The organism is Pseudomonadota bacterium (genome assembly GCA_027620075.1).
Classification (GTDB): domain Bacteria; phylum Pseudomonadota; class Alphaproteobacteria; order Rickettsiales; family UBA6187; genus 1-14-0-20-39-49.
The window spans coordinates 229,675-287,345 of sequence record JAQCEY010000001.1; the positions used below are offsets into that span (position 1 = coordinate 229,675).

56 protein-coding genes, 1 tRNA gene and 1 other RNA gene (1 of these 58 running past the window's edge) are annotated in these 57,671 nt (G+C 39.0%); 31 read left to right on the forward strand and 27 right to left on the reverse strand.

Going from position 1 to position 57,671, the window contains the following annotated elements:
• From O2942_01285 to O2942_01345, 13 genes are all read right to left on the reverse strand, one after another.
• Nucleotides 1–697: the 5' portion of an SDR family NAD(P)-dependent oxidoreductase gene (locus O2942_01285; protein MDA0780881.1), read on the reverse strand. It extends 11 nt beyond the left edge of the window; only the first 697 of its 708 coding nucleotides appear in the window; its start codon is at nt 695–697; its stop codon lies beyond the left edge, outside the window.
• Nucleotide 698: 1 nt separating this feature from the next.
• Nucleotides 699–2,168: an amidophosphoribosyltransferase gene (purF, locus tag O2942_01290; GenBank protein MDA0780882.1), complete on the reverse strand. Its 1,470-nt coding sequence runs from the start codon at nt 2,166–2,168 to the stop codon at nt 699–701.
• The gene (locus tag O2942_01295; GenBank protein ID MDA0780883.1) at nt 2,155–3,120 is read right to left on the reverse strand and encodes a CvpA family protein; all 966 of its coding nucleotides are present in this window, start codon (nt 3,118–3,120) and stop codon (nt 2,155–2,157) included. Before O2942_01295 ends, purF begins: the two co-directional genes overlap by 14 nt.
• Before the next feature lie 9 nt (nt 3,121–3,129).
• A complete protein-coding gene (gene radA, locus O2942_01300; GenBank protein MDA0780884.1) occupies nt 3,130–4,497 on the reverse strand; it encodes a DNA repair protein RadA in 1,368 nt (455 codons plus the stop codon).
• Between the two features lie 216 nt (nt 4,498–4,713).
• Nucleotides 4,714–5,517, reverse strand: a complete 804-nt coding sequence (locus O2942_01305) for an ATP-binding cassette domain-containing protein (protein ID MDA0780885.1) — start codon at nt 5,515–5,517, stop codon at nt 4,714–4,716.
• Between the two features lie 41 nt (nt 5,518–5,558).
• The gene (locus tag O2942_01310; protein ID MDA0780886.1) at nt 5,559–6,332 is read right to left on the reverse strand and encodes an ABC transporter permease; all 774 of its coding nucleotides are present in this window, start codon (nt 6,330–6,332) and stop codon (nt 5,559–5,561) included.
• A gap of 8 nt (nt 6,333–6,340) precedes the next feature.
• The gene (gene alr, locus O2942_01315) at nt 6,341–7,417 is read right to left on the reverse strand and encodes an alanine racemase (protein ID MDA0780887.1); all 1,077 of its coding nucleotides are present in this window, start codon (nt 7,415–7,417) and stop codon (nt 6,341–6,343) included.
• A 2-nt stretch (nt 7,418–7,419) separates the two neighbouring features.
• Nucleotides 7,420–8,910, reverse strand: coding sequence for a replicative DNA helicase (locus O2942_01320; GenBank protein ID MDA0780888.1), 1,491 nt, complete (start codon nt 8,908–8,910; stop codon nt 7,420–7,422).
• Between the two features lie 90 nt (nt 8,911–9,000).
• A complete protein-coding gene (gene rplI, locus O2942_01325; GenBank protein ID MDA0780889.1) occupies nt 9,001–9,606 on the reverse strand; it encodes a 50S ribosomal protein L9 in 606 nt (201 codons plus the stop codon).
• A gap of 19 nt (nt 9,607–9,625) precedes the next feature.
• Nucleotides 9,626–9,880 carry a 30S ribosomal protein S18 gene (gene rpsR, locus O2942_01330; protein ID MDA0780890.1) on the reverse strand — a complete coding sequence of 85 codons (255 nt, stop codon included), beginning with the start codon at nt 9,878–9,880 and terminating at the stop codon, nt 9,626–9,628.
• On the reverse strand, nt 9,880–10,239 hold the full coding sequence (gene rpsF, locus O2942_01335; GenBank protein MDA0780891.1) for a 30S ribosomal protein S6: 360 nt from the start codon (nt 10,237–10,239) through the stop codon (nt 9,880–9,882). Before rpsF ends, rpsR begins: the two co-directional genes overlap by 1 nt.
• Before the next feature lie 429 nt (nt 10,240–10,668).
• Complete coding sequence (polA, locus tag O2942_01340) at nt 10,669–13,419, reverse strand: DNA polymerase I (GenBank protein ID MDA0780892.1); 2,751 nt, start codon at nt 13,417–13,419, stop codon at nt 10,669–10,671.
• A gap of 65 nt (nt 13,420–13,484) precedes the next feature.
• A complete protein-coding gene (locus O2942_01345) occupies nt 13,485–13,697 on the reverse strand; it encodes a hypothetical protein (GenBank protein ID MDA0780893.1) in 213 nt (70 codons plus the stop codon).
• Between the two features lie 508 nt (nt 13,698–14,205).
• Here O2942_01345 and ffs point away from each other — a divergent pair.
• The 5 genes from ffs (at nt 14,206) to O2942_01370 (ending at nt 17,674) form a co-directional block, all read left to right on the forward strand.
• Nucleotides 14,206–14,304, forward strand: an RNA gene (ffs, locus tag O2942_01350) — signal recognition particle sRNA small type.
• Nucleotides 14,305–14,375: 71 nt separating this feature from the next.
• Nucleotides 14,376–15,683 (forward strand): adenylosuccinate lyase, encoded by a 1,308-nt coding sequence (gene purB, locus O2942_01355; protein MDA0780894.1) that lies wholly within the window; start codon nt 14,376–14,378, stop codon nt 15,681–15,683.
• A 67-nt stretch (nt 15,684–15,750) separates the two neighbouring features.
• Nucleotides 15,751–15,827 (forward strand) — tRNA-Met (locus O2942_01360).
• Nucleotides 15,828–15,860: 33 nt separating this feature from the next.
• Nucleotides 15,861–16,901: a hypothetical protein gene (locus O2942_01365; GenBank protein MDA0780895.1), complete on the forward strand. Its 1,041-nt coding sequence runs from the start codon at nt 15,861–15,863 to the stop codon at nt 16,899–16,901.
• Nucleotides 16,902–17,050: 149 nt separating this feature from the next.
• A complete protein-coding gene (locus O2942_01370) occupies nt 17,051–17,674 on the forward strand; it encodes a transglutaminase-like cysteine peptidase (protein MDA0780896.1) in 624 nt (207 codons plus the stop codon).
• Here the strand turns inward: O2942_01370 and O2942_01375 are convergent.
• From O2942_01375 to ssb, 3 genes are all read right to left on the reverse strand, one after another.
• Nucleotides 17,671–19,353: a hypothetical protein gene (locus O2942_01375; GenBank protein ID MDA0780897.1), complete on the reverse strand. Its 1,683-nt coding sequence runs from the start codon at nt 19,351–19,353 to the stop codon at nt 17,671–17,673. The genes O2942_01370 and O2942_01375 overlap by 4 nt on opposite strands.
• A gap of 241 nt (nt 19,354–19,594) precedes the next feature.
• On the reverse strand, nt 19,595–23,401 hold the full coding sequence (locus O2942_01380; GenBank protein MDA0780898.1) for a filamentous hemagglutinin N-terminal domain-containing protein: 3,807 nt from the start codon (nt 23,399–23,401) through the stop codon (nt 19,595–19,597).
• A 325-nt stretch (nt 23,402–23,726) separates the two neighbouring features.
• Nucleotides 23,727–24,209, reverse strand: a complete 483-nt coding sequence (gene ssb, locus O2942_01385; GenBank protein ID MDA0780899.1) for a single-stranded DNA-binding protein — start codon at nt 24,207–24,209, stop codon at nt 23,727–23,729.
• A gap of 131 nt (nt 24,210–24,340) precedes the next feature.
• Here ssb and O2942_01390 point away from each other — a divergent pair, with 131 nt between their 5' ends.
• From O2942_01390 to O2942_01415, 6 genes are all read left to right on the forward strand, one after another.
• On the forward strand, nt 24,341–25,612 hold the full coding sequence (locus tag O2942_01390) for a pitrilysin family protein (GenBank protein MDA0780900.1): 1,272 nt from the start codon (nt 24,341–24,343) through the stop codon (nt 25,610–25,612).
• The gene (gene rfbB, locus O2942_01395) at nt 25,609–26,634 is read left to right on the forward strand and encodes a dTDP-glucose 4,6-dehydratase (GenBank protein ID MDA0780901.1); all 1,026 of its coding nucleotides are present in this window, start codon (nt 25,609–25,611) and stop codon (nt 26,632–26,634) included. Before O2942_01390 ends, rfbB begins: the two co-directional genes overlap by 4 nt.
• Before the next feature lie 105 nt (nt 26,635–26,739).
• The gene (locus O2942_01400) at nt 26,740–27,156 is read left to right on the forward strand and encodes a hypothetical protein (GenBank protein MDA0780902.1); all 417 of its coding nucleotides are present in this window, start codon (nt 26,740–26,742) and stop codon (nt 27,154–27,156) included.
• 12 nt (nt 27,157–27,168) lie between these two features.
• The gene (locus O2942_01405; GenBank protein MDA0780903.1) at nt 27,169–27,297 is read left to right on the forward strand and encodes a hypothetical protein; all 129 of its coding nucleotides are present in this window, start codon (nt 27,169–27,171) and stop codon (nt 27,295–27,297) included.
• Between the two features lie 146 nt (nt 27,298–27,443).
• Nucleotides 27,444–28,496, forward strand: coding sequence for a hypothetical protein (locus tag O2942_01410; GenBank protein ID MDA0780904.1), 1,053 nt, complete (start codon nt 27,444–27,446; stop codon nt 28,494–28,496).
• Nucleotides 28,497–28,718: 222 nt separating this feature from the next.
• Nucleotides 28,719–29,720, forward strand: coding sequence for a hypothetical protein (locus O2942_01415; GenBank protein MDA0780905.1), 1,002 nt, complete (start codon nt 28,719–28,721; stop codon nt 29,718–29,720).
• A gap of 4 nt (nt 29,721–29,724) precedes the next feature.
• Here the strand turns inward: O2942_01415 and O2942_01420 are convergent, their stop codons facing one another.
• From O2942_01420 to glmU, 3 genes are read right to left on the reverse strand one after another with little or no spacing between them, the layout of a single operon-like run.
• Nucleotides 29,725–30,069: a hypothetical protein gene (locus O2942_01420; protein MDA0780906.1), complete on the reverse strand. Its 345-nt coding sequence runs from the start codon at nt 30,067–30,069 to the stop codon at nt 29,725–29,727.
• A 6-nt stretch (nt 30,070–30,075) separates the two neighbouring features.
• Complete coding sequence (locus O2942_01425) at nt 30,076–30,951, reverse strand: 50S ribosomal protein L11 methyltransferase (protein ID MDA0780907.1); 876 nt, start codon at nt 30,949–30,951, stop codon at nt 30,076–30,078.
• Nucleotide 30,952: 1 nt separating this feature from the next.
• A complete protein-coding gene (glmU, locus tag O2942_01430; GenBank protein ID MDA0780908.1) occupies nt 30,953–32,284 on the reverse strand; it encodes a bifunctional UDP-N-acetylglucosamine diphosphorylase/glucosamine-1-phosphate N-acetyltransferase GlmU in 1,332 nt (443 codons plus the stop codon).
• An 82-nt stretch (nt 32,285–32,366) separates the two neighbouring features.
• On the opposite strand from glmU, the gene rmuC reads away from it, so the two are divergent.
• Both rmuC and O2942_01440 read left to right on the forward strand, forming a co-directional pair.
• Nucleotides 32,367–33,842 carry a DNA recombination protein RmuC gene (rmuC, locus tag O2942_01435; protein MDA0780909.1) on the forward strand — a complete coding sequence of 492 codons (1,476 nt, stop codon included), beginning with the start codon at nt 32,367–32,369 and terminating at the stop codon, nt 33,840–33,842.
• An 11-nt stretch (nt 33,843–33,853) separates the two neighbouring features.
• Nucleotides 33,854–34,489 carry a TlpA disulfide reductase family protein gene (locus O2942_01440; GenBank protein ID MDA0780910.1) on the forward strand — a complete coding sequence of 212 codons (636 nt, stop codon included), beginning with the start codon at nt 33,854–33,856 and terminating at the stop codon, nt 34,487–34,489.
• Here the strand turns inward: O2942_01440 and O2942_01445 are convergent.
• Entirely contained in the window at nt 34,440–35,096 is a 657-nt protein-coding gene (locus O2942_01445; GenBank protein MDA0780911.1) for a zinc-ribbon domain-containing protein, read from the reverse strand. The genes O2942_01440 and O2942_01445 overlap by 50 nt on opposite strands.
• 171 nt (nt 35,097–35,267) lie before the next feature.
• Here O2942_01445 and dapD point away from each other — a divergent pair, with 171 nt between their 5' ends.
• Genes dapD through O2942_01460 form a run of 3 tightly spaced genes read left to right on the forward strand, consistent with a single transcriptional unit; the run spans nt 35,268 to nt 38,075 of the window.
• A complete protein-coding gene (gene dapD, locus O2942_01450) occupies nt 35,268–36,125 on the forward strand; it encodes a 2,3,4,5-tetrahydropyridine-2,6-dicarboxylate N-succinyltransferase (protein MDA0780912.1) in 858 nt (285 codons plus the stop codon).
• 3 nt (nt 36,126–36,128) lie between these two features.
• Nucleotides 36,129–37,274 carry a succinyl-diaminopimelate desuccinylase gene (dapE, locus tag O2942_01455; protein ID MDA0780913.1) on the forward strand — a complete coding sequence of 382 codons (1,146 nt, stop codon included), beginning with the start codon at nt 36,129–36,131 and terminating at the stop codon, nt 37,272–37,274.
• Nucleotides 37,275–37,292: 18 nt separating this feature from the next.
• A complete protein-coding gene (locus O2942_01460; GenBank protein ID MDA0780914.1) occupies nt 37,293–38,075 on the forward strand; it encodes a hypothetical protein in 783 nt (260 codons plus the stop codon).
• A 203-nt stretch (nt 38,076–38,278) separates the two neighbouring features.
• Here the strand turns inward: O2942_01460 and coaD are convergent, their stop codons facing one another.
• Together coaD and gyrA are read right to left on the reverse strand one after the other, a co-directional pair.
• The gene (gene coaD, locus O2942_01465) at nt 38,279–38,767 is read right to left on the reverse strand and encodes a pantetheine-phosphate adenylyltransferase (protein ID MDA0780915.1); all 489 of its coding nucleotides are present in this window, start codon (nt 38,765–38,767) and stop codon (nt 38,279–38,281) included.
• 9 nt (nt 38,768–38,776) lie between these two features.
• Nucleotides 38,777–41,590: a DNA gyrase subunit A gene (gyrA, locus tag O2942_01470; GenBank protein ID MDA0780916.1), complete on the reverse strand. Its 2,814-nt coding sequence runs from the start codon at nt 41,588–41,590 to the stop codon at nt 38,777–38,779.
• Between the two features lie 230 nt (nt 41,591–41,820).
• Between gyrA and O2942_01475 the strand changes: the two genes are divergently transcribed.
• A complete protein-coding gene (locus O2942_01475; GenBank protein ID MDA0780917.1) occupies nt 41,821–41,982 on the forward strand; it encodes a zinc-finger domain-containing protein in 162 nt (53 codons plus the stop codon).
• Nucleotides 41,983–42,084: 102 nt separating this feature from the next.
• Complete coding sequence (locus O2942_01480) at nt 42,085–42,495, forward strand: hypothetical protein (protein MDA0780918.1); 411 nt, start codon at nt 42,085–42,087, stop codon at nt 42,493–42,495.
• Between the two features lie 6 nt (nt 42,496–42,501).
• Here the strand turns inward: O2942_01480 and O2942_01485 are convergent, their stop codons facing one another.
• Nucleotides 42,502–42,855 (reverse strand): YraN family protein, encoded by a 354-nt coding sequence (locus O2942_01485; GenBank protein ID MDA0780919.1) that lies wholly within the window; start codon nt 42,853–42,855, stop codon nt 42,502–42,504.
• Nucleotides 42,856–42,968: 113 nt separating this feature from the next.
• Here O2942_01485 and O2942_01490 point away from each other — a divergent pair, with 113 nt between their 5' ends.
• The 4 genes from O2942_01490 (at nt 42,969) to folD (ending at nt 47,603) form a co-directional block, all read left to right on the forward strand.
• A complete protein-coding gene (locus O2942_01490) occupies nt 42,969–45,209 on the forward strand; it encodes a DNA translocase FtsK 4TM domain-containing protein (protein MDA0780920.1) in 2,241 nt (746 codons plus the stop codon).
• Between the two features lie 4 nt (nt 45,210–45,213).
• Nucleotides 45,214–45,648, forward strand: a complete 435-nt coding sequence (locus O2942_01495; protein ID MDA0780921.1) for a hotdog fold thioesterase — start codon at nt 45,214–45,216, stop codon at nt 45,646–45,648.
• Nucleotides 45,638–46,642, forward strand: a complete 1,005-nt coding sequence (locus O2942_01500; GenBank protein ID MDA0780922.1) for an NAD(P)/FAD-dependent oxidoreductase — start codon at nt 45,638–45,640, stop codon at nt 46,640–46,642. Before O2942_01495 ends, O2942_01500 begins: the two co-directional genes overlap by 11 nt.
• A 79-nt stretch (nt 46,643–46,721) precedes the next feature.
• Nucleotides 46,722–47,603, forward strand: a complete 882-nt coding sequence (gene folD, locus O2942_01505; GenBank protein MDA0780923.1) for a bifunctional methylenetetrahydrofolate dehydrogenase/methenyltetrahydrofolate cyclohydrolase FolD — start codon at nt 46,722–46,724, stop codon at nt 47,601–47,603.
• A 56-nt stretch (nt 47,604–47,659) separates the two neighbouring features.
• Here folD and O2942_01510 read toward each other — a convergent pair whose 3' ends face one another.
• Entirely contained in the window at nt 47,660–47,842 is a 183-nt protein-coding gene (locus O2942_01510) for a Trm112 family protein (protein MDA0780924.1), read from the reverse strand.
• Between the two features lie 87 nt (nt 47,843–47,929).
• Between O2942_01510 and O2942_01515 the strand changes: the two genes are divergently transcribed.
• The 8 genes from O2942_01515 (at nt 47,930) to O2942_01550 (ending at nt 53,476) form a co-directional block, all read left to right on the forward strand.
• On the forward strand, nt 47,930–48,922 hold the full coding sequence (locus tag O2942_01515) for a glycosyltransferase family 2 protein (GenBank protein MDA0780925.1): 993 nt from the start codon (nt 47,930–47,932) through the stop codon (nt 48,920–48,922).
• Between the two features lie 3 nt (nt 48,923–48,925).
• A complete protein-coding gene (locus O2942_01520; protein ID MDA0780926.1) occupies nt 48,926–49,849 on the forward strand; it encodes a lysylphosphatidylglycerol synthase transmembrane domain-containing protein in 924 nt (307 codons plus the stop codon).
• Nucleotides 49,821–50,372, forward strand: coding sequence for a thioredoxin family protein (locus O2942_01525; protein MDA0780927.1), 552 nt, complete (start codon nt 49,821–49,823; stop codon nt 50,370–50,372). The genes O2942_01520 and O2942_01525 overlap by 29 nt, the downstream gene beginning before the upstream one ends.
• A gap of 202 nt (nt 50,373–50,574) precedes the next feature.
• Entirely contained in the window at nt 50,575–51,249 is a 675-nt protein-coding gene (gene queC / locus O2942_01530; GenBank protein ID MDA0780928.1) for a 7-cyano-7-deazaguanine synthase QueC, read from the forward strand.
• A 67-nt stretch (nt 51,250–51,316) separates the two neighbouring features.
• Complete coding sequence (locus O2942_01535; protein ID MDA0780929.1) at nt 51,317–51,889, forward strand: GNAT family protein; 573 nt, start codon at nt 51,317–51,319, stop codon at nt 51,887–51,889.
• A 12-nt stretch (nt 51,890–51,901) separates the two neighbouring features.
• Nucleotides 51,902–52,366 carry a preQ(1) synthase gene (gene queF / locus O2942_01540; GenBank protein MDA0780930.1) on the forward strand — a complete coding sequence of 155 codons (465 nt, stop codon included), beginning with the start codon at nt 51,902–51,904 and terminating at the stop codon, nt 52,364–52,366.
• A 114-nt stretch (nt 52,367–52,480) separates the two neighbouring features.
• Nucleotides 52,481–52,873 (forward strand): Co2+/Mg2+ efflux protein ApaG, encoded by a 393-nt coding sequence (gene apaG / locus O2942_01545; protein ID MDA0780931.1) that lies wholly within the window; start codon nt 52,481–52,483, stop codon nt 52,871–52,873.
• Nucleotides 52,874–52,876: 3 nt separating this feature from the next.
• On the forward strand, nt 52,877–53,476 hold the full coding sequence (locus tag O2942_01550) for a hypothetical protein (GenBank protein ID MDA0780932.1): 600 nt from the start codon (nt 52,877–52,879) through the stop codon (nt 53,474–53,476).
• Between the two features lie 40 nt (nt 53,477–53,516).
• Here O2942_01550 and ubiH read toward each other — a convergent pair whose 3' ends face one another.
• Nucleotides 53,517–54,701 carry a 2-octaprenyl-6-methoxyphenyl hydroxylase gene (gene ubiH, locus O2942_01555; protein ID MDA0780933.1) on the reverse strand — a complete coding sequence of 395 codons (1,185 nt, stop codon included), beginning with the start codon at nt 54,699–54,701 and terminating at the stop codon, nt 53,517–53,519.
• A gap of 45 nt (nt 54,702–54,746) precedes the next feature.
• Nucleotides 54,747–56,462 (reverse strand): cation:proton antiporter, encoded by a 1,716-nt coding sequence (locus tag O2942_01560; protein ID MDA0780934.1) that lies wholly within the window; start codon nt 56,460–56,462, stop codon nt 54,747–54,749.
• Between the two features lie 123 nt (nt 56,463–56,585).
• On the opposite strand from O2942_01560, the gene O2942_01565 reads away from it, so the two are divergent.
• Entirely contained in the window at nt 56,586–57,323 is a 738-nt protein-coding gene (locus tag O2942_01565; protein MDA0780935.1) for an SDR family oxidoreductase, read from the forward strand.
• Here O2942_01565 and O2942_01570 read toward each other — a convergent pair whose 3' ends face one another.
• Entirely contained in the window at nt 57,324–57,554 is a 231-nt protein-coding gene (locus O2942_01570) for a hypothetical protein (GenBank protein ID MDA0780936.1), read from the reverse strand.
• Between the last annotated feature and the right edge of the window lie 117 nt (nt 57,555–57,671).

The following is a 57,671-nucleotide window of genomic DNA, read 5'->3' on the forward strand; positions in this document are numbered from 1 at the left end:
TAAATATTTCACCGTTCTTGTCAAAAGAACTCTCCGCAAGCTGAACAAAAATTTCCGTAATCTCGTTCGGCTTTTTTATATTCGACATATCAAGTCCGGGCATAGCTTCGGCAAGCATCTTTGTATCCACCTGCCCCGGATCAACTAAGTTTACCCTTATATTTGACTGCCTTACTTCCGCAGCATATGTTTTTACCAGCTTTTCCAATCCTGCCTTACTTACCGCATAAGCACCCCAGTAAGGAGAGTCATTTTGTACAACTGCCGAAGTTACAAATATTCCCCTGCCGGAATCCGACATTCTTAATAACGGATCCATACTTCGCAATATCCGATAGTTTGCCGTCATATTCAACGCTATGATTTTTTCCCAAACCTTGCTATCTATTTGATGCAAAGGGCTTAAATGTCCCAACTGTGCAGCATTACTTACAATAATATCCAGCTTCCCGAAACGCTCATATATTAACGCTCCTAGCTGATCAATCTTTTGATATTCGGTTAAATCGACAGGCACAATAATGCAGTTACCGTTAATTTTTTTTATTTCATCGTCAACCGATTCTAAGGCTGTAGCAGTTCTTGCGGCAATTATTACATGTGCCCCTTCTTCTGCGTATTTTATAGCAACTGCCGCTCCTATTCCTCGGGAAGCACCCGTAACTAATGCAATTTTACCATCTAACCGTTTAGTCATTTTACGCCTTTCTTGTATCTTGAAACAGCGGCAACTGTGAAGTTTCGCCTAAATCGGCAACCTGAATAGGATAATCATCTGTAAAACATGCATCACAAAATTGAGGGCATTCGTTATTTCTGGCATCATAACCGCTTGCTCTGTACAAACCGTCAACAGACAAGAACTTTAGAGAATCAACGCCTATGATTTTGGCAATCTCCTCCACCGAATTGTTAGCTGCTATAAGCTTTTCTTTTTCCGGAGTATCAACCCCGTAATAGCAAGGGCCTATTGTCGGAGGGCTAGCAATTCTCATATGTATTTTCGTAGCTCCCGCCTCACGAACCATCGCTACAATTTTTTTGGAAGTAGTTCCCCTTACGATACTATCATCAATAAGAATGACTTCTTTGCCTTTTAAAACTTCGGAATTAGCATTATGCTTCAGCTTAACGCCAAGATTCCTAACCTGATCGGTAGGCTCGATAAATGTACGCCCGATATAGTGATTCCTTATAATTCCCAGTTCAAACGGAAGCCCGGCTTCCTCAGCATATCCGATTGCCGCAGGAACTCCCGAATCTGGTACCGGTACTACCAAATCTGCCTTAACGGAACTTTCTTTAGCCAGTTCTCTTCCTATGTTTTTTCTGACGTTATAAACGTTTCTTCCTTCAACTACACTATCCGGCCTGGAAAAATAGACATATTCAAAAATGCAAAAACGAGGTTTTTTATCACCGAAAGGTTTTGTGGAGTGTAAGCCGTCTTTGTCAATAACGACTATTTCACCCGGTTCAATATCCCGTTCGAACTTAGCTCCGATTATATCGAAAGCACATGTTTCGGAGGCTATTATATATGAATCGCCTAAACGCCCTAAAGATAACGGTCTTACCCCAAGAGGGTCACGTGCGCCTATTAATTTTTTCTGCGTCATAGCAACCAACGAATAAGCACCTTCAACCCTGCTTAATACCTCCGTCAAACGGTCTAAGGCTTTAGACATTGTGCTATTAGCGATTAAATGGATAAATATTTCCGTATCCATAGTTGATTGGAATATTGCACCGCTTTGTATCAGTTCTTTACGTAAGGTAAGTGCATTAGTAAGATTGCCGTTATGGGCTATTGCCATTCCACCGAAACTGAACTCGGCAAAAACCGGCTGTATATTTCTTGCCTGCTTTCCCCCTGATGTAGAGTATCTGACGTGACCGATAGCAATGTCGCCTTTTAATTCGTCAATAACCTCTTTTGAGCTGAAATTATCGCCTACCCTGCCTATGGCTTTATGGCTAAAAAACTGCCCCTGATTAAAAGATATTATGCCTGCCGCCTCTTGCCCTCTATGCTGCAAGGCGTGTAGCCCCAGTGCCGTATGAGCCGCTGCGTCAGGATTAGAATATATACCGAAAACCCCACATTCTTCATTTAATGAGTCCCCATTTATATAGTCATCTATCATAAAAACCTTATTCACCTTCATTCACAGTATCAACAAGACGGTCTAACTGCTTAATATTTAGCTGCTTATACCCCGTCCCGTCCTCTTGTGGCAACTCTTTATTTTCAATTTGAGTGCCGTTTACAATATTTTTCAACATGTCAAAGTCTTCCGCCAACACAGCGTCCTCTTCCGATATCTCCCCATTTGCCAAAGACTCGCTATAAGTATTCAAAATATCCCTGAAAATAGACATTTTATCTAATTCGGAAAGGTCGTCACCTTTAGCTTCGTACTTGGTCTTTATTTTCTCGTAAGCTTTTTCAGGTATGGCTGACTTTATTTTTGCCATTACTTTCATTTCATCTTTGTTTAATGCCCTTGGAACTGCGTCTTTCGTACCGCCGTCCGCCATAGATTTTACAACCCTATCCTTTACTTCGGAAACACGCTCAACCATATATTCCTGCAAACCGTCAGGCAATGTTGCCAAAATGATTTCAGTTGAATAGTTGAGAACATTATATGTTTTTGCATCAACGAGGAATCCCGGACCATATCTTTTTGTGCCTCCTTTTTCCACCCCTCCGAACTCTATCATTTCCGACACGGTTTTCATGCAGAAAAATGCAAGACAGACGATTAAAACACCTCTGGCAAAACCGAAAGCCAGTCCCAATGTTTTATCAAAGAAACTTTTTCGATAAGAACGTATTAAAAAAAGTATTTTAGAGTTAATGATAGCAAGTATGGTAAATACCACTAAGAATATAATTAAAATCGATGCTACTTTCGTTACCGTTTCATTTGCAATGAAATTTTTAAGATATTCTTCAAAAAAAGGTGCAAAATAAATTGCTATAGCAGCAGACCCAAGCCACGTTATCAATGAAAACAACGCCTTGATAAATCCGCGAAAAAACGCAAGTAGCGACGACACAAACACTATTGTGATTATTGTGATGTCAAACCAGTTTAAATCTGAAAGTTCCATATAAATATCTTATGCAATTTGCTTTTCTTGTTCAAAAAAACTCGCAAGTTCTCTTATATGCCTGATTTGCTTTAAAATAAAGGAGTTATTTTGATTTTTAACTCCATCAGGAACAATAGCACTTGCAAAACCTAACTTTTTCGACTCTTTGAGCCTTATATCCGACTGCCCTACCATTCTGACTTCACCTGATAAACCCAGTTCACCAAAAATAACACATTCATATGGTAAAGGTTTATTAACAAATGACGATATAAGGGCAATCGCAACGGCCAAATCGGCAGCAGGCTCGTTTATTTTTAAACCGCCTGCAACATTCAGATATATTTCTTTATCCGCCAGAAAAATGCCGTATCTCGTCTGTAAAACGGCAATTATCATAGCAAGACGGTTCGAGTCCCACCCAACAACCGCCCTTCTTGGAGTAGGCACGGGGGTGGAAGCCACTAACGCCTGTATTTCCAGCAACACCGGTCTTGTTCCCTCCATTCCGGCAAACACGGTAGAACCGCTCATCTTGCCGCCTGTCGAAGACAAAAACAGTGCCGAAGGGTTAGGCACTTCAACAAGTCCTTTCTCGCACATTTCAAAAACACCGATTTCATTTGCTGCACCGAAACGGTTTTTTATCGCCCTCAATATACGGAATTGATGCCCTCTTTCCCCTTCAAAATAAAGAACGGTATCAACCATATGTTCTAATACTTTAGGGCCGGCTATCTGCCCTTCTTTAGTAACATGACCTACTATCAGCATGGTAATGTTCTTTTTCTTGGCAAAGCTGATAAGCTCATGTGCGGAAGAACGAACCTGCGAAACCGTTCCCGGAGCCGAACTCATTTCCTCTATAAACATTGTCTGGATAGAATCAATAACAACCACATCAGGTTTTTCAGACGAATTAATACTTGCGATTATATCTTTAACATTAGTTGCCGACATAAGGTTTACTGGCGATTCATTAAGCCCCAGTCTTCTGGCTCTTAATCTCACCTGATCGACAGATTCCTCACCGGTAATATAGGCTGTTTTTACACCCGATAATGAAATAGCCGAAACGGTTTGCAATACTAATGTAGACTTACCGATTCCGGGATCGCCGCCTATTAAAATAGCCGCACCGCTAACAAGACCGCCGCCTAAGACTCTGTCTAACTCGGAAATACCCGTACTGCCTCGCTCAACATCTGTAGCTTTTCCCGATAAAGGTACAAACTCTATCTTCTGCCCGGCTTTCTTCATCGACAGGGAAGAATAACCTTCATTCACCTCCTCAACTATAGAATCCCAAGCATTGCAGCCGGAACACATACCCGACCATTTTTTATGGACGGTACCGCACTCCTGACAGATAAATGATGTATTACTTTTTGCCATTTAACTAACTTAAATATTTAAAATTCTTTCTATACAAATAGATTTCGTCATTCTACGAATTTGCTTAGTAAACAAATCAGAATTATAAAAGCCTATGCAAAAGGTTGTAAAGCCCAAATCTTAGTCCCCTCTCCCAAAGGGAAAGGGAGCTTTTGCCCCCTTTTGAAGAGGCTCCTATAGTATAATACGTAAACTAAATTCAAATTTACAGCATTTCTAATGATCCTGAAGCTTCATTTTTATAGGTCCTTTTGCACGACCGTTAATAAATTGCTGCACATATTCATTATCACATGAGTTAAGGTTCTTAACACTATCATGCCAGATAATCTTTCCTTCATATATCATCGCTACTTTATCGGCTATTTTTTTAGCCGAATGCATATCATGCGTAATAGTGAATGTTGTCGCACCAAGTTCCGAGGAACACTTTATTATAAGGTCGTTAATCACATCTGCCATAATAGGGTCAAGACCCGTAGTAGGCTCATCAAAGAAAATAACTTCAGGATTATGGACTATAGCCCTTGCAAGTGCTACACGTTTTTGCATACCGCCCGATAACTCCGAAGGAAACAATTTTGCAACTTCTCCTCCAAGACCGACGCTATTTAGCTTTTCAACAGCCAAATCGTAAGCCTCGGCATTATTCACTTTTTTAGATTGCATCATGGCAAATGATATATTTTTCCACACAGGAATACTGTCAAACAACGCACCGCCTTGAAATAGCATACCGAAACGCTCCATCATAATAGCTCGCTCCCTTGAGCTGAAATGAGCCACTTCCTGACCGTCTATTTTTATACTTCCCCTTGTCGGCTCCATCAGCCCCATAATATTCTTTATAAGCACAGACTTGCCGCTGCCTGAACCGCCTATAACCACCAATGATTCACCTTTATGGATATCAAGGTCAACTCCACGCAAAACCTTCTTTTCACCGAAGTTTTTATGGACGTTACGAAGCCTTATTTTCACATCGGAAGGCGTACGTGATTGCGTCTTCTTGGGACGCATATAGCTTTTTATAGTTCTAAGTACAGGGTTCATTTTGTTTATCATTTTGTAAAGAAAAACTCCGTAGCAAAGTAATTAGAAAACAATATGAGCATTGAAGCTGCAACAACCGCATTAGTTGTAGCTATACCTACTCCGTTTGCACCGCCTCTGGAGTTATAACCGTGGTAACAACCCATCAAAGTTATTATAAAACCGAAAATAGACGCTTTGATTAGACCTGTTATAACATCTTTTTGCTCTAATATCGAGAATGTACTTCTCAAATAATTACCTGATGAAAAATCAAGTTTATTTACTCCTATCAGATACCCTCCGAATACCCCGATTATGTCGGCAATTAACACCAGACACGGCAAAGTTATCACGCCTGCAAGCACCCTTGGGGCGATAAGATATTTAAATGGATTTGTGGACAAAGTAACCAATGCGTCTATCTGCTCGGTCACCTTCATAGTTCCGATTTCCGCTGCGGTAGCCGCACCCACACGCCCCGCCACCATCAAACCGGCAAGCACAGGACCAAGCTCCCTTGTAATAGCTATCACCACTACCGTAGCTATAGAATCCTCCGCGTTCATACGAGAAAAGCCGGTATAGCTTTGCAATGCAAGAACCGCTCCGGTGAATATAGCCGTAAGACCTACTACGGGCAGGGAATAATAGCCTATAATAACTACATATTTCAAAAGAACCTTAGGATAGTATGGAGGCGTAATTATATGAAATATCGTGCGTATAGCAAACACTACTACATCACCGATAGCCTCAAGGAAATCAAGAAAGATTCGTCCTATTATTTGTAAAATATTCACAAAAAACCTCAATTTGTGTAAATCCTCTTGTAGCGGCTTCCAAGTGATGTCAGCACTTCATAATCAATAGTTTCCGCAAGTTCCGCTAATTCGTCCAACTTTACATTAGCTCCCAGAATTTCTACTTCGTCACCAACATTAATCTCGTCTTTAATAGAGGTAATATCAACAGTAATCAAGTCCATTGATACACGACCTACCACAGGAATTTTTTTTCCGTTTATTGCACAATAGGATCTATTACCGAATATCCTAAAATAACCGTCCGCATAGCCGATAGGCAATGTGGCTATTTTTGAACCTTTATCTAATATGTAGGTTGCACCATAGCCGACTGTTTCCTCACTGTCAATATTGCGTATTTGCAATATATTACTAGTAATTTCCACAACGTTTTTCATGGGGTTCAGGCTATTGGGAACGGGATTTCCTCCATAAAGTGCTATACCGGGTCTGACAATATCAAAATGATAGTCTTTGCCTAAAAATATCCCCGATGAATTAGCGAAGCTTATTTTAAAATTAGGAGTCAACTCCCTTATTTTCCTTGCAATATTCAACTGCTCGACATTTTTAGTGTTTTTCTTTTCATCAGCACAGGCTAAGTGACTTAATATCAACTTGACATTTAATTTCTCGAGCTTACCGCTCTTTATAACTTGTTCATATTCATTAATCGGTATCCCCAGCCTGTTCATTCCCGAATCAACATGTATCATTGAAGGTTTTTGATTAAAGGTTTTAGACCATAAATCAATTTGTTCCATGGAATTAAGAACCGGACTTATATTATTTTCGGCAAAGAATTTGCCCTGCCCTTTTATAACCCCGTTTAATACGGCTATATCACTAGAGGGAAGTATTTTCCTAAGTTCCAGTGCCTCATCAAGATTTGCCACAAAAAACAGCTTACAACCTGCATCTTTTAGAACCGGTGCAACCTTTTCAACGCCCAGTCCGTAAGCATTCGCTTTTACAACGGCTGCTATTTCCTTACCGCCGGCTTTCTCTTTTAAAATAGAATAGTTCTCGGCGATAGCATTAAGATTAATCTTTAGAGTAGAACCAGAATATAAAAGCGACACAACTACCCCGTATACGAATCAGATGCGGAATAATGTTCAGCCAAGTCTTCAAATTTAGTAGTATTAGCATTGAAGAAAAGCCTAGCCGTTCCGATAGGTCCATGACGCTGTTTGGCAATTATTATTTCCGTAACATTTTGACACGATTCCATTCTTGCCTGCCATTGTGACATTTTTTCAGTTTCGCTATCTGACGGTTTTTTTCTTTCTTCATAATACGCTTCACGGTAAATAAACATCACAATATCTGCGTCCTGCTCAATACTTCCCGATTCACGCAAGTCCGACAACTGAGGACGCTTATCCTCCCTCTGCTCAACGGCACGTGACAACTGCGAAAGAGCAATTACAGGTATATTCAACTCCTTAGCGACCGCTTTTAAACCTTGCGTTATTTCCGAAACCTCCTGAACCCTGTTACCCTCCGATGATTTGGCACTGCCTTTTAGAAGTTGCAAATAGTCTACTATCAACAAGCCTAGATTATGCTTACGCTTCAACCTTCTAGCTCTCGTTCTTAAAGCGGATATCGACAATGCCGGCGTATCGTCCATAAAGAACGGTAGCTTATGTAGTTTTTTATTTCCCTGAACCAGTCTTGCAAACTCATCATCAGTTAAATTGCCGGTACGCATTTTTGATGAATCTACACCCGACTCCATGGCTATCATTCTGGCTGCCAATTGCTCCGATGACATCTCAAGTGAGAAGAAGCCGATAGACGGTGCATTTGTTTCTTCGTCCGTATGATTTTCCAATAAATACTTAGCTGCATTTACTGCCATATTTATAGCGAACGCAGTTTTACCCATTGAAGGTCGTCCGGCAAGTATTAACAAATCCGAATTAGCCAGCCCGCCAAGCAGTGAATCCAAATCAATAAAACCTGTGCTTGTTCCGCTTAAACTTTCCGTCCTTTTATATGCGGCATCAGCTTTATTAATAGCCTCAATTAGCGAGACTTTTAAAGCCTGAAAGCCTGATTCTCCCGTGCCTTCGCTCGCAAGATTAAACAGTTTATGCTCAGCCGCCTCAATCTGGTCTTTAGCTTGCCTTTCTATATTTTCATCATATGCGTCATTTACAATATCCGCACCGATTTCTATCAGATTACGCCTGACTGCAAGGTCATAAACAATCTTTCCGTAAGCTTCAAGATTGATTATAGCTACGGACATTCCGGCAAGACGCACCAGATACTCCGCACCTCCAACATCTATTAACGCTTCATCTTTATCAAAAAAATTCTTTAATGTAACAGGTGTGGCGATTGTTCCCCTGTCTATGAATTTTAAAATGGCATCATATATTCTCTGATGTACAGGCTCATAAAAATGTTCGGGACGCAAATATTCCCCTACCCTATTTATGGCATCGTTATTTGTTATGATAGCACCGAGCAACGCCTGCTCCGCTTGGGTATTATGCGGTGGTTGTCGATATTGTATCGACTCTGTTTCATCTTTTGTTTTGATTTCTTCACGCACTTTCATAATATATACTTATAGATATTATTTCTACAAATATCCATAAAAAAAGGTCGAGCCTACGCCCGACCTTTTAATATTTATTTTATAAGCACTTTATTCTTCTGATTTAGCCTCATCAGTTTCAGCTAAAGCCTCATCACTATCGGAAGATTTTGCCTTTTTGCCTTTTTTCTCAGCTTTTTCAGCACTTGTTTTATGCTCGTCATTTTTAGAAGGGTTCAAAAATTCTTTTTCAGCATCTTTTGCCTCTTCTTCACTTCTGGCAACGTTAATGTTAACTTTTGCTATAACATTACCGTGAATAACTACATCTTCAGTAAATATACCGAGAGATTTTATAGGCTTGTTAAGATTTATCTGATTTCTTTTTACTTCCACACCGTAAGCGGCTTGCAACACATCGGCAATATCTTTTGCACTTACAGAACCGAAAAGACGACCGTCTTCACCCGCCTGCCTTACAACCACAACAAACTTATTGTTAATCTTAGCTTGTTCTTTTTCAGCAGCATCTTGTTTAACTTTATTTTGCTTTTCTATCTCGGCTCTTCTGGCTTCGAATTCAGCTTTATTTTCATTGTTCGCACGCAATACTTTTCCTTGCGGTATAAGGAAATTTCTAGCATAACCGTTCTTTACTTCAACAATATCACCTGCATTACCGAGCTTATTGACAGGCTCTAAAAGGATTACTTCCATGTTAATTCCTCTAAATTAATTATTGTGCAACGTACGGCAACAATGCCAATTGTCTTGCACGTTTAATTGCTTTTGCCAATTCTCTTTGTTTTTTTAGAGAAATTGATGATATACGGCTTGGGGTAATCCTACCACGCTCAGAAATATATCTTTGCAGAAGCTCAACATCTTTATAATCTATTTTCGGTGCTTCATCACCTGAAAGAGGACACCCTCTCACACGACGGAAAAACACATTTCTTACCAAAGGAACGTTACCTGCAGCTTCAGACATTATTCACTCTCTCTTTTTATTGGTTTCTTAGCAAAAGATTTCTTGCCCATCAACGGAGAAGGCTCTTTAGAAATCTCATCAACTTTAACCGTAAGGTTACGGATAACATCTTCACTTAGCTTAAGCTGCCTTTGCAACTCGTCCACAGCCGGAGACTCGGCATCGACCGACAATAGCACATAGTGACCTTTTTTGTTTTTATTCACTTTATAAGCTAGGTTACGCAAACCCCAATACTCTTTTTTAACTATCTTACCTTTATTGTCGCTGACGACTTTAGAAAACGTTTCCGTTAATTTATCTACTTCCTGTGTAGACATGTCTTGTCTTACAATAAAAGTATTCTCATATAGAGGCATTCTTATTCTCTCCAAAAAATACGTTGGCTTAAAATTAAGCGAAGTAGCAAAATACATACTTTTACTCAATATGCAAGCATAGATTTACTAAAAATCGACATTTTATATAAAAAAATGACAGTTATTAATATAACAATACAATAAAAATATTTGCTATTTAAAATATTGTTTTTATTTTATCAGTTATCTATAGGTTCAATTTGTTAATATAAATCCCGCTATGAATATAATAAAAAAAACATTCATACTACTCATACTCGGCACGACATTTGTTTTTTTCGTGCATAGCCTATACATACTTTTCTCAAGCGGCTTTGAGTGGGGTGACTTGAAAATGACAAGCAGGGAGTTCGTCAGTCAGATTATATTTTTCCTGATAAAGTTTTTTATCATTTTGCTTATAATAAATATCTGCCGCAAAAAATGGCATTAATGGATTTCATTCCAGTTATTACCGATATTTACATCTACTAAAGCCGGAACGGATATACTAACCGCATTTTCCATTATATCTTTCGTAAGCTTGGCTATTTTTTCAGCTTCATTTTCTGCCACTTCTATAAGCAGCTCGTCATGCACCTGTAGCAAAATGCTTGCTTTATAACTCTTTTCCGCAATTTCGTCATTAAGGCAAACCATTGCTTTTTTTATAATATCGGCAGCGGAGCCTTGCAACGGGGCATTAATAGCAGCACGCTCGGAAAACTGCCTTAGTGCAGGGTTCTTATCGTTTATGCCGTTTACAAAGCATTTTCGTCCCCATATTGTCTCTACGTAGCTGTGTTCTCTTGCAAATTCAACGGTTTTTTTCATATACGCTTCAATGCCCGGATATTGTTCGAAATACTGTTTAATATATTTCGCCGCCTCACCCCTTGGGATTCCGAGCCTCTGCGACAAACCGAACGCACTAATACCATATATAATGCCGAAATTAATCGTTTTTGCCTTACGCCTTAAATCACTATCTACATCTTTTAAATCAACTTTGAACATCTGACTTGCCGTAGCGGCGTGTATATCAAGATTATTATTAAAAGCGTCCTGTAAAACAGGCATATCCGCCATATGTGCCAATAACCGCAACTCTATTTGTGAATAGTCGGCAGAAATAAGCTTGCACCCCTCTTTTGCTACAAATGCACGTCTTATTTTGCTGCCGTCCTCAGTCCTTATGGGGATATTCTGCAAATTAGGGTCACGGGAACTAAGCCTTCCGGTGCTGGTAGCTGCCATCTCAAAGGTTGTATGCACCCTTCCGTCTTCTTTCACCTGCTTGGGCAGTGAATCGGTATATGTGCTTTTCATCTTACTAATATGCCGCCATTGCAATACTTTATCGGCTATATCATGCCCGTCTGCCGCAAGGGCTTGCAAAACCTGAACATCGGTAGAGTAAGCACCGCTTTTTTTGGACTTCTTACCTGTACTTAGCCCCATTTGTTCAAACAGAACCTCGCCTAACTGCTTTGGCGAGCCTATGTTGAACTCACAGCCTGCCATTTTGTGTATTTCCAATTCCAATTCTGCCGCCTGTTTAGCAAACTCACCGGAAAGTTTATTTAAAACGGCAACATCTACCTTGATGCCATTACTTTCCATTTGCCCCAAAACATTTACCAAAGGCTTCTCAATCCTATAATATGCCGCTGTCTGCCTTTCTTTAATCAGCTTCGCTTTTAGTGTTTTATGGATATACAACAACGCACCCGATATAAGGCATGAATGATGCATTATTTTACCATCTTCCATATCCGATGATATTTTAATATCAACAAAATCACCTTCAATTTCAGGGTAATGCCTTACAATCATATTTTTTATGTCATGCTTGTGCAAACCGCCTTCCAAAGTCGATGACATTATCATAACATCATCAAACGGCTGCACTTCAACTCCGCATTCCTTAGCCTCCTGGATAAATCTCTTTAAGCTATGCCCCACTTTTAATATGGATTTATCTTCTAAATAAGCCTTAACTTCTTTAATGACCTCGTTAATTCCTATTTTGTCGGCTTTATTGTCATTATCATCACCGAATAAACTTGTTTGTGAAGGCTGCTTTTCCACTTCAAACCGGAAAAAACAGGATTTTCCTTCCACGCAGAAGCTTACGCCTAATAAATCCGATGTTTTTTCATCATTTATAACATCAATAGATAAAGCCCTTATTTCACCCTGTTTATTTAGCCATTTGCTTATATCTTTTACATTCTTTAGCAGTTCGGAAGATGTTTTCTTGCCTAAATTATCATTATTGGCAGCATTATTGTCGCCAACCCCATCTTTATCAAATTTAGCGATTAGGGACTTAAATCCCTGTTCACGTAAGAAAATCAACAAATTTTCATTATTTATATCTTTAACGACAAAATCCTCAATTTCAGATTCCACCGGCACATCATAGCATAGTTTTATAAGCTCTTTGGACAATAGAGCCTGCTGTTTACTCGCTTCAAGGGTTTCCCTGCGTTTGTTCTGCGTTATTTCCGAAGTGGATTCTAATACATTTTCTAAAGTGCCGAACCTGTTTATAAGCTCGGAGGCTGTTTTAGGGCCTATTCCGGGAACACCCGGTACATTGTCCGACGAATCCCCCATTAATGATAAAACATCAAGCACCTTATCGGGCTTAACGCCGAATTTTTCTTCAACCTGCCGAACATCAATTATACGGGACTTTAAGGAGTCATACATCTGCACACCGTCACCTATCAACTGCATAAGGTCTTTGTCGGAGGAGATGATTATAACTTCATAACCGTGTTCTTTGGCAATTTTAGTATATGTGGCTATCAAATCGTCGGCTTCATAGCCTATCTTTTCAACAATTGCCAGATTAAGTGCCTTCGCAGCCTCCCTGACAAGTGGAAATTGCGGTATCAGGTCTTCAGGAGCGGGAGGTCTGTTCGCCTTATATTCCTTATATATATCATTCCTGAAGGTTTTTTCACCCGAATCAAACACTACTGCAATATAATCCGTTTCATGGTCTTTTATGGTTTTTATCAGCATATTAGTAAAAGCAAATACTGCACCAACAGGAGTTCCGTCAGCTCTTTTCATATTAGCCCGTGCCAAAGCATGATACGCCCTGAAAACAAAGCCGTAACCATCTATTAATATAAGTTTTTTTGAACTTTTTTTAGAAATTTCGGACATATTATCTAATGCTCTCATAATTAATACGCTATTTTGTTTTTGATTATTAAGAGTATAAGAGCTGTATTTTTTTAGTCCAGATATTAACTGATAACACCTTCAGATTCGGTTTCTCTTGCGGAGGAATTTTCTATTTCTTTTAGTGCGTCTTCAATCTCATACCATATTTTAGTAGCATTATAATCGCCTGCGTCGGTGTAAGCTTTTATTTTTTCTTTTATTTCATCAGCGGCAAAAACACCGTGTTCTTCCAGCAAAAGACGTGCTATTCTAAATACATCTACCGTATCGCTCATTTAACCCTCCAAGAATACCGCCAACAAACAACGACACCACAACTTGAAATTGCATAGTCATGCAAATTAGCATCGATTAATAATTAACTTAATTAGTATCACTTGAATTTAAAAAGTCAAAATTATTTTAAAAAAATAGCACGTTAACAATTTGTTAATACATTAATGATAAATTAAACATATTGATTCAAACTTCCTAGAGTCCGGTTAGGGTCCTTCAGGTAGATGTTAACAGCCCTAACAAACTAAAAAGCCCCTCTCTCATGTAGATTTCGGGGCTTTTTTTATAAAAGCGTTAACTAAACATAGATTTAGTCATACAAGACCTCTGCATAATACGTCATTACCCGAATTGCCAAAGGCAATTATAGGGTAATCTCATGAGATCGCCCTATAATTTGTTTCACAAATTCAGGCGATGACGTATTATACAGAGGTTTTATACTCAATATTAGAAAATGTTTTTATAAAAGCCTTGTAAATATATTTATAATAAATTAAAAACTATGTGGAGATTGGCGTGGGCGGATTGCTTACCCAAATTGGTCAGGTCAGAAATGAAGCAGCCACAAGTTTGTTTATCCGGGTCATTGCCAATCTCTTCTTTAGCTTCTTGCATTTCCTTGCTATTTGTATATTTTAACCAAAAGTTTTAATAAAAAAAATTATAGGCACAACATGATTCCACGTTATTCACGTCCCCAAATGGTTAACATCTGGAAACCTGAAAACAAATTTAAAATATGGTTTGAAATCGAGGCTCATTCTTGTGATGCACTGGCAAATGAGGGAGTAATACCTAAAGAAGACGCTCAAAATATATGGAATAACGCCCCTAAAGAATGGACGGAAAAAGACGTAAAAGCCATTGATGATATCGAAGCGGTTACAAAACATGACGTAATAGCATTTCTAACCCATTTGGCAAGCTATATAGGGGAAAGCAGCCGTTTTGTGCATCAGGGAATGACCAGTTCGGACGTATTGGACACCTGTCTTTCGGTGCAGTTAAAGCAAGCCGCCGACATATTACTTGACGACATGGACAAACTGCTTGCGGCACTTAAAAAACGAGCTTATGAAACAAAAGACATGATTTGCATGGGGCGTAGCCACGGAATCCATGCAGAACCCGTTACAATGGGTTTAAAATTCGCACGTTTTTATAAAGAAATGGAACGCAGCCGCACAAGGCTTGCCAACGCACGGGAAGAAATTGCCACATGTGCCATATCCGGTGCCGTAGGTACATTCGCCCACATACAGCCGACTATTCAGGATTATGTAGCGGAAAAACTAGGGCTATCATCGGAGCCGATATCCACTCAGGTAATACCGAGGGACAGGCACGCAATGTTTTTTGCCACATTGGGTGTGATAGCCGGTTCAATTGAAAATATAGCCGTTGAAGTACGCCATTTGCAGCGTACGGAGGTTTTAGAAGCTGAAGAATTCTTTTCAAAAGGGCAAAAAGGCAGCTCCGCAATGCCTCACAAACGCAACCCTGTTTTAACCGAGAACTTAACCGGACTAGCCCGTATTATCAGGGGATATGTGAATCCTGCACTTGAAAATGTAGCCCTTTGGCATGAACGTGATATATCGCACTCATCTGTAGAGCGTGCCATAGCTCCCGATGCCACTATAACTTTAGACTTTGCACTTGCCCGCCTTACTAATGTGGTTGAAAATCTGGTTGTATATCCTGAAAATATGCTAAAAAACCTTAATCAACTTGGCGGTCTGGTATTTTCGCAACGTGTACTTTTGGCTCTCACACAAGAAGGTGTAAGCCGTGAGGACTCATACAAGCTTGTTCAACGCAATGCCATGAAAGTCTGGGAAGAAGGGAAAGACTTCCTAACCGAACTGAAATCGGACAATGAAGTAACGGCAAAGCTATCTAACAGTAAGTTAGAAGAACTGTTTGACCTAAAATTTCACACCAAAAACGTCGATACTATATTTGAACGGGTTTTCGGTTAATTTTACAAATAAACTTCTAGACATTTTGTAAATTTCAGGCTAAATAAGTGCCTCAAAAATTTTTTGTGGCGGGATAGCTCAGGTGGTTAGAGCGGAGGAATCATAATCCTTAGGTCCGGGGTTCAAGTCCCTGTCCCGCTACCAATTTTGGTCAAGATACCAGATAAAAAGATTTCCATGTTTAGATCAAAAACTGTTTTTATTTTAGGAGCCGGAGCTAGCGAAGAAGTAGGTCTTCCTATTGGAGAAACACTTAAAAATAAAATATCTCAAAAAATTGATATTCGTTTTGGAGGAACAGGCTATCAACAAGACTCTGGTGACTACCAAATAACTCAAGCATTAAGACAGTACGTAAAACTACCGGATGGACGAAATGGGGATATTAATCCGTACTTACATGCCGCTTGGAAATTACGTGATGCATTAACCCAAGGCATTTCAATAGACAACGTTCTTGATGCTTATCGTGATGATAAGTTATCTGAGATGTGCGGAAAACTAGGAATAGTTAGAAGTATCTTAGAAGCCGAACGTTCTAGTAAAATATTTTATAATACCAGCGAGCGACAAAAAATAGACTTTGATCAATTAAAAAATACTTGGTTTGCTGGTTTTGTAAAAATCCTTACCGAAAATATCTCACAAAATGAAATAGATGGAATATTTGACAACGTATCTATTTTGAGCTTTAACTATGACCGATGTATAGAACATTACTTGTACGAATCGCTCCAAAATTACTACAGCCTAGAGCCGAACGTCGCATCACAATTAATGCAGAACTTAAAAATATTCCACCCTTACGGAAGTGTAGGAAAATTACCTTGGCAAGAATCTAATACTAAACAACAAGTTCCATTTGGGGCAGAAAGAAGTGATATATTAAACCTCTCTGAGCAAATAAAAACGTTCAATGAACGAACTCATGAAATTGAGAATATTAGTGAAATACAGTCAGTCGTACAAGAAGCTGAAATCATTGTTTTTCTTGGGTTTGCCTTTCATAGACAAAACTTAGAGCTTATAAAACCAGATAACAAGTGCAATGCCAAAAAAATATTTGCTACCGCATACGGAATCTCAAAAAGCGATTGTGAAGTTATTCACAATGAACTCTATGAAGCACTGCAACTAAAAGAAACCAGAATTGAATTTAGAAATGATTTAAAATGCGGTGCGTTGTTTAATGAATATTGGCGTAGCTTAACAGCTTAAAGCTTCTAGCAAACCCGAAAAATACCATTCATAACCTCGCACCTCTTTTTGAGAAACTAATGCACTGCCAAAAAACCATAACAAATTAAGCATTCATTAATAAATAAATAGTAAAATACATATTGACTCTGGGGCAAGCAGAGGATTTTATGTTTAAAGCTAAAATCAATGCGGCTCTTTTTGGATTAGGATTAGGATTAGGATTATTATTTACTAACGTTGCGTATGCCGAACTGTTTGGTTCGTCAGAAAGGAAGAGCCGCAATATAAATGAGTTCCCCAAGTGGATAGAGATGCTTGAGCGTTTTCAAGATGAAGAGTCCGCTTGTGTCAAAAACAAAAAGTGTCTAATAAATCAAATCACCGAATATTTAGCAAAAGATACCGTCAACGATGATAAATTTACCGTGATAAGAAAAGTCAACAGATTGGTAAATAGCGTCAGATATATAACGGATTTAGAAAGGTGGGGTCAGGGAGATTACTGGGCAACCCCGACACAATTCTTTGAAGAAGGTGGCGATTGCGAAGATTATGCAATCGCCAAATTTACTTTATTAAAAAAGCTCGGTATCAACAGTGAAGACATGAGAATTGTAGTTCTTAATGACACCTTCAAAAACATCATACACTCTGTTTTAGTAGTATATATCGAAGGCAAACAATACCTTCTTGATAATGAAATACCAAAAGTACTACAAGCCCATGAAGTCAGGCACTATACGCCGATTTTTTCAATTAATGAAAAAAACTGGTGGAAACACAGAATCTAAAATTCCTGTTTTAACTTTAAATATATCGTGTCACTAGAAACCTGAGTTGAACGGTAATTTCCTATAGGGTGAGCCCAGTCAAAGCGAACCACAGTATCACCTACAGGAACAATTTTAGCCCTAGCCTCAATACCTATACCGGCACTGTAAAAATGGCTATCCTGCAAAGTTCCACGAACACGGTTATAAACAGCACCACCATCAATGAAAGGTCCAGCCTTAAACTCAACTTTATCCAAAGGAGTAGGAATAACATGGTTATACTCGATATTAAAGCTATAACCGGCTTCTGCGGCTTCCTTCGCTACGTTGAATCCTCTGATATTACCGTATCCTCCGACTGTAAACAGGTCGGAAGATAGCAGGGTATTAGACGCAACCTGCCCTCTAAATACGGCTTTTATAGTTCCGTTATCGCTGAACGGACGTGAATTTATTAATATTGCAGGCTCAAATATCCAAGCCTCAGGGTCACCTGCCAAACGGCTTGCAGTCGCATCACCTTGTTCACTTGCTCCGAATATATCCAACCCTTTCGATAATTTTGCAGTAGCGTAGAAAACGCTTGAAAATCCTCTGAATAAATAAGAAGCCTCGGCAAATAATTTTCTTAATTTATCTTTAGTATCCCTTATATCGGAAAGAAATGATTCGTGAGTTCTGTCTTCATAACCGAATCTTACAACAGTCTGATGTTTTCTTGTATTCAACAACTTGCTTGAAAAAGCGACTTTATAAGCATCGGTTTCACCACTTGCATTCAAGCCTTCCAGCCTGCCGCCGATTTGGTTTTCACTATGTATATAAGAGGTTTCAAGCTTTATGTTGCTTATGCCGATTGGCGTAACAGCCCCTGCCCCAACGCTCCATAAATCATCTTCAGAAACTTGAACATCAAGGTTAAGCTTCTCACCGAAATTGAATAAATTACTTTTTTCAAGGTGAGCAGAGGTTACAATTTCGCCTGTCAATTCACTGCCGTAATTATCGACACTAATACTGTTAGTATCTTCATCGGCTTCATTTACAATAAGATTAAGGTCGGTTGTGCTGAAAGCCTTGCCCGGGGTTAAGTTCACACTTGCATCGATTCCCGGTAAGTCATTAATATCGCTTATCATCGACTCTAACGCACTTTCAACAACAACATCACCGGCTTTAACACGTCCTGCAATACGCTTTGCCAACCATGATTTAATAACGCCGGTTGAAGGAATTACCACATCGCCTACTTTAGCCTCATAGATTGACACGGTTAAATTACCTGAAGCAAAATTCTGAGGTTTTGTAACAACTCTAACAAGTATATATCCTCTGTCATAAAATGCTTTTTTAATATCGAACTTTAACTCCGCCAAGTCACCGTTTGTAAACTTGTTGCCGATATATTTTTGTACAACCTCCTGTAACTCGGCATCACCGATAACCGTATTACCCTCAAAAGAAATCGAATTTAAAATTGCCAATACTTTATTAGCATCTTTAATTCTTTCAAGAACCGGAGAATCTTCTAAAGGCTTAGATGGCTCTTTATCCAGTGAATATGAATCGGGAACGCTAACATCAGGCACTTGTTTATCGATAAGCCCGGGGAAACGTTCTACTTGTGCTAACGCTGACGTAGTAACCAGCGACAAACTCGCACATAAAACCGTAATATTTAATTTATTATTAGACACAACGCATTCCTCTTATCAAATTTCAAATTATAATTAACTGTTAGGTTCGTCACAGTTCATGAACTCACACTCGTCCGAACCGCCACCGGCAGGCTCTAAGTTACTCAAAGCAGAATTACCGCCTGTTGTGTTGCTCTGACCGTCATCACTACCGTCTAATTGAGCAACCAGAGTGTCAATCTGTCCCGGAGCAGGATTACCGTTTACATCAAAACCGTTAGGATCAAAAATAGTCCCCGTATCACGATGTTATGCCCGCAATATCAAAGCCATTTGCATCAAAACCGTTTATATCGAATCCGTTTCGGTCAAATCCGGCTATATCAAAGCCGTTTTGGTCATATCCGTCAGGGCCGAAAGGTGTTCCGGTGTCACGATGTATGCCGTTAATATCAAAACCGAATTGATTGAAGCCGTTTATATCGAACCCGTTTATATCAAACCCATGTATATCGAACCCATTCGGATCGTAAGGAGTTCCGGTTTCTTTATGCACTCCGTACTGGTCAAAGTTATTTGCATCAAAGAACCTTACTCGAACACCTGCATCTAATGTCAAAGAGGCGTTGCCTGTAGCGGTGCTATCCGTTCCTGTAAAGCGTTGCTGTACTAAAGCTCCGTTAGCTTCAGCCAAAGGGTCGGGAACTAAAGCAGATAACAAGATATCTCTACCGGCTGTAATAGTTACATCGGCATAAGCGTTCTGATTAGTTGAAAACGCCCTTGCAGCAATAGCACCTATTATATCAACGTCCGCACTACTATCACTGGCTTCAACATTAATTGATGATGCAGCATCACCGTTAATAGTATTTGAAGTTGAGAAAATATCGCCTCCGATGAAAACCCCGTTTTCACCTTTAACATTTAAAGCTGCCGTAGCATCACCGTTAGTTGTCTTAGCATTCGCAACTAAATCACCTGCTATACCGACCTCTCCGTTTTTGGACGCTATAATACCGAATGCGGAAGAATCACCTATAACCGTTGCGGCAGAAGAAGTTAAATTATTACCTATCGCAACATCGTTATTTGCAGCAACTAGTATAGTTGAACCTGCATCACCTCCGAAGCTGTTAGAAATATTTGATACGTTTCCGCCGATATTAACAGAATCATTCAAACCGATTACGGAAATAATAGCCTCAGAACCACCAAAGGCAGAATTGGCAGTAGCCGTAACATTGCCGCTTACAGCAACTTTATTTGCAATAATGCTGATTAACGTATCGGCATTACCGAATCCGGTTGTAGCGGAACCTGCAAAAACATTGCCGTTAACGTTTACATCTCCTGATGAATATATTTCAACTTCTGAAGTTGCATCGACTCCCTTACCCGAAGATGGATTTAAAGCAAAAATGTTATCTGTAGTAACATTGCCTGACGCACCTATAAATATGTCATCACCGCTTATAATGTTCTTAGTTAAAACATTACCCAAAGCATCAATGTAAACATCATCATCACTAACTATATTGGCTGTAGTAACATCATTGCTAGCAATTATATCCAAATCATCGCCTGTAATAATATTATTTGTAACAACATTATTATCCGCTTCAATGTATGTGTCGTTAGTGCTGTTAATATTACCTGTGGTAACATCATTACCTGCATCTATAAACACATCGGTTGCACCCACAATGTTTTTTGTAGTAATGTTATTTCCGGCGGTGATATCAACATCACCTTTAATATTACCGGTTTCAACATTACCGTTTGCGTTTATAAAAAGATTGCCTAAAACTGCTTTAGTAGTAACGTCATTACTAGATATAATAGAAACATTCTGACTAGATGAGTCAGTAATTATATGTCCGGTTTCAACATTATTTCCTTCTATTGATACACCTGAACCGCTGATTATATTAGATGTCGTTACATCACCGCTAGCTATAATAGCAGCATTTCCATTAATAATATCAGTATCAACATTACCGTCGGCATTTATAGCTATGGCTTTGTTTGAATCTTTAGTGCTGATATCGCTTAAGTCAACATTGCCGTTTCCCCCTAACAAACTGGTATCAGTCGCAATAACATGCACTCCCGCATCAGAACTTATATTTCCTCCGGTAATATTTCCTTCCGCCGCAGAGAATTGAACTTCTTTATTAGCATCATTAACGTTAGAAGCTAATATATCAACATTGCCAAAAGATAAATCACCATTAACCGAAGAAAGGTTCATGGATACTATTTCAGTATCTACATTGATATTATTTACGGTTACATTACCGTCATCGGCAGAAATATTTAAAACCGAACTCGCTTCAGAATTCTTACCTGACGCAGAAGATGCAATGTTTACATCATCTAGAACTTCAATGTCACCGTTTTGGGAAGTTATATCAACAACCGCATTGGAATTAGAATCGTCACCGGTAGTAGATACCGCAACGTTTATCTGACCGTCAATAGTAACATTACCGTGAGCATTAATATTTACTTCACCTGTCGAATCCGTACTATCTGTAGAAGTCACACCTCCTACGGTAATCGACTTAGTATTAATGTGACCGCCTTTTGTAGTTCCTGTCACGGAAGTACTAAGGTTTATGCTACCGGGAGAAACATCTAAATCTCTACCTGTTTCAAGGTGACCTATATCAATACCTAACAACCCTGCTTCAATAGTTATATCACCGGAAGTTGTTGATATTTTATCATTTTTATCAAGGAAGAATACACCGCCGGCATTTTTCAACGTTCTCAGCGTAATATCACCGGCTCCACCCGATATAACGCCGTCCGTTATATCTTCAAAAGTTATAAGGTAGTCTGCATCCAAAGTAACGGCAAAGCCCAGACCCGACCAAAACTCTACTCTTTCTTCATATACCGTATTGATAAGAGGGTTAATAAAATTAGATGGACCATTACCGTCTTTAATAGTTAGTGCAAACGGGTCGATTATAAATTCACCACCCTCACCGTTGGCAGCGGAAGCATCAACATCACCGTCTAATGATATATTAGTTCCGCTTATCTCTATCGTGCCACCGTTTCCTGATTCAGTTCCACCTTTGGCACTAATGAACGCATCTGAGCTAAAGTTATTAATACCGTCAGCCCATGTATCTACAGAACCTCCGTTACCGTTTACACCGCCATCGGCAGAAATAGTAACATCATTAAGGTTAATATCTCCCGTAGATGATATTAATACTGTTCCACCGTCTTTTCCTTCACCGAACGAATCGGCATCTATAACGCCGTCAAGATTTACAACACTTTCGATTACATCGGAGGCTGCACTTGCTTCAATGTGAATCAAACCGGAACGAGAACGCAAAGTTCCTTCGTTTGTTACGCTAGCCTTATCTAAAAATGCCTCGTCAGACAAAGCATACGTAATAAGCCCATCGCCTCTAAAGTCGATAGTTGTGGCAGCTACCGCACCAATTAAAGCAACCTTACCTAAATCAGCTTGTATATAACCTCTATTAACCACTTCTGGTGCAGCCAACACTGCAAAGCCTCCATCAGAAGCTATAATTCTACCTTCGTTAATAACAGCGGCGTCACCATATTGAGATAACTTTACTGAATCTATAGTCTTAAAATCATCACTGCTATTTATTAAAACATCTGAAGCAGTAGTCGCAAGTAATGAACCCACATTAACCTGTGATGAGCCATGGAAAGTAATTCCCGAACTATTCTGTAGGAATACATTTATACCGGCTGCGTTAAGCTGTCCGTATATATGGCTTAATCCACCGCCCTCAAGGACTTTGGCAACATATGTATTACCGCCTGAAATATTAACCTGTGCGTCCCTACCGATATTGAACGAACTATATGTGTCTTTTACGAAAGAAGTGTTCATTCCCACATTAAGGCTATTGTCCGTATATGTATGATTCGCACTTCCCTCCACCGTGACAGGATCGGTCGGCAATGCATTAGATGCAACCACATCTGCAAATGAATTATTTACACCTGCAAAACAAAGAACAAAACCAAAAGCCGCACATAGATTAACCACCTGCTTTTTACGTTTTACCATTCTCCATCTAAATTCGTTCCTTAAAGCTTCCATACCGACAACCACTCCCTACGAGAAATATTATTAAATTCTATGATTTGAAGAATACCTATCCAAAATACTGAACCTTACTTGGTGCAACCGTCCTTTAAAAGGTTTAAACGCTCCAATTATACGTGGCATTATTACCACTATAAACAGGTACATGAAAATACCGCATTTAAACGAAGTGCATTAATATCCTTAAATTATTTAATTTTCAACTTATTTTTTGTAACCACAAGTTTATGAAAATTTATACAAACTACCGTTGCAAAAAAGCAACACAGGCATTCCTGCCTGTGTTGCTTTAAAGATTGTATTTCTATACACTACAAAGTTAAAACGGTATCTCGTCGTCAAGCTCCTCAACGGCAAAATCTTCTTTTTGAGCCGGAGAGTTATTGCTTGCGTAATTATTATTGCTGTAACCTGATGAATCATTAGAATATCCGCCACCGCCACCGCTATTTTTGCCATCAAGCATAACAAGAGACGAACCGAAACCTTGTAGAACCACTTCGGTGCTATATTTATCATTACCGCCCTGATCTTGCCACTTGCGTGTCTGCAAAGCACCCTCAAGATAAACCTTAGAACCTTTTTTCAAATAACTTTTAGCTACATTTACCAGACCCGGAGAAAAGATAACTACCCTATGCCACTCAGTCTTATCCTTGCGTTCTCCTGTATTTTTATCTTTCCATGACTCGGTTGTAGCAATACTAAGATTTGCCAACTCCCTTCCGTCCTGCGTACTCCTGATTTCAGGATCATTGCCTAAATTTCCTATCAAAATAACTTTATTTATTGAACCTACCATAAGCCTTCTCACCGATACTAATTAATAATCAGCGAAAGCCTACAAGACGTTAAATATAAAATCAACTTGAATTAACGTTAATTCGGGTTTAATTATTTATCTTCTGTAAATTAAAGTTACCAAGGAGCCAAATGAAAAAAGAGCAAGTAGATATAACTACATTAGATAACGGTCTAAGGATAATCAGCCAGAAGATGAATGAAACCGAGGCAGTTACTATAGAAATATGGACCGGAGTAGGTAGCCGTTATGAACGACCGGAACAAAACGGCATATCTCACTTTCTTGAGCATATGGCGTTCAAAGGAACAAACACCAGAACCGCAAAGCAGATAGCCGAAGACTTCGACAATATCGGAGGTCAGCTTAACGCTTTCACCAGCCGTGAACATACCGTATATTACGCTAAAGTGCTTAAGGAGAATTTTAACGAGGCGGCGGATCTTCTTGCCGATATAATTCAAAACTCAATATTTGAGCAAAAGGAAATAGAAAGGGAAAGGAATGTCGTATTGCAAGAAATAGCAATGACTAACGACTCTCCCGATGATATTATCTTCGACCTGTATCAGGCTACCGCATTTTCCAATCAGCCTCTCGGCAGGTCTATCTTAGGACCTTCAAAACTGGTTGCCAACTTCTCAAGAGATGATTTAACGGGCTATGTATCAGAACACTATCACGGTGCAAACCTTGTTCTGTCGGTTGCCGGAAATGTAGAGCATAAAACGGTAGTAGAATTCGCAAAGAAACATTTATCCAATATACCGAAAGGAAAGCGTTCCCAAAAAGAAACGGCGAACTATTCCGGAGGTGAGCATCGTGAAGAACGTGATTTGGAACAGGTGCATCTTACCTTCGGTTTTAAAGGAATATCATACCTTGATGAAGATGTTTATAAAGTACAATTATTATCATGTATATTGGGTGGCGGAATGTCATCAAGGCTATTTCAGGAAATAAGGGAAAATAGAGGGCTTGCGTATAGCGTAAGTTCTTTTAATTCAAGCTATCTTGACTCAGGAACATTCACGGTTTATTCGGCAACAAGTCCTGAAAAAATAAACGAACTGATAAATGCTGTTTGCGATGAGATGAAAAAAGCAACGTCGGATATAACCGAAGCAGAACTAAAAAAAGCAAAAGCTCAGGCAAAAGCAGGACTGCTTATGGCTCAGGAGAGCAGCAACAACCGTGCGGATGCACTAGGTCGCAGGCTGATTTGCTATAACAGATATATAAGTAATCAGGAAATTTTAGATAGAATGAATAGTACGACCGTAACGGACGTTAAGGAAGTGTTGGAAAAAATCATCACATCTTCAAAGCCCACTATTGCGGCTATCGGCAAACTTGATAAACTTGAAAGTTACAACGATATAAACGGAAGGTTGGCGGCGTGAATATCCTTATAACCGGCGGTGCGGGATTTATAGGTAGTACATTTGTTGAACAATGCCTCGAAAGAGGCTACGATGTAACCATATTAGATGCCCTCACCTATGCCGGTCATATAGAAAACCTTGAGCATATCCAAAAAAATTATGAATTTGTTGAGGGTAATATTTGCGATAGAAGGATAGTTGATAAAATCCTGAACGAAAAAAAAATTGATTCGGTGGTCAATTTTGCCGCCGAATCACATGTTGATAATTCCATAGCCTCCGCCGATATATTTATTCAGACAAACATTAACGGAACCTACACCTTGCTTGAAGAAAGCAGAAGATACCGGAGTAAATTAAAGGGCGAGAAAAAAGAAAATTTCCGTTATATACAAATTTCTACAGATGAAGTTTACGGCGAGCTGGAATTAAAAGAAGATCGTAAATTCAATGAAAATAGTAATTACAACCCAAGCTCGCCATATTCATCAAGTAAGGCTGCCGGAGATCATATGACCCTTGCGTGGCATAAAACTTACGGTTTACCTACTATTGTTACCAATTGTAGCAATAATTACGGTCCTAGGCAATTTCCTGAAAAGCTTATACCACATATGATATCATGTGCATTAAGCGGTGAGAATATGCCGATATACGGCGATGGCGAGAATATCAGGGACTGGATACATGTAAGCGACCATTGTAACGGAGTCCACCTTGCATTAACAAAAGGAATTCCGGGACAAACATATTGCTTTGGCGGCAATGCTGAAAAATCCAACATTTATCTGGTCACAAAGCTATGTCATATCCTTGATGACCTAGCCCCAAAACCAAGAGGCAGTTACGAAGAGCAAATAAAATTCGTAACAGACAGAGCAGGTCACGACCGAAGATATGCTATCGACGATTCTAAAGCGGCAAATGAACTCGGATTTACCAGAAGTTACGAATTTGAGGACGGCTTAAAAGAAACTGTTCAGTGGTATCTAAGAAACACCAAGTGGCAAGCTCAGGTTATAAGAAAAAAACTTGCTTAAATTTGCGGAACTAAACGCTAACTAAATGTAGTTTTTATACTTCATATTGATATTTTGGGTTATAGTATTTTTGAAAATAAGATGGGTTGCGAGAATTGGTCTAGAGTGAGTAGAATCATAAGTAGTACTCTTTTGTGTGCGTTAGTTTTCTTACAAACTGGTTGTATTGGTTGCTTCTTTCCTCCTACTGCTAAGGTAAAGATAGAAGTTCCTGAATCAATAAGAACAGAAGATCTATTCAAAATTGTTCAAGAATCTTCTATTGGCACTATTTATCGTGACTTAACTCGTACAAGAGTATGGATCGAAAATAGAACTGTGTATAATCTTGAAGATGGAATAATGGAAATAGGAAAAATAGAAAATGGTGGTCTTAATATAAAAGCAGAGCGAAAAAATAATGGAAAGACTCTAATCGTTTATCTTGGAGGAGTAGGTCCATATTGCAAAGATATGCTTGAGCCAGAAAAAAAGATTCTAAAATTATCTGACAAAATAAAAGAAAATATTTTAAAAAATTAGAGGATATAAAAAATGACAAATCAACATTCAATAGAGGTAAGACAATTATCAATTTTGGGTGTTGCAGAACGTGACGTTTTTATTGCTAGAAATTTAACAACCGTAGCTATTGCAACGGAAATAAGTGGTTACTATTATTAGTTATATATTTACATCATTGGCAATGCCAATAAAAAATCATTTGACAAGTTGCAAATAAAAAGCAACTATATCATATAGTTAATTACAACTCTTACTGCAAAGCCTATATTTTTCCAGATAAATAACCATTATTTTGGGGGTAAAATATGAAATATGCGTCACAAGCAATAAATGCTGCTTTTATTCTAAGTTCTAGTATTAGTAAGAACCACAATTCAGGACATAGGGTAAGAACTGGCATTTTACCTTCCGAGCAGAAGGACAATGTTATTTTAGACGGAGTCGGTCTTGCCACCACTACCGGCATTACCGATTTTAATAAAAAAACCTTTGAAGAATTAAAAGAAAAAGGATTGGACATTTCTTCCGTAAAAAGAGGTGATAAGACGGATTATAGGATAAAAACCACCGGCAACAGTTACGAATTAAAGACATTAGAACAAGTAGATAAGATAGGTTTTCATGCCAAGTCTTATGTAGTCAATCAGAAACCGATAAGCTCAAAAGAAAAAACAGGCACGGATTCATTGCGTATCGCTTTTGGCGGCACAAGGGAGCAGGATTGGGGAAGAACATTTGCTATGCACGTTACTAAGCTTCCGTTACACTATGAAAAAAATTTACGGGAATTTATAGATAAGACATTAGAAACCTATCGGCAATCCAACCCTGATAGCGGCTTGCCTGAAAATATCGTAATTTCAGGACATTCAGCAGGAGCAACTCAAGCCAATAAGGCCTTTGAGATATTAAAAGAAAAAGGGATAGAATCGGACGTACACCTTCATTTATATGAACCGTTTGGAGCTAAATTTTCAAAAATGAAACAGGAGGATCAAAAAAAAGCAGTTAGCTACACCGGTCACAATAGTTTTTTAAAGTACTTTTTATATGATGGCGATACTATCGGTAAAGTTAAAGCTTTACCCGAATCAGATTCGCAAAAACAAGTAGCGGCAGGTAAGTCTATAACTATGTCGCAATGGGGAATTTTGGGTAGGGCTATGGCAGCCTCTGTAAAAGGACACGGCATAGATTCTATAATAGAATCAGGTTTAAAATCGGACGAGAAAGAAGTAGTCGAACTAGAGCCTGTGAGAAAATCTCAGTCAACAAACGGAATAGCAAAATTTGCGGAAGGTGTAATAAGTTCACAACTTGCTAAAAATTATTCAACCGGCATGTTTTCAAGGCTTTAATTATAGAGTCCTCTGCAAAAAAGTAAGGTGTTATAAAATTTAGTCCCTTCTCCCTTTGGGAGAAGGTTAGGAAGAGGGAGGGGTGTTTCAACAAACACAGTATCTTGCAATTAAACATATGTTGAAAAAATTCCCTCACCCCACCCCTCTCCCAAAGGGAGAGGGAGCTTTTGCTACCCTTTGCAGATGTTACTATAACTTGTAAGAGAAGGTCATAACAAAATGAGAAATTTTAATATTTTGCGACAACACGGACTATACAGAATAAATAGTCTTAATAAGATTTCAAATAACCAAGTTTTATTAGGTAGCCATAGGAGTTTTAGCGGTCTATCTTCCAAAGAAAGAGATGATGGAATAATTATTGATGCGGTCGGTTTATCGTCATTTCCCGATAGTCGTGCCGGTAAGCTGAATCAATTGCGTCCCAAGGGTCTGTATATTGATGCAGCAGATAGAGGAAGCAAGGAAGATTTTAGTTTAATGACTACCGAAGGTTCAAATTATGAGTTACGCACCTTAGAAAATGTTAATATGCGTGGTTTTCATGCTCGTTCATACCTTGTTTTCCCCAAGGAAGGGGATTCTCCGGCTTTGCTACCGTCTTCTCTTAGAATTGCGTTCGGAGGAACTAAGCAATATAGCGATATTCCACGCACTACCGCCATGTTTTTAACGGGAAGACCCATGGCTTATGAAAAAGAAACCAAAGAATTTCTTGATAAAACAATGAATAAATACCAAGAAGCCTACGGAACTGACAAAGTGCCAAGGGTTATTGTGGTTTCAGCTCATTCGGCAGGCACTCCGCATGCGATAAAAGCTTACAACATTTTAAAAGAAAAAGGCATACGGTCTGATATTCAGCTGCGTTTATATGAGCCGTTCGGAGCTAAGTTCACAGGCTTCGAACCCAAAGAAGATGAAAATATAGCTACTTATGTTTGCAAAAGTTCATTTTTGCCAAAGATGTACAATGCAGGTAAGACTTTAGGACACACGGAAACATTACCGCCGCCGACAGATGAGAAAGTGGCAAACGGCACATTTATCAGTGCTGCAAAAAACGCTATTTCAACCCCGATTATGGCTCATATGTTATTATGGATAGTTGACTCTCATATTGATAGGAACGCTACAAAAAATATTACTTTAAGTGACAGCCTTGAAAGCTTGCCGAGCATTTTAAGCCGTAACGGCAGTCAGGCTAGTTTGTGTAGGTAATGTCCTAATATGGCGTGCGTGAGAAGACTTTTAGGGCTTGGACAGCCATACAACCTAAATAATTCCCTTGTCGGTCAGAACACTTTGAATGACCGGTATATAAACCCCAAGCTATACATAGAATATTAATTATAATTCCGACAACTTTTATCTGAAGGAACTTGTGAACATAATATTCTACATTTCCATATGACGGTATGAGCAGCATTGCTGCAAATACAAGAAAGAATATTCCTACTCCGTAATGTATAAAAATTGCTGATAATATTGCCAGTAGCAGTAAAGAATACCCGAATATTTTGGCAAAAAGTAATGTTCCTTTTGACGATGTTCTTACTTCACTTGTCACTATCAACTATCCTCGCATAACCAGAATCGTCCAGTTTCCGTATTCTTTTTTAGAAATGAATTGGAATCCGGATTTTTCATGGGCTTCAATAACGTCGTCTGCCTGATTATTATTAAGCCCTGCTAATATTATATAACCGCCTGACGCTATATACTGCTTTGCTTTTGGAGCAAATTCTATTAAAGGGATTGCAAGAATGTTTGATATGATAACCTCATATGCCCCGTTCTCATGTACCAGATTTGAGTCGTAGCCGTCACTATATGCAACGCTTACATTGTCGGAAACATCATTTATATTTGCATTTTCTATAGAGGTTTCAACGCAGATAGGGTCGTTATCAACAGCTATAACTTTAGCTTCACTCCAAAGTTTCGCCGCTCCGATAGCCAATATCCCCGAACCGCAGCCCATATCAAGTACTTTACTGAAACTTCCCTGCAACTCCTGTAGTGCCAGCAGACAACCTTTTGTGGTTTCGTGACCGCCGGTTCCAAAGGCTCGTTTTGGATCTATTTCAATTGCTATTTTATCTTCGGGTACTTCATCTTTTCTCCATGAAGGATATACAAAAAATTTACCCGCATCGACAGCTTCAAAGTTTTTTTGAGATTCACTTACCCAGTCAGTTTGTTTAATCTCACTTATAACGAATGTGGGCTTGTTAATATTCAATTGCTTAGAAAGATTTTTTAATGTTTCACTTAAAGTATCGGTGTTAGGTTTATCTTGATTATAGATTTGCAGTTTCCATATATTTTCATCTGCTTCATTTTCAAAGCATGACATAGAATCAGCCGATTCTTCCAAGCCGTCCATGAAAAAATCAATATTATCTTTGGGTAATTCTATCTCGGTTACCCATAATTTTTCTTGAGTCATATTATGATGCTTTTTTCTTATTATTTTTATATGTAGTCCAGTTTTCTTTATTGACCTGACGATTTCTGGCAACTGCAAGCGAACCGCTAGCTACATCTTTTGTTATGGTGCTTCCGGCTCCGATGAACGCTTCATCTCCGACTGTTACAGGGGCGACAATTGCAGTATTTGAGCCGATGAATGCTTTTGCACCTATTTTTGTTTTATGTTTATTTTCGCCGTCATAATTGCATGTAACCGTTCCGGCTCCGATATTAGCTTCTTCGCCTATTTCGCTATCACCGATATATGTTAGGTGGCTGATTTTAGCTCCCTTCCCTATTTTGGATTTTTTTATTTCGACAAAATTACCGATACTTGCATTGCTCTCAATTTCAGTACCGGGTCTTATCCTCGCAAAAGGACCTATTATTGAACCTGATGCTATTTTAGCATCTTCAATGTGGCTAAACCCTCTTATCTGTACGTTGTCATCAATAACAACTCCTTTGCCGAACCATACATTCGGCTGTATCAGTACGTCTTTGCCGATTTGAGTATCGTAGCTGAAATAAACCGATTCAGGGTCAATCAGTGTTGCACCGTTCATCATTGCATAATTACGCAGCATATTCTGCATTAAAAATTCTGCTTCGCTTAATTGTATCCTATTGTTTATACCCAAAACTTCCGACTCAGGGCATTCAACATGCATACATTTTTTGTTACTTTTATTTGCCAGTTCAATAATATCGGTAAGATAATATTCACCTTTGGCGTTGTTATTACTAATTTTACCGATAAGGCTTTTTATAACATCACTTTTTACGGCAATAACACCCGAATTGCAAAGTTCAATATCAAGCTCATCTTCCGTAGCGTCTTTTGCTTCAACGATTTTTTCCAACTCTCCGGCTTCATTTAAAACAAGCCTTCCGTAGTCACTAGGGTATGAAGGCACAAAGCCAAGCACCACAACATCGGATTCGTCAAGCCGGTATAGCATTTCCTCCAGAGTATCGTCTTCTATAAGTGGGGTGTCTGCATACAAAATCAGTATGTTTCCGTTGAAGTCCTTTAATTTTTCTAAAGCAGGTTTTACGGCATCTGCCGTACCTAACTGCTGAGTTTGATATACTACTTCGCTAACGTTTTTAATAGATTGCTCAACTTGCTTCATATTTTCACTTAACACGGTAACGATTCTTGCAGGCTCAAGGACTTTTGCCACATCTAAAACATGCTCTATCATCGGCTTACCGCATATGGTATGAAGCACTTTAGGCAAAGCCGACTTCATACGGGTTCCCTTGCCTGCTGCTAATATAATTATTGCGATTTGTTTTTCCGACACTTTGACATTCCCTGTTTCAATTTATATTTTTTTAAGGTAACTTATACCATAATACCGAACATTGCCAGAGGGATTTTAACATATGACAGTAATTATTCTAAGCTCATTTGCAGCTATATTTTTTATCACTTCTTTAGCACTTCTTTATTTTTATCTAATATCCTCCAGCCGTAATAAAATTATTACAAGCAAGTTTGAAGAGTTAAAAATAAACCATGCCATAGCTTCGCAGGACATTAACGAACTTAAGGAAAAAAACGGCAAGCTGGAAGCAGAGCATAATAAGTTGTTGATAGCCAAAACAGAAGCCGAAACAAGAATGAAGTCATTAAGCGAAGAATTGTCAAACACTAAAGCAAATCTGGAAAAAGCCGCCCGTGAAAAAGAAGCGGCAATTGAAACTAAAAACGAGTATATGCGTAATCAGGAGCTGGCATTACAAAGGGTTAAGGGCATTGAAGACGAAATGAAAAACTGGGAGAAAATGAAAGAAGAACATACCAGAAATCTTCAATCCTCAACTTTGGAAGTGGCTAATAAGATATCAAGCAAACTCCTTGACGACCATAAAAGGGAAGCTGAAAACGCTAAAAAAGAAAATGAAAAACTGATAAAGCAAACCACTGAAAATTTACAGGAGCAACATAAATATCTTGTTGAATCGGTTAATAGTTTACAAGAAGGCGTTAAAAAATCAGAAGTAGTCCATAGGGCTTTACTATCTCCGTCGGGTGCGGGAAGTCTGGGCGAGATTACTCTTGAAAATATATTTAGGAATTCAAGCCTTATAAAAGGGCAGGATTATCACATGCAGTATAGTGTAAGCTCTTCAGAAGGTAGAGGGCTGCGTCCTGATGCGGTGGTATTTTTGCCGGATAATAATGTTATGGTAATTGATAGCAAGGCATCAAAATTCTTTGCGGAATTAGGTGAGGAAAATATAGACGCATCTAAAGAAAAAGAAATATATGCAGGGCTGAAGCGTTCAATGAACGAGAACCTAAAAGGATTGGCAAGTAAGGAATATTCAAAAGCGATTGAAGATGAGGCGGGCAAGTCCCTTGCCAGAGTTTACATGTTCCTACCGACCGAAACTGCCTTGGACAAATTACGCAAAGCAGACCCTCAATTTATTGAAAAAGCGTGGAGTCAGGGAATATGTCCCGTAGGCCCTACAGGACTGTTAAACGAGTTGTTGCGTGCCTCTATGATAATTTCAGGTGCAAGGCAGGAAGAAAATGCAAAGATAATCATAAATCAAGTTAAAGACCTGCTTAGCAATGTTGCCACATTAAACGAACATGCAAATAAACTCGGCAAAGGGCTGAAAAGTGCTATCGACAATTATGACAGGTTTTCAGGTTCTTTTAACAGGTCTTTTATGTCTAAAGCCAATAAGATATGCAAACTTGGTGTAGATGTGCCTAAATTAAAGGGTATCCCTCCTCTATCCCAGTATAAAATAACCGCTATTGATTATAAATCTATTGACGGAGATTATAGCGAGGAAAATAATGAGTATGAGGGAGAAGTTAAAAGTTTAGAAGTTGTTAAATAATTAGAGGGAAAATGTCTGATAAAGTTGTAAAATTAGAAAAAAAGAAAAATAGTGAATCACCTCCTCCGAGTATGCTCAAGAGGGTGATGATATTCGTATTTACCTTTTTGATATTTATCCAGATATTCAAATTTTATACCGGACCAAGCCTGTTGATGCGTAAACACCAGATAGTTTTTTATAAAAATCCGGTCGATATTTCACAAAACGTTTTTGAATCACCGGACGGTAAGCGATATAGCTTTGGAGATTTAAAAGGAAACAATATAATATTGGCTTTCTGGGCTCCTTGGTGCGGATATTGCAAAGACGAAATTCCCGTAATGTCAGGATTAGCAAAATCCCTTGAGCAGCTAGGCTACGTAACAATACCTCTTACTAAAAACATCGAATCACCCGAAAGTATCAATAAATTTTACCAAGGTATCAAGGGGACTGAGCCTTTTATTACAGGTGACAGAGAATTATACGCTAAATTAGGTGTTCACGGAGTTCCGACTTATATATTGGTTAATGAATCGGGAAATGCGGTCGGATATATGAAACCCAACTGGAGAGCAGGAGATGTGTTGAATTTATTTGCAGAACTAAAAACCTCTACCTTGATGCTAAATCAAGACCGTTTCCCAGATCCATCACAACCTTAGAGGCACTATTAGGCATTCTTGGAATTGTATCTGCAAAATCTATTTTTTCACCGGGAGCCATTAAGTTGCCTTCAGGTTCTAAAGTTACGGTCTTTAATTTTTCACCGGCATCGCTAAATATGGTCATACGCAAAGCCGGAAGCTTTTTTTGCTGCTCGGATTCATTAACAATCTTTCCGCTTATAACCACATCATTATAATTACCCGATTCAACTTTTTCCACTTTGACATCATATAATGCTATATCCGTTGTGTCGTATATACCGAACAAGGAGTAATAACCTGCCATACTCGGAAGAATATTGTTAGCATTGATAATGCTCATGGTTAGCACAAAAAATATAAACGATATCATGGCGGCAAGCTTTAAAGCGAAGCTCACCCTTTTCTTTGCTACGGCAGGTACGTTCGCACCATTTGGAACCGGCTCTACTTCCTGAGGCTCTTCAACCGCATTAGATTGTTTTGCAGCTTCCAACACTTCCAGATCAGGCTTTTGAAACCATGTATGCTTGCATCTGGCACACTTTACCTTACGACCGTTTTCTCCTATGGCCTGTGCTTTTACAATAAAACGTGCGGAACAACTCGGGCAACCTACAATCATATATTTGTTACATCTGTATATTGGTTCAACTTTGAGTTATATTTTTAGGTTTATTACCTGTAAAAAGCAACTTTTTTTTAATATCCGTGGGTAATTTTATAAGCTGCACTAGACATACTGATATTATTCACTATATTACAGCAAATTAAAAACTAAACATCAGGAGTAGTTATGCAAAGTACACAGAATATTATTGAAAACGCTTGGGAAAACAAGGGAAAAGTTTCCACGACTACTACCGGTGAAATTAGAGATGCCGTGGCAATAACATTAAACAATCTTGATTCGGGAAAGATACGTGTTGCCGAAAAAAACGGTGATAAATGGACGGTTAACCAGTGGGTGAAAAAGGCTATATTACTTTCATTCCGCCTAAACGGTATGCAATTGATGGAAGGCGGTCCTTCTTTGGCTGATGAAAAATGTAATTGGTATGATAAAGTTCCTTCAAAATTTACCGGTTGGAGTGAAGATGATTTTAAAACGGCGGGCTTCCGTGCCGTGCCGGGGTGTTTTGTAAGACACGCCTCGTATGTGGCTCCCGATGTTGTTCTTATGCCGAGCTTTGTTAACCTTGGTGCTTACATAGATAAAGGCACAATGGTTGATACTTGGGCAACGGTGGGAAGCTGTGCACAAATAGGCAAAAACTGCCATATATCAGGCGGTGCGGGAATAGGCGGAGTTTTGGAGCCGTTGCAGGCCAATCCTGTGATTATTGAAGATAACTGCTTTATCGGTGCAAGAAGCGAGATAGCAGAAGGCGTTATTATTGAGGAAGGCTCGGTTATATCTATGGGAGTTTATATAGGTGCTTCTACAAAGATAGTTGACCGTGAAACGGGAGAGGTTTTTCAAGGCAGAGTTCCGGCATATTCCGTTGTTGTTCCGGGCAACATACCGGGTGCAGAGCGTGAAGACGGATCTTTGAAGCCTTCATTATATGCCGCCGTTATAGTTAAGCGTGTAGATGAAAAAACACGTTCTAAAACTTCTATTAACGAGTTATTGCGTTCAGATGCGGCATAAGCCATGACTATAGATGCCTTAGAACTATCAAGTAAATTAATCAAATGTCCGAGCATAACTCCTGTTGATGCGGGAGTTATGGACGTGCTTCAGGAAGCTTTGGAAGGTCTTGGCTTCCAATGCATGCGTATGCCGTTTTCACAAGAAGGCTTTGAAGATACCGACAACCTCTACGCACGCTTGGGGAATATTGCCCCTAATGTTTGTTTTGCAGGTCATACTGACGTTGTGCCTCCGGGCAATCTTGAGGACTGGACATCTGATCCGTTCAAGCCTGAAGTTCGTGACGGTATTTTATATGGTCGTGGTACGGTAGATATGAAATGTGCGATAGCGTGTTTTGTAGCTGCTGTTTCCGAATATCTGAAAAATAACAATCCTAAAATATCTATTAGCCTGCTAATTACAGGCGATGAGGAAGGAATTGCCGTAAACGGCACTAAAAAAATGCTTCAACAATTAGAAAAACAAGGCGAAAAAATAGATTACTGCATCGTTGGAGAGCCTACCAACCCTGAAAAACTGGGGGAGATGATAAAAATAGGTCGTCGTGGTTCGGTTGGTTTTACCCTTTCGGTTTTGGGAAAACAGGGGCATGTTGCATACCCTAACCTAGCAGACAATCCCATTACCAGAATGGTTAAAATTCTTCATGCACTTAATGAAAACGTATTAGATAATGGAACGGAATTTTTCCAGCCGTCAAATCTTGAGGTAACTACTATTGATGTTGCCAATGATGCGACAAATGTTATTCCTGCGATGGCAAAAGCTAAATTTAATATCCGCTTTAATGATAAACACACTTCCGACAAGTTAATTAAGTGGGTTGAAGGTGTTTGCGATTCATTCTGCAAGGAAGGTAACGCAAAATATAAACTGGAGTCGAGAGTTTCAGGAGAGGCTTTTTTAACGCAACCGGGTGATTTAAGTAACGCTTTAGCCAAAGCCGTTGAGGAAGTTACCGGAATGAAGCCCGAACTTAGTACCACCGGAGGAACTTCGGACGCACGTTTTATTAAGGATTATTGCTCGGTTGTTGAATTCGGTCTTATGAATAAAACCGCTCATAAGGTTGATGAGTGTGTTGCAGTAGACGATATTTATAAGTTAAAAGATGTTTATCTCAAATTTTTAGAAAGTTATTAGATTATAAGGGAGTTTATTATGGATGAAATGATTTTACAAATGCGTGATTCGGAACTAAGACGAAATGGAGCGACTCCGTTAAAAACAGTTCTTGAAAACAAAAATTTAGATCCCGATTACTTTATGGAGTTTTTGGATTCAAGAAGGATTAGTAACAATGAGCTTGCAAGGGCTTATGGAAAAAATTTCGGGAAATTTCAAAAGAATGATAGAATGTCATCACGTTTCAAAAAACAAGGTGAAGAATTTGATGCTTTAATCAACAAATTGAAAGATGACTTTTCAGGCGATGAACCCAAACTCGGCTATCTTGATTTTCAAGGAGATAGGAAAGGAGTTATGTCAAAAGATCAAATGATGATATCCAATGCTTACGATGCATTAAATAGAAGAAGAAGGGATTTACAAAACGAAGGAATAGATGAGAACACGCCCATATTGGACATAATCCGCAATTCGGGTGCCAGTGCAGATTCTTTAAAAAGCTCACTTTCGGAAAAACAGGACTCGGTCAGATCTCAAATCAAAGACGCTAGAGACTTAATGGATGTCTTATATGTAGGAAGTGAATATAGGGCAATACAGGCACTATCTAAAACAATTGACACTCAAGATCAGTCGGTTACATATAGAACTATCGCTCGCGATGTTAATCACTGGTCGCCGCCTTTGGTGGAAGAAGTTATCAATAATGCCGTTAGGAAGGATTTAGCTAGCTATAAAGATGGTGATTCAAAAAAGAAATGGGCAGATTACTATCAAAATCAAAAACGCTCCGCCGGCTCACAACAAGGTTTGTAAGATGCAAGACCTCTTGCGTAAGTCGCAAGAGGATACTGAAGCCAATTCCGTACACAACTATAGTATTTTCAAGTGAAAAAACGCAACTTTTATTATGTCACTTGTCACCCCGTCGTATGACGGGGTGACAAATAATAGTTCTGTTTCAATTAAGAAATACTATATTTTAATACGAAAACCAATTACCGAGGCATATATAGTATTTACGTATTATAATATTTAGTTAAATTATTTTTCACATTCTCGGACACCAGTTCGTCAACATTTCCGCCAAGCCTGACGATTTCTTTTACAAACCTTGAGGCGATGAAGTGGGTTGATTCCGATGCTGGTAGGAATACGGTCTGGATATCGGGGTTCATTTTAGAGTTCATGCCCGACATCTGGAACTCATATTCAAAGTCGGAAACCGCTCTTAGTCCTCTTATTATAATCCCTGCCCCATTATCCCGTGCAAAATTAACAAGCAATCCTTCAAACCCGACGACTTCAATATTCGAATTAATATCGGCTACGTCAGCTTTTACCATTTCCACCCTTTCATCTAAGGAGAAAATCGGGGTTTTTGCCGTATCGACGGCAACTGCGATAATAAGCTTATCTACAATTTTAACCGCACGTTTAATTATATCTTTGTGACCTAATGTTATCGGGTCGAAAGTGCCGGGATATACCGCTGTTCTGTTAGGCATTTGAAAGGCTTAATCCTCGTTATTATCTTGTATTTCAAGTTCATCGTTAGAATCCGACTCTTCAATTAAGATAGATTCCACATCTTCTTTTTCTTCTTCAATTGCAATTCTGGCAACGGAAGTTACTTTCTGCCCCTTTGACGTTTTGAAGATAGTAACACCTTGCGTGTTACGTCCGGCAATCCTGATATCATGCACAGGGCAGCGGATTAGCTGTCCGCCTTCCGTGATTAATAATAGCTGGTCATTATCTTCTATATGGAAGCTGGCAGCCACTTTGCCGTTACGTTGTGAAGTAATGATGTTCACAATACCGCTTCCACCACGGTTAGTTACACGATATTCATAAGCCGAACTGCGTTTTCCGTAACCGTTTTCCGTAACCGTTATTATGAATTGCTCGTGTTTTGCCCATAGTTTAATAGTATCATGGTCAAGCTCACTTTCTATCCCGTCAAGGATTTTTAGCATTGTATCATTAATTTCAGCAAGTTTTGCCTCATCATCACGGTAATATTCCTTTTCAACTATCAAGGCACTAAGCTCCGAACGAGTTTGTGCAGGAATTTTAAGATATTCCGAGCGGATGTTAATGTCATTACATTCGGTTCCGTCCAATATATCCATCGATACGACTTCATTGCCTTTTTCCATTCTTATGCCGCGTACACCTGCCGATGCACGGCTTTTGAACTCACGCACCGCTGTTGCAGGGAAACGGATACACTTACCGTTTGCGGTTGCTAGCAGAACATGCTGATTTTCATCACACGTCTTAACACTTATCAGCCTGTCATCATCTTCAAGTTTCATGGCTATTTTTCCATTTGCCTGAACACGCTTGAAGTCCGATAAATCATTCCTTCTTACAGTGCCACGATTTGTCGCAAACATAATGCTTAAATTATCCCAATCGTCCTCATTATCAGGCATCGGCATTACTACGTTGATAGTTTCGTCTTTTTCCATCGGGAAAATGTTAACTAACGCACGTCCTTTAGAGTTTGCTCCGCCTAAAGGCAGCTTATAAACTTTAAGCTTGTAGACCTTGCCGGTGGTACTGAAAAATAATACCGGCGTATGCGTATTTGTAACAAATACGTTAACCGTAGCATCTTCTTCCTTCATGTTCATTCCCGAACGCCCTTTTCCCCCACGTTTTTGTGAGCGGTAAGTAGATAAAGGAACTCTCTTTATATAGCCTCCGTGAGTTACGGTAACCACCATATCTTCAACAGGTATCAAATCCTCAATATCAGCTTCAAACTCGCTATCTTGGAAATCTGTTTTGCGAGGAGTTGCGAATTCTTCTTTAATTTCGCTTAACTCACTCTTCATTATACCGATAACTCTGTCACGGGAGCGTAATATATCAAGATAATCTTTGATTTGTTCGGCAAGCTCCGTTAGCTCACCATTAATTTTTTCCTGCTCCAAGCCTGTTAAGCGGGCAAGCTTCATATCTAAAATAGCTCTTGCCTGAACTTCCGTAAAATAGCATTTACCGTCAATAATTTTATTATTAAAATCGTCCACAAGGTCTATTAATGCCTGAACATTATCGGCATACCAAGCACGCTCTAATAGCTGTTGCTTTGCAACGGTAGGGTCGGGAGCGTTTCTTATAAGCCGAATGACTTCATCAATATTTGCCACCGCCATTGACAAGCCTATCAACACATGTGCCCTATCACGGGCTTTGTTCAATAAGAAAGACGTTCTGCGAGTGATAATCTCTTCCCTAAAGCGTGTGAACGCAACTAAAACTTCCTTAGTATTCATCAGACGAGGACGACCTCTATCCAATGCCAGTTGATTTACCCCAAAAGAGGTCTGAAGCTGAGTATAGCTATATAACTGGTTAAGTATTACATCTGCGTTTGCATCTTTTTTAGTTTCGATAACGACCCTCACACCATGCTGGTCGGATTCGTCACGCATTTCGGAGATGCCTTCGATTTTTTTATCCCGAACTAGCTCGCCTATTCTTTCTAGCATCAACGCTTTGTTAACCTGATAAGGAACTTCCGAGATAATAATCGCCTGCTTGCCTTTTGTAAGATCGGTTATTTCGGCACGTCCACGCACGATTATAGAGCCACGCCCCGTTCTAAGGGCATTGCGTGAGCCTGAGCGACCAAGTATGATACCGCCCGTCGGGAAGTCCGGCCCCGGTATTATCTGCATTAATTCTTCATCAGTGATATCGTTATTATCTATATAAGCAAGACAACCGTCAATGACCTCGCCAAGATTGTGCGGAGGAATATTTGTTGCCATACCCACGGCAATACCCCCTCCCCCGTTTACAAGCAAATTCGGGAAGCGTGCGGGTAGTGTAATCGGCTCTCTTTCCGAGCCGTCATAGTTATCTTGAAAATTAACCGTATCTTTATCAATGTCTACAAGCAATGTGTGTGCTACTTTTGCCATACGGGATTCGGTATAACGCATAGCCGCCGCAGAGTCGCCGTCCATAGAACCGAAGTTACCCTGACCGTCGATTAGCGGAACTCTCAACGAGAAATCCTGAGCCATACGCACCATTGACTGATAAATCGCCGCATCACCGTGCGGGTGGTATTTACCCATTACCTCACCGACTATACGGGCTGATTTTCTGTAAGGCTTATTATAGTCGCATCCGCTTTCATTCATTGCGAATAATATACGCCTGTGAACAGGTTTTAGCCCGTCACAAGCATCAGGTATCGCACGACTTACTATTACACTCATTGCGTAGTCAAGATATGACTCCCGCATTTCATGCTCAATAGTAACGGGTTTTATTTCCAAACTTTCTCTAACGTTATTTTGGCTCAACTTTAACAACCTCTATTTAAATAGTCACACTGAAAATCTATTCAGCATTAAATTAATTCTTATTAAGAAATATAACCCTAGAAGCATACATGAGGGATAGTAGGCTAGCAAGTGAAAACTAATATTTCATAGGTAATCTTTATGTATTTTTATGATTTAAACTGACAAAAACATTTTTTTGTTTTATACAGCTATCATAATGTATTTGTTCTGTTATTTAAGAGGAAAAAATGAAGCCTGCGGAAACTGTAAAAGTTGATAAAAAAAAGGTAAGTTGCGATGGTGGAAAAGGCTCTTTAGGACACCCGAAAGTGTATTTAGAGATTGGACAAAAAGGACAAGTCGAGTGTCCGTATTGCGGCAAAACTTTCATTCTAAAAAAAGCCGCCTAGTTAAAAAGGGAATAATAATAAAGACTTGTTAACCATTTTTAAACTATTTTATATAATAATCGCTCTTAGGGAAGAATAATCAACATCACTAGGAGGTTTAAAATGGTTAATAAAGCATTATGCCTTATTGCCCTCGCATCGGTTTTACTGTCATGTTCGGGTAAGGAATCAAAAAAAATAGCATCACTTCAAAAAAAAGATAAGAAGCTTTCATGTAAGGAAATTTTGCTCGAAATGAACGAAGCCGAGTTTTATCGCAATGTGGCATATAAGAATCGAGGCCCTAAGCTAAAAAATGTTTTAATGCCGCTAGGTTATATATCTACTTATATGGACGCAGGAGAGGCAATAGACGCTGCCGAGGCAAGAGTGGATTATCTGGACAGGATATACCAAATTCTTCGCTGTGAGGAAAGAGCCGAAAAGATAGAAGAACTAGGGGAAGAGCTTGGCGGACTGCAATATTACTCGCCACAAGATGAAGTGCCTTATTATAGAAGCCTTGCAAGGTAAGTTATCTTAATAGCCCCACGCATTTCTTATGTGCTTTATAAAAAATATCGGACAAACTAATATAAGGTCAAACCTTATATTAGTTTGTAAGTATCGGGGATTTTTGGCTATAAATAGCTGTGCCGCTCGGGTTATTCTGTTTTGCTGGTGCTTTGTAAATGCTATGTAGGCATCGTCCTTTTTCTTGCGGGCTTTTACTTCAATAAACACAAGATTGTTGCCGCGTCTTGCGATTATATCAACCTCACCTAGTTTTGTTTTATGTCTGCGTGATATTATAGAATAAAAACATAACCTTAAATATATTACCGCTATTGTTTCGGCAAGTAGTCCGAATTTATATGATTTGGTTTTATTCATGATTAATATGGGCGTTAATTTTTCAGCTATTAAAAATTTCTTTAATAAGAGTAATGTTTACACTATTATGTGGCTAATAAAACATTTTTTCAAATATTCTAATAGTTATGTAAATGATTAGAAAAGCGGTACAAGAATTTTTCAGTAATAATTCAAGGTTAATTACTACCTTGCTATATTTTGCTATAGGGGTGTTCCTAATCGGTTCTTTGGCAAGCTTTAGTGCTTCGGATCCTTCGTTTAACCGCGCCTCCGGTAACGGCGTGCAAAATATTTTCGGAACGGCAGGGGCTTATATAGCAGATCCGCTATATCAGTTTTTCGGACTGGCAGCATTTTTAATTCCCATGGCATTTATTACGGTTGCTTTAAGACTTATATTCAAAACTCAGCGTTTTAACCTCTGGCTTACCAATATATTCTTATTTGTTTCACTACTTTCCGTAAGTGCTTTGATAGTAAAGCTAAACGCACCTGAAACATGGCCTTTTTATGTAGGGTTGGGCGGTTTTTTCGGAGACTTGATTAGCAACTCCGAAGAAATACTTACTATATACGGCTATATATCTTTATTTGCGTTCATTGCCGCCACCTGTTCTTATTTTGCGTTCGGTATAAGGCTATCCGAGATAAGAAAAACCTTTGGAATTGTTTATTATATTGCAAGTAAGCTTAAATATCTGACGGCATCATTTATTCTTATGATTGTTAATCTTGGCAGAAAGTCGATGAAAAAAGAACCTGTTGCACTTGATATTAGTAGTTTTGAAGATACTTCCGAAGATTATGAAGATTATATTGTGGAAGTTAAAGAGAAGAAGGAAAAGAAAAAGAAGAAAAAAGCAGTAAAACAAAAAACTCTACGATTAGATCCCGGTGAATTTGAATTGCCTGATTTTGATTTGCTTACCGAGGCTCCAGATAAAGGCGGAAGAAATGTTAATCAGAAATCTTTAGAACAAAATGCAAAGCTCTTGAAGAAGGTACTGGAAGATTTTGGTGTAAAAGGCAATATAGTAAAAGTTCGCCCCGGTCCCGTAGTAACTTTGTATGAGTTGGAGCCTTCGCCCGGTACAAAGTCATCAAGAGTTATAGGTCTGGCTGATGATATCGCCCGTTCCATGAGTGCCGTATCCACAAGAATATCGGTTGTTCCCGGTAAGAACATATTAGGTATAGAACTACCGAACGCCGACCGTGAAACGGTATATTTGCGTGAATTAATGGAATGTGAAGAATACCGTGATGAGCGTATCAAGCTACCTATAGCACTGGGCAAGGATATTGGCGGTGAGCCTGTTATGGCAGACCTTTCCAGAATGCCCCACCTGCTGATTGCAGGTACAACGGGTTCGGGTAAGTCGGTGGCGGTAAATGCTATGATATTATCATATCTTTACAGATTAACCCCCGATGAATGTAAGTTCATCATGATTGACCCTAAAATGCTGGAATTATCTGTTTATGAAGGCATTCCGCATTTGCTTTCGCCTGTCGTGACCGAGCCTAAAAAGGCTGTTGTTGCACTTAAATGGGCAGTTCGTGAAATGGAAGAGCGATATAGGTTAATGTCTAACGTAGGTGTGAGAAATATAACGGGCTATAACAAGAAAATAGAAGAGGCGGTTGCCAAAGGAAAGCAGCTTGAACGCACTGTACAGACAGGTTTTGACCCCGAAACAGGCGAACCTACATTTGAAAAGCAGCCGTTGGCTATGACCAAGCTGCCTTTTATCGTTGTTATAGTTGATGAGATGGCGGATTTGATGCTTACCGCAGGTAAGGAAATCGAATCTTCAATACAAAGGCTGGCACAAATGGCACGTGCCGCAGGTATTCATATGGTGATGGCAACTCAAAGACCCTCGGTTGATGTTATTACGGGTGTTATTAAAGCGAACTTCCCTACCCGTATCAGTTTTCAGGTGACATCAAGGATTGATAGCCGCACTATATTGGGTGAGATGGGAGCGGAACAGTTGCTTGGAATGGGTGACATGTTATATATGGCAGGCGGTAGCCGTATTACCCGTGTTCACGGACCTTTTGTCGATGATAAGGAAGTTGATGATGTTGTAAAGCACTTAAAAGCTCAGGGTAAGCCTTCATATGTAACGGATATTACCAAAGACGATGAATCATCAGATGAAGCCGCCGGTGCAAATAGCGGTGATGATTTATACGATCAGGCGGTGGCAATAGTATTAAGGGATAAGAAAGCTTCTACCAGTTATATCCAGCGTCAGTTGAAGATAGGATATAACAGGGCGGCTAATTTAATAGATAAGATGGAAAGCGAAGGAATAATAAGCGAAGCTAACCATTCGGGTAAAAGGCAGGTATTAGCAGCGTAATTTTATGACAATCTGGAAAAGGCAATATTCTCCTGAGCAAATCAACCGATATTCCATAGGAACAATGGTTGAGCATTTGGGAATAAAGATAACCGAAGTCGGCGATGACTATATTTGCGGCACTATGCCTGTTGACAAAAGGACAATTCAGCCTTATGGAATCTTACATGGCGGTGCTTCCGTGGTTTTAGCCGAGAGTTTGGGAAGCGTTGCGGGTAATTTGTCATGTGATGAAGGGTTTATGTGTGTAGGGCTGGAGATTAACGCCAATCACATTAAGAGTGTTAGTGAAGGCATTGTAAACGGGAAAGCTTCAGCTATTCACATCGGCAAGACCACACAAGTATGGGATATAAAAATTACTACCGAACAAAAAAATATATGTGTGTCTAGATTGACACTTGCAGTAATACCAAAAAGGAAAGAAAATGATTCATAATACCGATATAACGATAATTGGAGCCGGACCCGTAGGGCTTTTTGCGGTTTTTGAAGCAGGCATGATGAAAATGAAATGCCATGTGATTGACTCTCTGGATTTTATAGGCGGTCAATGTACGGCATTATACCCTGAAAAGCCTATTTATGATATTCCTGCCCACCCGGCTATATTGGCGGAGGATTTAATAAAAAACCTTGAAAAACAGGCTGCACCTTTCAAGCCTGAATATCACCTTTCGCAAACAGTAAATGAAGTTACAAAAAATAATGACGGTTGGCTGGTTACAACAAGTAAAGACACTAAAATTCAATGCAAGGTAATAATAATTGCGGCAGGTTGCGGTGCATTTGGTCCTAACCGCCCTCCCCTTGCTAATATAGAAGAATATGAAGGCAGAAGTGTTTTCTATATGGTCGGCAAAAAAGAGGAAATGCGTGATAAAAATGTAGTAATAGCAGGCGGTGGGGATTCTGCCGTTGACTGGGTTTTGTCTTTGGTTGATATAGCAAAGTCCGTCTCGGTAGTGCATCGCCGCCCAAAATTCCGTTGCCTTCCCGATAGTCAGGATAAACTGGAAAAATTAGCTGATGAGGGTCGTGTTAATATGGTAGTCCCTTATCAACTGGATTCTTTAAAAGGAAATAACGGAAAGCTTGAGTCGGTTATTGTTAAGACGCTAAAGGGTGAAGAAAAAGAGTTAAAAGCTGATATCTTGCTACCTTTCTTCGGTCTGGCAATGGAGCTTGGACCTATTGCTAACTGGGGACTTAATATTGATAAAAAACATATATCGGTTAACCCCACCACGCTACAGACCAATCAGGACGGTATATTTGCAATTGGCGATATAGCCACCTATGACAATAAAATGAAGCTGATATTAAACGGATTTGCGGAAGCTGCTATGGCGTGCCATAAAGCTCGCGGCATTGTCCACCCTGATGAGGTAGTCCACTTTGAATATTCAACTACGGCAGGTGTTCCAGCGTAATTTTGCAAGTGAACCCTTGTAAAAAAGGTTAAAAAATATTAATATTGCCGGCATAGGTAAACAAACTACAAAGGGAAAAATGAGTCAGGCAAAAATTATAGATGGAAAAGTGTTCGCACAAGAGATTCGGTCGCAGGTACAAAAACAAGTGTCGCAGCTAAAAGAGCAACACAATATCACACCGGGTCTGGCCGTTATTTTGGTAGGCGAGGATCCCGCAAGCCAAGTATATGTTCGTAACAAAGGCAAGCAAACTGTTGAAGTCGGAATGAACTCTTTTGAATTTAAGTTGCCTTCAAGCGTTTCGCAGGAAGAATTGGTAAAAAAAATTGAAGAACTGAACAAAGATCCAAAAGTAAACGGGATTCTGGTTCAGCTACCTCTTCCGTCGCATATTGAAGAAAATGCGGTGATTAACTCTATCGATCCGGCAAAAGATGTTGACGGTTTTCATGTTATAAACGCAGGGCGACTGGCAACCGGACAAGATGCAACCGTACCATGTACGCCGTTAGGGTGTATATTAATGCTTAAAGACACATTGGGTGACTTAACGGGGTTGCATGCTGTTATCATCGGACGCTCGAATATAGTCGGCAAGCCAATGGCACGACTTTTATTAAAAGAAAACTGCACGGTTACTATGACTCACTCACGCACCAAAGATTTAGAGGCTGAATGCAGGAAGGCGGATATAGTTGTAGCGGCTGTAGGCGTTGAAGGGATAGTTCGTGGTGAATGGATAAAACCGGGTGCTACCGTGATTGATGTCGGTATTAACAGAGTTGAAGCAAGTGACGGCAAATACAAGCTTGTTGGAGATGTTAATTTTAATGAGGTATCAAAAGTAGCTGCTTACATCACTCCGGTTCCCGGTGGTGTCGGTCCGATGACAATAGCCTGCCTGCTTAGAAACACGCTTGAAGTTACATTAAAGCAAAATAATACTACGTTGGATTAGTTACAAAGCTATGGATAGGATAAGTCCGAACCTACCCCATAAAACGTAAATTTCATTTATTTTTTTATCTTCCTTGCTTCGGATTCCAGCATTATGGGAATCCCGTTGCGTATAGGATAGGCAAGCATAGCCTCTTTACTAATCAGTTCGTTATTTTGGGCATCATACTGCAATTTACCCTTGGTTACGGGGCAACGTAAAATTTCCGGTAATTTGTTATCTATTTCTTTTTCAGTCATAAAATCACTATAATATTTTCAACTCACTTGAACTTATCTTAATACACTGTATATTATATTCTTGTCAAAATTTATAGGTAATAATAAATGCGTTTATCGGTAGTTGTCCCTGTTTATAATGAAGAAGATAATATAGTCCCGATGATTGAGGCTTTGAAAGAGTCTTTAAAAGATGTCGAGCATGAAGTTATTTTCGTAGATGACGGCTCACATGACGATACCTGCAAAATAATAAATGAAAATGCCGGAAAAAATGTAAGGCTTGTTCAGTTCCGGAGGAATTTCGGGCAAACTTCCGCAATGGCTGCCGGTATAGATGCTGCAAAAGGTGAGTTGATAGCTACGTTGGACGGAGATTTACAAAACGACCCCTCCGATATACCGATGATGATGGAGAAGCTTGAAAAAGAAGGACTGGATATAGTTGCCGGAATCAGGGCAAACAGGCAGGACGGACGTTTTTTACGTAAAATACCGAGCAAAATAGCAAATATGCTAATCAGGGCTTTCACTAAAGTGCATATAACCGATTACGGCTGTACCTTAAAAGTGTTCCGCACATCAATAGCCAAACAAATAGAATTATACGGTGAATTGCATAGATTCATTCCGGTGTTGGGTCACATGGAAGGAGCTAAGATAGCTGAAGTTGAAACAAAACACCATGCAAGAAAATTCGGGGAGTCAAAATATGGAATAGGCAGAACTTTCAGAGTTGTTAGCGATCTGCTATTAATGATATTCTTATCTAAATGGCGACAAAAACCTATGCACCTCTTCGGCACTTTAGGCGTGTTCATGCTAATTGGCGGAGGATTAATCGAAACATACCTGCTTTTTATTAAAGTGTTAGGTGGAGATATCGGTGGAAGACCTTTATTTTACGTGGGAATTTTGCTTATAATAACCGGAGTGCAGTTAATTACTACCGGCTTTATATCTGAATTATTAATGCGTACTTATTATGAATCGCAAAACAAAAAACCTTACAATATCAGGGATACTTACACGGCCGGTAAAAGTGATTCCAAGGCAGAAACAAAAACCACCTCAACCGTAAAAAAGAAAAAAGCCGCATAGTAAATGAATATAAATAAAAAACATGCTCTGCTTGCTGTAAAGATTCTTTTTATAATCACAGCTTTAGCTATTGTTTTTTATAAAACCGATATATCCCAAATCAAACAATATATAAAGCAGATTAATCCTTTTCTGCTTTATATGGCATATCTATTCTTTATGTTGGCTCAAATTGTAAGTGTAAGCCGCATGAGATATTACTACAAATCAGAAAACTTACAGCTAAATTATAATTACAGCTTAGGTCTTTATTTCACCGGTATGCTGTTTAACACTATATTGCCCGGAGGAATAAGCGGAGACGGTTACAAGGCATATTCAATAAATAAGCTAGCTAATTTTCCGATACTAAAATCAGTAAGACTTTTACTGTCGGACAGGGCAAGCGGATTATATATATTATTAATATTATCCTTAATATTTGCTTTATTATCTAACGTACAGGATATTATCTGGTATGGTGAACCACTAATAATATTTAGCCTTATTATTCTTACGCCTGTATATTTTTTCTGCGTCAATAAAGTGCTTAAAGAAAATTACAAAACCGCTTTGGGTGCTATACCTTATTCTTTAGCAATACAAGCCTCAGGAGTGGTATCGGTATATTTTATAATAGTTGCCCTTGGTGTTGATAATGAAGGGTTTAATTTAATAAACGGCTATCTCTTTTTATTTACGGTATCGGCTGTACTGTCCGTACTGCCAATATCTATAGGGGGAGTTGGTATAAGGGAATTATCCTTCTTATATGGTGCGGGCATTTTAAGTTTAAACCCTGAACTGGGGGTTGCTATAGCATTGATATTTTTCATCATAAATATGATTTGTTCATTGAAAGGACTGCTTTTTTGGCATAGATTGGAAAAATTATATAATAAAAATACAGGAGTTATTAATGGTAGCACTGGAAACACCGGCAATTGAAGAAAACCGGACAGCGGCTGATTTTGAATTAAAAGGCACTGACGGCAAGATATACACTTTAGAAAACGCAAAAGGAGAAAACGGTCTTCTGGTTATGTTCATTTGTAACCATTGTCCTTATGTTCAGGCGATTCTCGATAAAATAATACGTGATTGTGCGGAACTAAAAGAGCAGGGAGTCAACTCCATTGCCATAATGTCAAATGATGCTAAAAACTATCCCGATGACAGTTTCGACAACATGAAGAAGCTGGCACAGCAAAAAAACTTCCCTTTTCCATATGTAATTGATGAAACACAGGCAGTTGCAAAGCAATATGGAGCCGTATGTACACCTGATTTTTTTGGTTTCAATCGCAATCTTGAGCTGCAATATCGAGGAAGACTGGATAGCTCCGGCATGAAGAATAATCCTTCAGCAGATAGAGATCTTTTCAACGCAATGATGCAGGTTGCACAGCTAGACAAAGGACCAAGAGTGCAACACCCTAGTATAGGCTGCTCGATAAAATGGAAAGAATAAATGTCTAATATGCTTGCATTTAGCGGTTTTATTACTTATTAAAAACATTTAAAAACGGAACCTTACGTTTAACGCTTGCGATTTATGTCATGCTGAATTTATTTCAGCATCTAACTTTACTTTAAAAAGACCCTGAAACAAGTTCAGGGTGACATGACAACTTTTAAACGTACAGTTCCATTTTTAAATAATAAGTTTAGTTATGAGCAAAAAGGCAGTTCTATTATTAAGCGGAGGTTTGGATTCGGCGACTACCTGTGCCATCGCAACAAGTGACCGGTATGCGGTTTATGCCCTTTCATTTGACTATGGGCAGCGTCATAATATTGAACTTGCTAAAGCTATTGAGCTTGCAAAGGATTTAAATGTTGCCGAACACAAGATAGTGAAAATTGATTTGCGTCTATTTGGAGGTTCTGCCCTAACAGATAATATTGAAGTTCCAAAGAACAGGGATACCGAATCAAAAGATATACCCGTAACATATGTTCCTGCCCGAAATACTATCTTCCTTTCATATGCTCTTGCATATGCGGAAACTATAAAAGCATACGATATATTTATCGGTGCTAATATACTTGATTACAGCGGTTATCCTGATTGCCGCCCCGAATATTTAAAGGCATATGAGGATATGGCAAACCTTGCTACGGCAGCGACTATTAACACTAACAACCGAATCAAAATAAACGCCCCCCTAATTAATATGTCCAAAGCGGAAATTATAAAAACAGGTCTGGAACTTGGTCTAGATTATTCAAAAACAATTAGCTGCTATGACCCCGATATTAACGGAAGACCATGCGGTCAGTGCGATTCGTGCCGGCTTCGTAACAAAGGCTTCGCACAAAACGGTATAACCGACCCGTCCCTTTAAATCCTTGCAATTTGTCATTTTTTAACGTAATTATAACAAAAAAACTATTAAACAGAGACTACATAATATGGGCGTTGAAAGAGTTTTTAATTCATTTCCGGTTATAAATATAAATGAAGAATTAATACTTCGTCAGATTAGCTATAACGACGCTAAAGAATATTATGAATATATGCAGGACAATGATGTTATACGTTATGTGCCTGAAGAATGCATACCGAGAAATATGGCACGTGTAAAAGAAGAAATAGACTATAATATCGACCTGTTCCGCTATAGAAGAAGCATATATTGGGTAATTGCCCATAAAGATACCGATAAACTTATCGGCTCATGCGGTTTCAACTACTGGAACCGTGACCACCGCAGAGGAGAAATAAGCTATGACCTTAATAAAAAATATTGGGGGAACGGTATAATGAGTCAGGCGGTAAAAGCCGTTTTGGGCTTTGCATTTAGCCAGATGGATTTGCACAGGGTGGAAGCTACGGTCACTCCGACCAATAAGGCATCAATAAACGTCCTTAGAAAAGCAGGGTTTCAAAAAGAAGGGGTGTTAAGAGAGCAAAAACTTCTACACGGTAAGTTTGAAGATGCTATAATAATGTCACTTTTACAACGAGAATATTTAAAATTTTAAAATACTAAATATATGTCAGAATCTATATATAATTCACTTTCGCAGCTCGGCTCACAAACCGAATCACCCAAGTCACCTGAAGAAGCAATAATAGAAACGGTAAAAAACCCGAAGGAAGGTATTGATTATCTGGTGCGGTTTACCTGTCCTGAATTTACATCAATATGCCCGATAACAGGGCAACCTGATTTTGCACACTTAGTTATTGATTATGTACCCGATAAACTGCTTATAGAAAGCAAGTCCTTAAAATTATATTTGACATCATATAGAAATCATGGGGCATTCCACGAAGATTGCACTATGTCAATCGCACTTCGTATTATTGAAGAAACAAAACCCAAATGGCTTAGAATAGGTGGCTACTGGTATCCTAGAGGCGGAATCCCTATTGATATATTTTATCAGTCCGGCGAGCCTCCGCAAGGAGTTTGGATACCCGAACAAGGCGTTTTGCCATATAAGGGAAGAGGTTAATTTTTATATAAAATTTTTATTATGAATGACAAAAATTTATTAAATTTTCCCTAGAACTTATGACTATAAAAGTATATTATATTTGCTCATAAAAATTACTAAAAATGAGCTATTATGTATCGTCAAATATCCCATAATATTGAAGTGACCGTTACTCCCGAATATGAAGATGAGCAGTCGTCGCCTATGGATAACTTCTTCATTTGGGAGTATAATATCCGCATCAAAAACAATAGTTCGGACATAGTGCAGTTGCTTCGAAGGCATTGGGTTCTTGTAGACGATAAAGGGCAAATGCAGGAAATAGACGGAGACGGCGTAATCGGTTTGCAACCAGTACTAAAACAGGGCGAAGAGTTTGAGTACTCAAGCAGTGTTCATCTTACCGAATCATCAGGTGTAATGATGGGATCTTACGATATGGTTAAGATGGACGGAGAAGTGATAATTGTGGAAATTCCGCCATTTTCGCTGGATTGTCCTCACATTCAAAGGATTGCGAACTAATTTATGGGAAACTCATCTTCAAGACCTACGCTTTATTATTCCGCACCTTCAAAAGAATTTAAAGAAAAAATGACTCAAATGGGTGTAAATTTACCGGATTTGCATAAAGAATATAATCTTCCTGCAAAATACAAGGATTCTGAACATTTTCAAAAAAAACTTCTTACTAAAATCGACAAGTGGGAAGATGGAAAAATTAGTTATGAATCGTTTAGCACATGGCAAACTAAATTAGCACTTGAAATAGTAGAAAGAAATCCGTCATTACAAGGTTTAATCAGTAATGCAATTGACAATGATTCCGGTTATAATGAAACAGGATACACACGTCCGGAGCTTACCCACCTTTTACATGGAGTAGCATCACAATTTAATGAAGATGACATAGGTTATTATCTTAATTGCAATAGAACCGAAGAAAATAATACCGAATATACAAGGCGTGTCGATTCAAAAGTTATAAAAATAAGTGATAATGATGATGATTTACCCCAATGGATAATGTCCGAACCAACATCGCAGAAAATAATTACCGCTATAGACAGAAGAATAAATAGAGTGCTTAACCCTGATAACTTCTTAGGAACCGGAAGAATACGTTAACAGTTCTTAATCCTAGGTGGTGTTTTCGTTTTTCAATATATTAAAAATCTCCCATAGCGTGACGCATAAAAAACTTCTTCAAAGGCGTTATCTTATTAACTGTGGCAAGACCGATTCTGCGTGCATGTTTTACAGGTATTATATTATTAGAAAATAATCTTGTAAGAATATCCGTTGTGGCAATAAGAGATATACTATCGAATTTTCTGGTTTTAGCATATTCTTCTAAAACCATATCGGAACCGATATCCTGTCCTGTTTTTTTTGCGTTGCCTATTAAGTCTTCTAAAACCGAAACATCTCTTATCCCAAGGTTAAAGCCCTGCCCTGCAATAGGGTGTATGCCGTGAGCCGCATCACCTACCAAGGCAAGCCTTGTAGAAGTGTAGCTCTTTGCAAGGTTTAACGAAAGCGGATAAGAAAAACGGTTACTCGCAAGCTCAATCTTACCCAAATAACCTGCAAACCTAATCGCTATCTGTTCAATAAATTCACTATCGGTCATTTTCATGTAAACGGGTGCAAGCTCTGTCGGCTCCGTCCATACCAATGACGAATGATAACCGCCATGCATAGGTAAAATAGCGAAAGGTCCGGTCGGCAGAAATTTTTCTACCGCCACTGCGTTATGGTGTTTTTCATGTTTTACCGTACAAACTATTCCTGTCTGCTTATAGTCGTATGATGTACTTTTTATATTTGCCGACTTTCGTATATTAGAATGCTTTCCGTCAGCGGCTATGATTAACATTGAAGATATTTTTTGCCCCGAATCCAAAGTGATTGCAGCTTTATTTTTTTCTAACTCGACATCTTGGTATTTTGTTTTATCAATTATCCTAAGATTTTTATATTCAGATGCTTTTTTAAATAATACGTTCCTAATATACGAGTTTTCTATAATATAACCCATAGGGAGGCTACCCACCATTTTATGGTCGTAATGGACGAACAAAGGTGACTCACCGTCACTTACCCTTATATCAAGTATAGGCTGTGCTTTCTTTTTCAGGTCTTCCCAAAGCCCCAGCCTATCGAATATTTTTGATGAGCCGTAAGATACGGCACATGTCCGTCCGTCCGATTCTTTGGATTGTAGATTTTTAATATCGGCATATTCAATTACAGCTACATCAACATTATGTTGTGCAAGCAAAATTGCAGTTGTTATGCCGGTTAAACCTGCACCGATAATCGTTACATCTGTAGATATATTTTTAACCATGCTTTTATGATATCATGAAAAATAAAAATGTCATTTAAAGACTGACTAAGATGAAGGCTCATCCGCCATTACTTCTTTAGCATTTTTATAATCACCTGCCCTGAACTGGTTTTTAAGCCTGCTAACTTCATATTCGGTCATTCCGATAGCTTTTAACAACGCTCCTGCCATTTGCAGCCCTGCTTCATATTTTTCAGGAACGACAATTGTTGCCCCCACTTTTTCAAGTGATTTTAAGTTTCGCAAGTCCACAGAGCGTACAACGATAGGAATATCCGGATAAGCCTTATGGATTATACTGATAGTTTTCTTTAAATACACGCTTTGATCGATAGTAATAATAGTCGCTTTTGCTCTTTCTATGCCTACTGCCTTTAAAGCATATAGTTTACTTGCATCTCCGTGATGAACGGGAAATCCGTTTTCCCTGCCGTTCTTAGCCCTTTTTGCATCGGCTTCAATTACTACATAGTTTATTTTCTGTGCCGAAAGCAGCCTTGCCACCATTTCCCCTACCCTTCCGAAGCCTGCAATAACAACGTGCCGGTTTAGGTCTGAAGCCGAAGGTAGTACCGTATTATCATCAGCCGAGATATGTGAGTCGGTTCTTTTGCATACAAGTTCGCCTATTTTTGAAAGTGCCGGAGTCAGTGCCATTGAAACAGTAACTACGGTTAGTAGTATTTGCGAGGTTTCTGGCTCAATAATGGCTATATCGCCTTTTGATGCCAGTCCGAACAAAATGAAGGCAAACTCACTGCCTTGAGCCAGTAACAATCCGGCATGTATTGAAGCTCCCCATGAAAACTTAAACAATCTTGCCAAAGTGATTATAATAGATGCTTTTGTAAATATAAGTGCAACCGAGGCAAAAATTATAATGTAAAGTTTTTCATATATTATATGAGGATTTATCGTCATGCCTACGGTCATGAAGAACAGCCCCATAAGAAGACCTTTAAACGGCATTATGTTATCTTCAACCCGATTTTGATATTGCGTTTCGGCAACTAACAATCCTGCGATGAACGCACCCATTGCAAGTGACAAATCCATTGCATTCGTGGCAAGCGACGAGCCTAAAATAACAAATAATGTAGCAGCGACAAAAAGCTCACTACTATTGATAGAGGCTATAGAGTTAAATAGCGGACGTATTATTAAACGCCCGAGGAAAAAGATTATTACTAATGCAAGTGCTGCTTTTATTGTTGCAGTACCCATTGACAAAAATACACTGCCTTCCTTGGCAGCAAGTAACGGAACTAATACTAATAAAGGCACAACTGCAAGGTCTTGCAATAACAATGTAGCAAGTGACAGCCTGCCCACCTGCGTGGATTGTGCATTAGCATCGGCAATCACCATAAGGACTATGGCAGTTGAAGAAAGCCCCAGTGAACCGCCTATGATTATTGCGGCTTCAGGAGGCATGCCTATTATCATACAGAATAAGCCTATAGCAATCGATGTCAACATAACTTGAGCCGTTCCAAAGCCAAATACATGCTTTCTCATTACCATAAGCCTGTCAATCGTAAGCTCAAGACCTATTGCAAACAGTAAAAATACGATACCCACCTCGGCTACGATATGCAGGTCTTTTGAATCAACATAACTAAAACCGTTTTCTCCAATGATAGCACCTGCTACAAGATACCCGAGTACAGGGCTAAGGTTAAGCTTTTTAAAAAAGGTTACAACCAATATTGCTGCTGATAAAAGGATAACGATTTGAGGTAAATATCCAAGCTGTTCCATATTCTCCATGCGTAGAGTAAACACTAAAAGTTTTAAAAAATGGTTAAGGGTAGTTCAATTTGTTGCTATATACTATTTAGGCTATATTATATAGCACGAATATTATCTAATAAGCAATTTATTATGGAACGAAAAGTTGTACTTGTTACAGGCGGAGCAAAGCGTATAGGAAAGTCAATATCCTTACATATGGCATCATGTGGCTGGAATGTTGTAGTTCATTATAACAACTCAAAAAACGAAGCTGAAGAAACATACGATGAAATAACAAAACTTGGAGTTGACTGTTTTTTAGTTCAGGCCGATTTATCGGGCGAAAAGCAATTGGAAAATATCTTTACCGAATATAACGGTAAATTCGGTAAAATTTCATGTCTTATCAATAATGCCTCAATAATCAATAATGACCATATAGATGATATATCGTCTTATAATATGCAGGTTCATAATAATGTTAATTTATATGCACCTATATTATTATCTAAAGCCTTCGTTCAAAATTTAGGGGGCGATAAAGGCAATATAATTAATATGATTGATTATTGCGTATGGAACTTACCCGACACATTTTTATCTTACACTTTAAGTAAGTTCGGTTTATGGGGAGCTACGCAGATATTGGCGAAAAAACTCGCACCTTCCGTCAGGGTTAACGCAATCGGTCCGGGACACAGCCTGCGCAACGACAAAGAAACTATAGAGGGTTTTCAAAGGGCAAAAAAATCCACTCCTTTACAAACATGTGCCGATGTAGACGAAATATGTACTGCGATTGATTTTATACTTTCATCTTCCTCCATGACCGGACAAATGCTGGCATTAGACGGCGGAAAACATTTAGTGGGTGCTGATTTTTATTAATTAAGCCTCTTCAGTCTCAAGTGCTTCTTTTTCAAGTGCCAGAATTTCATTTACAGAATAGATATTAAGCAAATGCTTGACTTCATAGCCTATATTTATCCAGCGTTTGGCGTTCGCATCATCACGTTCGCCCAAATAAAAACGAGCAACTTCAACAGCTTTCGGCAAAGCTCTCTTTCCGTATTTTTGAATTAATCTGGTAGCTGCTCGTTTTATTTCATATTCTTTCATAGTGTTAAATTATAATTTTTTATTAGTTATTGTCAATCTAGTACAAAAGCGTACTTGATTAGTGATGTTTTTTTATGTAGATTGCCGAATCTAGAACATAAGCGTAACAAATTCGGA

What these genes read in the sequence shown, in the direction of transcription:
- purF (MDA0780882.1), bottom strand. Translation starts at nt 2,168, where the DNA reads ATGAAGGTGAATAAGGTTTTTATGATAGATGACTATATAAATGGGGAC.
- O2942_01295 (MDA0780883.1), bottom strand. Translation starts at nt 3,120, where the DNA reads ATGGAACTTTCAGATTTAAACTGGTTTGACATCACAATAATCACAATA.
- radA (MDA0780884.1), bottom strand. Translation starts at nt 4,497, where the DNA reads ATGGCAAAAAGTAATACATCATTTATCTGTCAGGAGTGCGGTACCGTC.
- O2942_01305 (MDA0780885.1), bottom strand. Translation starts at nt 5,517, where the DNA reads ATGCGTCCCAAGAAGACGCAATCACGTACGCCTTCCGATGTGAAAATA.
- O2942_01320 (MDA0780888.1), bottom strand. Translation starts at nt 8,910, where the DNA reads ATGAAAGTGCGTGAAGAAATCAAAACAAAAGATGAAACAGAGTCGATA.
- rplI (MDA0780889.1), bottom strand. Translation starts at nt 9,606, where the DNA reads ATGGAAGTAATCCTTTTAGAGCCTGTCAATAAGCTCGGTAATGCAGGT.
- rpsR (MDA0780890.1), bottom strand. Translation starts at nt 9,880, where the DNA reads ATGTCTGAAGCTGCAGGTAACGTTCCTTTGGTAAGAAATGTGTTTTTC.
- rpsF (MDA0780891.1), bottom strand. Translation starts at nt 10,239, where the DNA reads ATGCCTCTATATGAGAATACTTTTATTGTAAGACAAGACATGTCTACA.
- polA (MDA0780892.1), bottom strand. Translation starts at nt 13,419, where the DNA reads ATGAGAGCATTAGATAATATGTCCGAAATTTCTAAAAAAAGTTCAAAA.
- O2942_01345 (MDA0780893.1), bottom strand. Translation starts at nt 13,697, where the DNA reads ATGAGCGATACGGTAGATGTATTTAGAATAGCACGTCTTTTGCTGGAA.
- purB (MDA0780894.1), top strand. Translation starts at nt 14,376, where the DNA reads ATGATTCCACGTTATTCACGTCCCCAAATGGTTAACATCTGGAAACCT.
- O2942_01365 (MDA0780895.1), top strand. Translation starts at nt 15,861, where the DNA reads ATGTTTAGATCAAAAACTGTTTTTATTTTAGGAGCCGGAGCTAGCGAA.
- O2942_01370 (MDA0780896.1), top strand. Translation starts at nt 17,051, where the DNA reads ATGTTTAAAGCTAAAATCAATGCGGCTCTTTTTGGATTAGGATTAGGA.
- O2942_01380 (MDA0780898.1), bottom strand. Translation starts at nt 23,401, where the DNA reads ATGGAAGCTTTAAGGAACGAATTTAGATGGAGAATGGTAAAACGTAAA.
- ssb (MDA0780899.1), bottom strand. Translation starts at nt 24,209, where the DNA reads ATGGTAGGTTCAATAAATAAAGTTATTTTGATAGGAAATTTAGGCAAT.
- O2942_01390 (MDA0780900.1), top strand. Translation starts at nt 24,341, where the DNA reads ATGAAAAAAGAGCAAGTAGATATAACTACATTAGATAACGGTCTAAGG.
- O2942_01405 (MDA0780903.1), top strand. Translation starts at nt 27,169, where the DNA reads ATGACAAATCAACATTCAATAGAGGTAAGACAATTATCAATTTTGGGT.
- O2942_01410 (MDA0780904.1), top strand. Translation starts at nt 27,444, where the DNA reads ATGAAATATGCGTCACAAGCAATAAATGCTGCTTTTATTCTAAGTTCT.
- O2942_01415 (MDA0780905.1), top strand. Translation starts at nt 28,719, where the DNA reads ATGAGAAATTTTAATATTTTGCGACAACACGGACTATACAGAATAAAT.
- O2942_01425 (MDA0780907.1), bottom strand. Translation starts at nt 30,951, where the DNA reads ATGACTCAAGAAAAATTATGGGTAACCGAGATAGAATTACCCAAAGAT.
- rmuC (MDA0780909.1), top strand. Translation starts at nt 32,367, where the DNA reads ATGACAGTAATTATTCTAAGCTCATTTGCAGCTATATTTTTTATCACT.
- O2942_01440 (MDA0780910.1), top strand. Translation starts at nt 33,854, where the DNA reads ATGTCTGATAAAGTTGTAAAATTAGAAAAAAAGAAAAATAGTGAATCA.
- O2942_01445 (MDA0780911.1), bottom strand. Translation starts at nt 35,096, where the DNA reads ATGATTGTAGGTTGCCCGAGTTGTTCCGCACGTTTTATTGTAAAAGCA.
- dapD (MDA0780912.1), top strand. Translation starts at nt 35,268, where the DNA reads ATGCAAAGTACACAGAATATTATTGAAAACGCTTGGGAAAACAAGGGA.
- dapE (MDA0780913.1), top strand. Translation starts at nt 36,129, where the DNA reads ATGACTATAGATGCCTTAGAACTATCAAGTAAATTAATCAAATGTCCG.
- O2942_01460 (MDA0780914.1), top strand. Translation starts at nt 37,293, where the DNA reads ATGGATGAAATGATTTTACAAATGCGTGATTCGGAACTAAGACGAAAT.
- coaD (MDA0780915.1), bottom strand. Translation starts at nt 38,767, where the DNA reads ATGCCTAACAGAACAGCGGTATATCCCGGCACTTTCGACCCGATAACA.
- O2942_01475 (MDA0780917.1), top strand. Translation starts at nt 41,821, where the DNA reads ATGAAGCCTGCGGAAACTGTAAAAGTTGATAAAAAAAAGGTAAGTTGC.
- O2942_01480 (MDA0780918.1), top strand. Translation starts at nt 42,085, where the DNA reads ATGGTTAATAAAGCATTATGCCTTATTGCCCTCGCATCGGTTTTACTG.
- O2942_01485 (MDA0780919.1), bottom strand. Translation starts at nt 42,855, where the DNA reads ATGAATAAAACCAAATCATATAAATTCGGACTACTTGCCGAAACAATA.
- O2942_01490 (MDA0780920.1), top strand. Translation starts at nt 42,969, where the DNA reads ATGATTAGAAAAGCGGTACAAGAATTTTTCAGTAATAATTCAAGGTTA.
- O2942_01495 (MDA0780921.1), top strand. Translation starts at nt 45,214, where the DNA reads ATGACAATCTGGAAAAGGCAATATTCTCCTGAGCAAATCAACCGATAT.
- O2942_01500 (MDA0780922.1), top strand. Translation starts at nt 45,638, where the DNA reads ATGATTCATAATACCGATATAACGATAATTGGAGCCGGACCCGTAGGG.
- folD (MDA0780923.1), top strand. Translation starts at nt 46,722, where the DNA reads ATGAGTCAGGCAAAAATTATAGATGGAAAAGTGTTCGCACAAGAGATT.
- O2942_01510 (MDA0780924.1), bottom strand. Translation starts at nt 47,842, where the DNA reads ATGACTGAAAAAGAAATAGATAACAAATTACCGGAAATTTTACGTTGC.
- O2942_01515 (MDA0780925.1), top strand. Translation starts at nt 47,930, where the DNA reads ATGCGTTTATCGGTAGTTGTCCCTGTTTATAATGAAGAAGATAATATA.
- O2942_01520 (MDA0780926.1), top strand. Translation starts at nt 48,926, where the DNA reads ATGAATATAAATAAAAAACATGCTCTGCTTGCTGTAAAGATTCTTTTT.
- O2942_01525 (MDA0780927.1), top strand. Translation starts at nt 49,821, where the DNA reads ATGGTAGCACTGGAAACACCGGCAATTGAAGAAAACCGGACAGCGGCT.
- queC (MDA0780928.1), top strand. Translation starts at nt 50,575, where the DNA reads ATGAGCAAAAAGGCAGTTCTATTATTAAGCGGAGGTTTGGATTCGGCG.
- O2942_01535 (MDA0780929.1), top strand. Translation starts at nt 51,317, where the DNA reads ATGGGCGTTGAAAGAGTTTTTAATTCATTTCCGGTTATAAATATAAAT.
- queF (MDA0780930.1), top strand. Translation starts at nt 51,902, where the DNA reads ATGTCAGAATCTATATATAATTCACTTTCGCAGCTCGGCTCACAAACC.
- apaG (MDA0780931.1), top strand. Translation starts at nt 52,481, where the DNA reads ATGTATCGTCAAATATCCCATAATATTGAAGTGACCGTTACTCCCGAA.
- O2942_01550 (MDA0780932.1), top strand. Translation starts at nt 52,877, where the DNA reads ATGGGAAACTCATCTTCAAGACCTACGCTTTATTATTCCGCACCTTCA.
- ubiH (MDA0780933.1), bottom strand. Translation starts at nt 54,701, where the DNA reads ATGGTTAAAAATATATCTACAGATGTAACGATTATCGGTGCAGGTTTA.
- O2942_01560 (MDA0780934.1), bottom strand. Translation starts at nt 56,462, where the DNA reads ATGGAACAGCTTGGATATTTACCTCAAATCGTTATCCTTTTATCAGCA.
- O2942_01565 (MDA0780935.1), top strand. Translation starts at nt 56,586, where the DNA reads ATGGAACGAAAAGTTGTACTTGTTACAGGCGGAGCAAAGCGTATAGGA.
- O2942_01570 (MDA0780936.1), bottom strand. Translation starts at nt 57,554, where the DNA reads ATGAAAGAATATGAAATAAAACGAGCAGCTACCAGATTAATTCAAAAA.